This window comes from Candidatus Woesearchaeota archaeon, from assembly GCA_016928155.1.
GTDB lineage: Archaea > Nanobdellota > Nanobdellia > Woesearchaeales > JAFGLG01 > JAFGLG01.
Map to the genome: position 1 here is coordinate 1 of JAFGLG010000004.1, position 57,671 is coordinate 57,671.

The window sequence follows — 57,671 nt, forward strand, 5'->3', positions numbered from 1 at the left end:
CTATCTTTGGTAGTTCGTTGGGCTTTATGCCCAACTTGATCCAAGATGCGAGCTGGATTCACAGCTCCGAGATTCCGGACAGAGCCTGATTTATCAGAATATTTATAAAACCCTTATTTTTCCATTGTTTTAGGCTCCGGTAGTGTAGTCCGGTAATGATAGAATCATTGGACAATCAATCATTCCGCCCTCTCGTGATGCAGATCAGGGAAAGGCGAAGACCCGGGTTCGAAAAGTGCTGAGAGATTCTCGCACTGCGACAGTCCCGGCCGGAGCATTTATTTTTTCCGGATATCTTCTGCGAGGCAATCCCTCTTTCGTAACAATCTGCCATTAGCTAGAGTCATTTTCAATAAAAACATATTTTCTCCGATTGTTTCTCAATAATCTATTTGATGATATTTTCCTTGACAGGTCCTGATGAGAACCGGAAACTATAAATATCTAATAAGGATAATAGATATCTATCAGGTGATTTAGATATCATCTGATGACCTGCACTGGAATGGGAAATATGTGCTGTTCACAAGGCATTTCAAGAGTGAATTTGAATTGCTGAATAAGCCTGTAGAGTTCATCCTTGATGTGCTTCAGGATGGTGAGCATATCCTCATCTCCAAAAGGCAGAGAAAATACAATGTCTTTTATCCATTCCGAGGCAGATATTTGTGCCTCTCTTATGTGGATCTGGATGACATATTGTTGATACATATAAAACCAATGAACAGGAGAAAATGGCTAAAAAGAATAAGTTGGGGATTAGGGAGACTACTTGCTATAAATGCGGTGTTAAGGCTAAGCCTGCAAAAGCTATGATGGAAGGGATCAGGCTTGACTGCTTAAGATGCCCAAAATGCGGAGAAGAATATTTTACATCAGGTGAGATGATAAGGTATGATATTCTTAAGGGAAGGAGGAAGCTTGTGAGGAAATTCGGCACTTTAGGTGATTCTACAATAACAAGATGGCCTCCTAAGCTTATCAAGGATTATAATATCAAGCCTGGTGACTTTGCACTCTTTGTTGAACGGCCTGATGGGATACTCATCAAACCAGTCTCAAGCAAGGAACTTGAGATGAAATGATTCTGCCCTGACTCCTTCTACAGATGAGGGGCTGATAAAAGCATTTTTCTTAGAAACATAGATGGATTTAAATACTAAATAATTATACAATGTCATTATGGAAAAGCCATTTACAGATGATGAGGACGATGCACGATCTCTTAAGGAGATCCAGCAGGATTCTTTTAAGGATTATGAGATGCCCATGCATGAGAAACAGGTTGTGGCAGAGGTCCAGAGGATGCTGGACAACAATGAGTACAGGAGCACTGACCAGATGCAGGAGCATCTTGAGCTGCTTGAAGATATTTACAATAAATCTATGGAGATCAGGAAGCAGGAAATGGCCCTGGAGAAAGCGAACTGGTCATTGGAAAAGGATATTAAGAGAATAAAAAGTGTTGCTGAAAGGCTGACAGAACATATGGAAAAATTTTAGTGATTTCAATTTGATGGATGATTAGTTGTGCCAAGTAAAAGAATATGAACCATAAATTAAATCAGTTAAAAAGCAAATACTATTCATTCACAATTTTTTCTTTCAATCCCAGACACCAACCGGTATGGGGATCATATGTGCCGCCCAGATCTGCACAGTGTGATCTTGATAATCCTTGTACACTGGCATACCCGCTAAGATCCTGTCCTTCCATACCTAATTGTATCGCATCAGTTTGCTTGTTACCTGATATCAATACCAGTAAAGCTACAACTGCAACAATGGCCACAATGCTCACAATCGCAAGATACGCAAAATTTCCGCTCTTTTCTTCTGCCAAGATAACACCTCCTTTTTATGATGTAGATAAGAAAAAATGATTTGGATTTATATAGTTTATTGACATCACAGGTAATTCTCCTTCATGAACTCTGCCATCCCTTCATCCTCTGCGAGCACAAAAAGCTCATAAGCTTCTTTGTATTGTCCCATTGACATACTGTTCTTCGCGTGCTGGTGTATCTCATCAGTCGGCAGCTGTTTTCCTGCAAGCTTAAGCGCCCTGAACCATTCATTGTGCCTATTCTGCCTGTAGAATATCTCTGCTGCCTCAGAATAGATCTCCTTCCTCTTTGCCTCAGGGAACATAGAGACATCAACTTTGTCTATGCCCTTCTCTGCAATGAGCTTGGCAGGGTTCATTCAGGCAGTTGAGCGAGGGACAGATATAAATTTGACTGAAAGTTTATAAATGAAAGCCTCTTTCCGGGTATCATGCCGACGTCGCATAATCTGGTATTGCGGCAGTCTCGAAAGTTGCAGTCAAGAAAACTGCTGTCCTCCGGGACTTCCTGGTTCAAATATTAGTGCTCGAAGCCACCTTCGAACGCTAGTGAGAAAGTCCGGGCGTCGGCGTCACGCTTCATTCATCCCTATCATCTTCTCCAGCCTGCATCCTTCTTGCTGCATCCTGTTATGATACCGCAGTGCGCAGTTGGTTATGCTCAGCATGACTCTCACAAAATCATCATACCTGCCTCTTGACAGGGTGTATGCGATTGCGGGCTCTGACTGCCTCCTCAGGCAGAGGTACATGCCGGCGAACTCGCGTGTCACAAGTGTTGTCCCTATAACTGCCCGGATCTTTGTCGCCCCGTCTGCCTTCATGCCGGAAAACATATCAGAGGGGTCGCGGAATTGCCCGCTGAGCACATAGATGACCTCGGACCTCCCGATGTCGAGGCTCCTTTCTCCTGTTCCTGTGATGTCTTCTGGTCTTGCTATGAATTTTGTCCTGGCCTTGTATGGCAGGTGCAGGTTTCGGCATTTTGTGTTCGGCATGCAGAGGAACTCGTAATGGCCTTCTTTGAGCCTGGCTGCAGTGATATTTCTGAGAAGTGCTGTCAGGGAATCATATGCGTTTTCCTGCTGCATTTCAGATGGCATGCAGGGTGGTATCAGGGAGTATATAAATAATTTATCAGAAATTAAGCCTCTACCATCTCGATCTCGACATTGAGGCCTTCTGGTATAGGCACTCTCATCACAAGGCGCAGGGCCCTCTCATCTATACCGAGGTCGATGAGCCTCTTGTGCACTCTCATCTCATATCTTTCCCATGTTGCAGTCCCGTTGCCGCAGGGGCCTTTTCGTGTGGTCACCTTGAGCTTCTTTGTGGGCAGGGGTATAGGTCCTCTCATCTCAACCCCTGTCTTCTCTACGATGTTCTTTATGTAGTCGCAGACCTGGTTGATCTTGCTTATGTCCGTGCTCGCTATTTTTATCCTTGCTTTCTGCATGTTTGCACCATGGAAATATTGTATCCCCATGAAGGGAAAATAAATGATTAAAAAATTTTACTGAAGCTTCTTCTCCACAAGGTCTATGCACATTCCTGCAGCTACTGTGGTTCCGCTGTCCCTGATTGCAAACCTGGACAGCTGCGGGATCTCTTTCTGCTTCTCGATGACCAGTGGCTGCATCGGCTTGATGACACATATTGCTGCATCGCCGTTCTTGACGAAGTCCGGGTTCTCCTGGAGCACTTCGCCTGTGGCCGGGTTCAGCTTCTTCAGTATCTTCTCGATCCTGCATGCGACCTGTGCTGTGTGGATGTGGAACACCGGAGTGTATCCTATCGTGACAACAGAAGGATGCTGCAGTATGACCATCTGGGCTGTGAATTCTGTCGCGACTGTAGGTGGATTGTCCACATGTCCGAGGACATCTCCTCTCGCTATGTCCTTTTTCGCTATTCCCCTGACATTGAAGCCCACATTGTCTCCTGGCTCTGCTTCAGTCATCTGCTCGTGGTGCATCTCGATTGTCTTGCATTCTCCGACGATTCCCTTCCCTTCTCTTGCAGGGACCACTATGACCTTGTCTCCCACTTTCATGACGCCTGTCTCTACCCTTCCTACTGGGACAACTCCGATGCCTGTGATGTTGTACACATCCTGGATCGGCAGCCTCAGCGGAAGCTGTGTGGGCTTCTCAGGCTCTTTGAGGGTATCCATTGTCTCGAGCAGTGTCTTGCCTGTGTACCAGGGCATCTTGTCTGATTTCTTGACGACATTGTCGCCGACAAGTGACGCGATAGGTACGAATGGTATCTCATCTGCCTTGTAGCCTACGCTCTTGAGCAGCTTCTTTGTCTCCTCGACGACCTCGTTGAATCTCTTCTCGTCGTACTTCATCATGTCCATCTTGTTCACAGCGACGATCATCTGGTTGACGCCGAGTGTCCTTGACAGGAAGACATGCTCCTTTGTCTGGGCTGAGACGCCGTCATTGGCTGCGACTACAAGGACTCCTGCATCTGCCTGCGATGCTCCTGTAATCATGTTCTTGACGAAATCCCTGTGGCCTGGTGCGTCGATAATAGTGAAGTAGTATTTCGGTGTCTCGAATTTCTTGTGGGCCAGGTCTATTGTGACTCCCCTTTCTCTCTCTTCCTTCAGATTGTCCATGACAAATGCGAATTCGAATCCGCCTTTTCCAAGCTCTTGTGCTTTCTCTTTGAGCTTTCTCATGGTCTGTTCATCTATGGCTCCTGAGTCGAACAGGACCCTTCCTACTGTAGTTGATTTTCCATGATCAACGTGTCCTATGAAGACCAAGTTGATGTGTACTTTTCCTTTTGCCATATTTGACTCCTCCTTGTGTTTGATTGGATTTGGAAATTCCCCTTTTCAGCCCTTTATAAATGGTTGGACCTAATAATTAAAAAATGGGTCCTTTTTATATCTTTCGCCCATATATGAGGATAAGGTCATTTATAAAGACCTTGACTTTCTCTGATGTGCTTTTGCTGTTTACCTGTCTACTGGTTCTCAGCTAGGCCTTTCCTTGACCTGATATTGGAAATGATCTTGGCCTGCAGCTCCTCTGGCAGCTTCTCGAAATTCTGGTCCACCAGGAAATGTATCCCTCTCCCTTCTGTGGCGGATCTCAGGTCTGAGGTCATCCCGAACATCTCTGCTACTGGCATCTTTGCTTTCACAACTACAGTTGAGCCCATCTGCTGCATGTCCAATAGCTGCCCTCTCTTGTTTGAGATGAGCTTTGAGAGCTCTCCCATGTATTGTTCCGGTGCTTCGAACTGCATCAGCTGGACTGGCTCGAATATGAGGGGATTGGCTGTTCTCATCGCGTCCCTTATGCCCTCCCTGACAGCAGGGTACAGCTGGGCAGGTCCTCTGTGGATCGCGTCTTCGTGCAGCTTGCAGTCCTCCAGTATCACTTTGACTCCGATGCATGGCTCTCTCGAAAGAGGCCCTGCATTCATGACATCTTCGAACATGTCCATGATCATCTCGATTATCTCGCCGATGTGGACAACGCCTCTTGTGGCATCCACGAGCATGTTGCCGTTGAATATGTCCCTGACATTCCTTGATTCTTTTGCGTCCATGCCGAGTTCCTGGAGAGCTTTCCATGTATCCTGGTCTTTCTTCTTTATCCTTCCTGATGTGAGCTTGCCTTCCTTGATGGCCAGCTTGTAGTCATCAGTGAGCGGCTCGACCTTGAAATACAGCTTGTTGTGCTTGTTAGGGGATTTACCTTCTGCCGCCTGCGGGCTCGCTTTTGTTATGGTCTCCCTGTAGACGACAATAGGCGGGCTTGTAGAGACTTCTACGCCTTTCTCTGTCCTGATCCTGTTCTCTATTACCTCAAGGTGCAGCTCTCCCATGCCGCTCATGAGATGCTCGCCTGTCTCGTCATTTATCTCTATGACTATTGTCGGATCCTCTTTCTGCACCTGACGGAGGACTTCGATGAGCTTCGGCAGATCAGAAGGCTTCTTTGCCTCGATGGCTTTTGTGACTACTGGCTCGAATATGTGTTTTATCTGCTCGAACGGCTCCATGGGCTCGACTGATACTGTCTCTCCGGGCATGGCCCCTTTCAGGCCGACCACTCCTATGATGTTCCCGGACACAGCTTCCTCGATCAGCTCCCTCTTCGCGCCGTTGTAGACTGATACCTGCTGGACCCTGACATGCTGCTTTGCCCTGTTCAGGTAGACCATGTCACCTTTCCTTATCTTTCCGGAGAAGAGCCTTCCTGCGCATACCTCTCCTGCATGGGGATCGACGACTATTTTTGTTACGACAAATGACAGCTGCCCCTCTGGATTGCATGCCAGAAGCGATTGTCCTTCTTTGCTCTCAGGATCACCTTTCCATATCTTCGGGATCCTGTATTTCTGCGCTTCCATCGGATTGGGATGGTGGTTTATGGACATGTTGAGTATGACTTCGTGGATGGGCGCTTTCTTCGCGAGAGCCTTTATCTTGTCCTCGTCTCCTGAGGTGTATGCATCGATTATCTCCTTGAATGTGATCCCCTTCTCCTTCATGTAGGGTATGGACAGCGCCCAGTTGTGGAATGCGGATCCGAATGCCACGCTTCCCAGCTCGACATTGACATGCCATTTGGTCCTGTAATCCGGCTCTGCGATCTGGTCTATGAGCTCGTTCATCTTTGTGATGACCTTGATGAATCTCTGCTGCATCGCCTCTGGTGTCAGCTGGAGCTCTTTGATGAGCCTGTCCACCTTGTTTATGAAAAGCACTGGTTTGACTCTTTCCTTGAGGGCCTGCCTGAGCACTGTCTCTGTCTGCGGCATGATTCCTTCCACTGCGCAGCAGAGCACGATTGTCCCGTCGATCGCCCTCATGGCCCTGGTCACGTCTCCCCCGAAGTCCACGTGGCCCGGTGTGTCTATGAGGTTTATCAGGTATTCCTCTCCCTTGAACTCGTGCACCATCGATACGTTCGCTGCATCTATTGTGATTCCCCTGTTCTGTTCATCCTCGTGGAAATCAAGGACGCAGGCCTTTCCTGCGAGGTCCTCTGACATCATGCCTGCTCCTGCGAGCAGGTTGTCTGAGAATGTTGTCTTTCCGTGGTCGATATGCGCGCTTGTGCAGATGTTCCTTATGTGTGTCGGCTTCTTCATGAGCCTTAATACCTTGTCAGTCATCTTTTCTGCCATTATATCACCTATAGTGTGTGTATGTCATGCACTGATTTGTATGAATGGAGCTCGTCGTCCTTGAAATACAGAATTATCTCTTGCTTGGCCTCCTCGATAGAGCCTGATGCGTGGATGAGGTTCTTTATTGATTTCCCTTTGGCATCAGTGTATTCATATGAATGGTGGGCGAAGTCTCCTCTTATCGTCCCGGGCATGGCCTTGCGCGGCTCTGTCGGCCCGACTATCTTCCTGACTGTCTCCACTGCATGAAGCCCTTCCAGCACCATCGCGATGACCGGGCCTTCTGTGATGTATTTCTCCAGTCCCGGATAGAATGCTTTCTGGATGTGCGCCGCATAATGTCTTTTTGCGAAATCAGGTGTTATCCAGATGAATTTCATCCCGACTATCTTCATCCCTGCGTCTTCGAATCTTGAGATTATCCTGCCAGAGAGCATTCTCTGGACGCAGTCAGGCTTCAGCAGCACCAGTGTTCTTTGCAGCATTTTGCCCTCTATGCCTTGCGGACAAATTTCTTTGTCCACCTTGTCTCTCTCGGTTTCCTCTTTAGCTTTGTGTTCTTCTGGCATTTTGATGAGCAGAAATAGATCATCTTGCCGTCATTCTTTATGAGCATCTTGCCTGTTCCGGCCTCGATTTGCTCTCCGCAGAAGCTGCATTTTGCCATTTGTATCACCTTCAGCTGCTTCCTCTTCCCCCTTTGCTCAGCTGTCTTGCTTCTATTTCAGTCTCTCTGAGCATCAGGATGTCCCCTTCCTGGACAGGCCCTTTGACATTTCGCCTCAGGACCTTGTTCTTGTCTCTCCCGTCTAGTATCCTGCATCTCACCTGGATGGCTTCCCCTCTTGTGCCGGTCCTGCCGATTATCTCTTCGACCTTGGCAGGCCATGCCATCGAGAAGACGATCCCTTTCTTGATCTCTTCGGCAACAGCCTCTTCCTTGCCTTTCATCTTCCTTATCGCTGCCATTTTGGACCTTACTCCTTCCCTGCAAGTTTTGCTATCTCTTTGATTATGTTCTTTGCTTCGCCTTCCTGCACTATCGCGACGCAGGATGTCTTGACGCCTACGCCTGCTGCTGCGCCTAGCTCTTCCTTGCTTCCGACTGCTACGCAGGGTATCCCCTTCTCGTCTGAAAGCAGTGGAAGATGCATCACGACTTCGGGAGGTGTCACATCTTTTGCGATCACAACAAGTTTTGCTGTGGATTTCTCTATCGCTTTTGTGACCTCATTTGTCCCTTTCTTGAGCTTGCCTGTTGTTTTTGCTAACTCTATCGCTTCAAAGACTTTTTCTTGTTGATCTTTTTCTAGTTCTATGGTTGGCATTTGGTTTCACCTCATAGTAACTGCCTTATTTGATGAAATAAGCTCGAATTGAGCTGTTTTCCTATAATCGGGCACAATCCAGAAAGATTTGCCTCATTCCAGCGCATGACACCATTTTCTCGGCATCTGGCTATCATCAATCACAGGTGATATTTCAAAGAAAATAGGGGGTTAATAAATGTAGCGGATATCGGGGTATACAACGAGTTATATATGAAAATAAATGAAAACCTTATTTCCTTTGTCACTTATCATCTTTATTTCCTTTATAAATTATTATCTTTATTTCCTTTATCGCCTTTATCACTTTATCAGCTGTCACCTTTATTGCTCCTCCCCTTTATCATCCAACCCTCATCCGCCCTTATATCTCTTTTATTCCAGGTCTTTCGGGCTGAATTCAGAAAAGCTTTTTTTCAGGAATCTCATTTCGCATTTAGGTGAATCCCATAGAAGGAATCCTCCTGAAGACTTCACATCCCCATAGATGAGCATGATGTCAGGAGGGATGAAGTATGAGCTGTACAGGTTGTCCTTTATCTCCTCTTCTGTTATGTCTTCTATCTGGAGCTTTCCCATGGTTGCCTTGCGTGTTATCATCCTGCATGCATCTATTATCTCCTCATGGCCGTCATAGTTGAGGCAGAGATTGAGGAAGTAGGAATCATAGTCTTTTGTCTCTTCAATGACTCGCTTAATGGTATTGACCACCTCGCCCCCGAGGTCATACCATTTGCCGAGTATGAATACCTTGACCTTGTTTGCCTTGATGGTCTCATCAGTCTCGAGTTTTGCGAAGATGGAGTTCAGGCAATCTGTATTCTTCTCAGCCCCGGCCAGGTTTATTGTTATTATGGGTATCTCTTTTTCTGCCTGTGTTCTTATGATCTCGAATATCTTTTCTTTGCATTTTTCTGTATCCTTTTCGGGCATGTTGATTTCTGGTATGTTCAATGCTATTGCTATATGGTTCACCTTGCCCCTTTCGATCTTCCCCAAGCCTTTGAAGCCTGTGAGCCTCTGCATGTATTCTTTGAACATGTTTTATAATATATTAAAAAAACTTTATAAAGATTGCTGTTTTGGTCCAGAAGATGCTTGACATTATTCTGTATTCCGCTGCCATCATGGCTCTGCTTATCAGCTCTGTGTCTGACCTGAAGATCAGGGAAGTTCCGGATTGGGTGAGTTACTCATTGATATTCTTGGCTCTCGCATCCCGGCTGATTTTTTCTCTGCATGAGCATGATTTCATCCCTTTCCTGCAGGGCTTGGTCGGATTCGCAGTGATGTTCCTCATCGCGCTGGCCATGTTCTATACAGGCCAGTGGGGCGGCGGTGATTCAAAGCTTCTCATGGGCATAGGCGCTGTCTTTGGCATCCCGTTCAGCCTCCAGCAGATCCCTCTGCTCGTCATATTCATTGTCAATCTGCTTTTCCTGGGAACAGTCTATGGTCTCATCTGGTCTGTAGCCCTGGTTGTCATCAGGTTCAGGGATTTCAGGAAAGAGTTCAAGGCATTGTTCAGGAAGAGGGTCTCTGTTATGAGCCTCAGGTATGTCCTGATCTTCTCCTTCTGCCTTTTCATACTTGTCTTCTTCACGAGGATACGTCTGCTTCAGGTGATGCTGCTGGCCCTTGCAGGCATTGCGATAATCACTTTTTTTGTGTCCATTGCTATCAAGGCAGTGGAGAATTCTTGCATGTACAAGCATCTTCCTCCTGAAAAGCTGACAGAAGGTGACTGGATTGCAGAGGATATCAAGGTCAGCGGCAGGCACATCTGCGGCCCTAAGGATCTCGGCATCTCGAAAGAGCAGATCAGGGAGCTTATCATGCTTAAGAAGCAGAAGAAGATAAGCAGGGTCCTGGTGAAAGAAGGCATCCCGTTTGTCCCTTCTTTCCTTTTCGCGATGATAGCGACGATGATGCTTGGCAACTGGCTTGCGTTAGTGATGAGGTGAGACTATGATATACTTCGGATATTTTGGTATGGCCGCTCTTCTGGTTTCTTATGCTCTGCTCAATACGAGATATAATGTGCTCTTCGTGCCGATCGCGACCATTGCAAGCATTCTCCTCACTCTCCATGCCATACTTCTCACTGACATCCCGTTCATTGTCGTCAATGGATTCATTGTCATCTTATTGGCGGTCAAATGGTATAGGGGCGACAAGAGATCCCATCTATGATGTTATTTACTTTCAAAAACATTCTTCAGGTTTTCCATAGGCCCGGAATCCAGCGGTGAAGGTTCAAGTATTGGCTCTTCATACGTCTTCGGGCTCGGTATCATTCGGGTTATCAATCCGATCACAAGATAGAATATCGGAGCAAAGAGCAGCACCGCAAGACCGAGTTGTAGGCTGAGGTCAATTTTTCCGTATATCACTGGTGTGAAAAAAATAATGAAGTAGGCTATCATCCTTATCTTGCCGAGGACTTTGACTCCCTTCACCATCTTCAGACCGAAGATTATCACCAGTGCGCCATAGATTATTATCAACGCAGAGATACCTATCTTAGCATAGAAATATATTGTCTTCTCGAACCATTGTGTTGTGCCCGCTAGCGTCCTTAACCAGTCAACACCGGCCCAGATCAGCACCACACCATTTGTTATTGCATTGCCGAGGCTTGTCCCTTTCTTCTCTTGGAAGAGCTCCGTGAATATCCACATGAGGTATACAGGAACAAGTATCCAGAGGAGTTCGGGGAACCTGAATGGCGCAGAGAACAGCTGGCCTGATATGCTGAGCATCTCTCCTATGTAGCTTATCGCGCTCATTTGATTGCTTCACGGATCTTTTTCTTGAATTTATCTATTTCCATATCGACATATTCGGTATGGCCCGCCTTGAATGGCTGGTCGTCTGTTATGAATCTCGGTACGATATGGTAATGTACATGCGGGACTTCCTGCCCTCCTGCTTTCTTGATATTGACAAATATGTTGAGTCCGTCGCAGAGCAGCCCTTCCTTGATGCCTTTGGCGACTTTCATCACTGCCTTCTGGAGCCTGCAGTGGCTCTCGTCATCCATCTGCAGAGGTGTCTCGGCATGCTTCTTCGGCATGACCAGTGCATGCCCTTTCGCTATCGGGTTTATGTCCAGCATTGCGAAATGCTCATCGTCCTCGTAGATCTTTGCGCATGGCATGTCTCCTTTTATTATCTTGCAGAACACACAATCTTTGATTGTGTGCTCGGAAATCTCAGATTTCCTTTGGATGCAGTCTGTCATTTTTTCCCCTCCAGGTATTCTCTCAGCTTGTCGAGCGCCTTTCTCCTGTGGCTTATCTCGTTCTTGTTTTCCAGTTCAGAGAAGGGCTTTTCATATCCTTCAGGTATGAATATCGGATCAAAGGCGAATCTCCTGACAGGTGAAGGCTTGCATATCCTCCCTTCGACGCTGCCGACGAATATCTCTGTTGATTTTCCGTCTGTATAGCCGATGTATGCCTTGGCCCTGGCTTTCTTGTCCTTGTCCTTCACTAGATCATAGAGCCCTTCTGTGCCTAGCTTCTCGAAGAAGTGCTTGATGTAGGGCCCGGGCAGTCCATTTAGTCCTTCCATTTCCAAGGACACGTCCTCCACTATGCATGGTCTCATGAGATGTGCATATGCTTTTGCCAGTTTGTCATTGATGATCTCGTCAGCTTCTCCCTGTATCTCATCAATATCAAATTTTTCCTGTATCACGTCGAATCCGGAGAGTATCCTCTTAGCTTCTTCGTATTTGTTCTTGTTCCCTGTCACAAAGACAACCTGCATGAGGATCACTCAAGCCCTTCAAAGATGTAGCCTTTGCTCTCTGCGATTATTCTGGTGTATCCCCTTTGCTCGATCTCTTTGTCATGCACGCCGATCTTCCTGAATATCTCCAGTGCCTTATTCTTTGCTTCTTCAGGGTTGTCTGTCTTTAGTTCTATCTCCAGGAAAGTGCCCAGTCCTTTTATGTTGTCTATGTTGATCTCGAAGTCATCCAGCTGTGCCATTATCCTGTCCTTGAATATGGTGAATATCTCTGTGAAGTTCATCTCGCGGAGCATGCTGTTCATCTCAGATGCGTTCTTTATCTCGACATAATGTTCTATCCAGTCCCCGTGCGCTCGGAGCTTCTTTAGGTTTATGCTTTTCTTGTCTACCTCATCCCTCACCCTGATTATGAAGGCTCCGGGCTTCTGTATGCTCTGCTCTTGCCCGATGGGCTTGAAGTAATGGTCAACCTGTGTTGTTGATCCGCAGAAGAGTGTTCCTATGTCTAGAAGTTTCTGTTTCACCTCTTCTAGGCTTTCTATCCTGGCCCTGAGGCCGTATTTGTCAGGATGAGCCATATGGCTTTCTTAAGAAGCTGCATATATAAATGTTATGGACCGGTCGGGACTTTCGCCAGCATCATTTTGGTGTTTTGGCATCCATCTGTTGCTGTTTCGAACCCGAGGCCCCTACCACTTTGGAGCTTTTCAGCCTTGCCAAGGTAATGCTCTACCAGGCTGAGCTACCGGCCCAAGGATAATGACAAATGAAGGTCTTGGTTATTTTTTTTGCATTTTTGGGCCGGACAATATAAAGTATGGGCTTGAGCAAAGCGAAACCCATGAAAGTGTCAACTGATTTCTCAGTTGGGCTACCGGCCCATTTGTAGCAGGATTTCCTTGAGCTGTATTTATATTTATCTGCTTTATTTAGAAAAAACATATATATGCTTGCTTTATGAGCACAGGTTATGGCTCATATGGGGCAGGCGGGATATCAATATGGATGATCTGGATATAAAGAAGGAGATCAGGAATTTTTCATTGCATAATGCTGTCAAGTTCAATGGCAAGGCCTCTTCTGGTGCAGTTATCGGAAGGTTGGTTGGCAAGCACCCTGACATTAAGGCCCGGCTCAATGAGTATGGCAGGATCATCTCAGACATAATAAAGGAAGTCAATGCCATGGATCCTGATGCGCAGATGAAGGAGCTGGAAGAGAATGCGCCTGAATTGCTTGAGGAGAAGAAGGAAGTGAAGAAGAAGGATCTTCCGGAACTGAAGCTGATTAAGGATGAGGTCGTCATGAGGTTTGAGCCTAGCCCGAGCGGTCCGCTCCACATCGGCCATCTCTATCCTCTCGCTTTGAATCTCGAATATGTCAGGAGATACAAGGGGATCTTCTATCTCAGGATAGCTGACACGAATGCCGACAATATCGACCCTGGATCCTACAGTCTTATCCCTGAGAATGCAGGATGGTTCGCGAAGAGGGAGATAAAGCCCGTGATCCAGTCTGACAGGATGGAGCTGTACTACAATTATGCGCTCAAGCTCATCGAGGAGGGCTACATGTATGTGTGCGGGTGCACAGCAGATGAGTTCAAGGAGCTCAAGGCGAAGAAGTCTGAATGCCCCTGCAGGAACCTGAAGGTCGGCGAGCAGGTGAAGAGATGGCACAGGATGTTCGACAGGGAGAAAGGATATCAGGAAGGCGAAGCTGTCGTCAGGTTCAAGACAGACATGAAGCATAAGAATCCTGCGATGCGTGATTTCCCGATGATTAGGATAAATGATTCTGAGCATGCGCGGCAGGGATCGAGGTATCGCGTATGGCCGCTCATGAACTTCTCCGTCGCTATAGACGACATGGACATGGCAGTCACCCACACACTGAGGGGCAAGGACCATGCAGACAATGCGAAGAAGCAGGCCATGATACATCACGCCCTGGGATATCCGACGCCGTATGCGATCAGCGTCGGGAGGATAAATTTCCTGGGCTTCCCTGTATCATGCTCGCAGACGAAGGCCGGCATCAAGGAAGGCATGTACGAAGGCTGGGACGATGTCAGGATTCCGTTTGTCCCTGCACTGAAGAGGAGGGGTTACCGGCCTGAGGCTTTCATCAGGTATGCGCTTGATGTCGGTGTCAGCGCAAATGACAAGAGTGTCGACATCAAAGATTTCTTCAAGACAATAGACTGCTTCAACAAGGAGGTCCTTGATCCCGTCTCACAGAGGTTTTTCTTTGTCAGGGATCCTGTCGGTATCGATATCTCAGGTTCTCCTGATCAGGAAGTCGAGCTTGATCTTCATCCTGAGCACAGGAAAGGCGGCAGGAAGTTCATGACTTCCTCTTCATTCTGGGTTGAACAGCGGGATTTCGAGAAGTTCAGGGAAGGCAGCCTCTACCGCCTGATGGACTGCCTGAATTTCAGGAGGAGCGGGGATTCTTTCAGGTTCGTCTCTGCAGACTACCGTGATTTCAAGGACAACGGCGACATGATCATCCATTGGCTTCCGCAGGATGAGACAGTTGATGTCGAGGTCCTCATGCCTGACAACACTGTGGCATCAGGTTTTGGTGAGAGAGGCATTGTTGGTCTTGATGTCGGTGACATCATCCAGTTCGAGAGATTCGGATTCTGCAGGCTTGAGAATGCCTCAGGCAAGTATTTTTTTGTCTTCTGCCACAGATAGCTCAGTTTTCTTTTTACAGACGGGAAAACGCAGTTTTTTCGAAAGATTTATATAGTAGTTCGGGGGTTTTAGCAGTATTACTCAAATAAAATGGGGTGAAATTATGTTAGTGGTAAAAGCTAAGATTAAGGATTATGCAAAGGGTTTTAACGTCGCTGGAGATTTTGCTGATGAGTTGAGCAAGAAATGTACTGAGATGATCAAGGCAGCCTGTACAAGGGCTGAGGCCAATGGCAGGAAGACAGTGATGGCAAAGGATCTGTAGAATATTCTATTTCTTGCTTTTATTTTGTTTTAATGCGATGAGGCTTTTCTTTGCAGAGCCCAGTCTCTGCTTTATCCTCTCGATGTCCTCTATTTTGGTATCCTTTCTCTTCCTGAGCTCTTCGAAGTTTGCCTCCAGTATCATGATGTGATTGTCTATTGCATCGACCTCGGCTTTTGTCAGCCTGGCCCTCTCATCTATCTTCTTCTCGAGCTCTTTCTTGAGTTCCTCCTGTATCCTTGTCCTGTCTGTATTCTGGGTTGCTGTCACGCTTGTCTTCATCTCCTGTATCGTCTTCCTGAACTCGTCTATCTGGCGCTCGTTCTGCTTGAGTTTATGCTCATAGTTGTTCTGTATGATCTCGAATTTCTCGTGGAGCAGGGAAAGCTGCTCTGAGAGCTGTTTCATTGCCCCGACTTCCTCTTCCTGCCTTGCCATCACCCTGTGCTCTGTATTCATGATCTGGCTTACTGTGTCGTGGAGCTTCGCTATCTCCTTCTCTATCCTTTCCTTGGAGCTCCTCTTGTCTGAACTGACTTTTTTTACCTGCTCAAGCTGGTTTGCCAGTTTCTTCTTCAGGACCTCTTGGTATTGCCTTTTCCTAGAAACAGTTGCCAGTGCCTTCATGAAGGATCTGACTCTTGCTTTGTCGAGCTGTGGGTAATAGTAGTCAATCTTGTCTGCGACTGTCATATTTGGGCCTTGTTTGGGTGATGGATCTGTTTGGTCTGTGATTTATTTGAAATTGAAGAACCCGCCTTTCTTTTCCTGCGGCTTTATGAGAGGAGGCAGCTTCTCTGGCATGGGTCTCGCCCCCGGAGCGCCCATCGGCGGTTGGCTCATCTGCCCGAATCCCTGAGGTGCTTGTCCTGGCTGGTTCATCTGCATCCTTGATGGTTCCATCTGCATGCCGGATCCCATCGGCATTGGTTGCGACGGATATCCTGGAGGAGAGCTTGGTCTGCTGGATAGTCCTCCCATAGGCATTGCGCTCATCGGTTCAGGCCCGTACATGTCAGGTCTGGGTGAGGGATGCGCCGGCGCTGTCGGCCCGAATGAACTCATTGAACTCGGGCCTGTATCGAAAGACGGCTGCGGCTTTGATGCTGCCGGCCTGGGCGCCTTGCTCTTGTCCATGAATTCCTTGAGCATGTTGGCCATCGTCAGTATTCCTTTGGCGATCTTCTCGTTTGTTCCCATCAGCTCATCCAGCTTGTCATAGAGCGGCTCTATCTTCTTTGCCACTATCTGGCTTTCGCGCTCTTCTATCTTCATCTCATCGCTCGCCTGTTTGAAAAGGTTCATCATGGCATTCAGGCTGAGTGTCAGGTCATTTATGCTGCCCATGAGCTTCTTTCCAGAATCAGTTCCCGCAAGGGGATTTTTCTTGAGCTCCTCGACCTCTTTCCTTAGCTTGATTATTTCTTCATGAGGCACTAAATCATAATCTTCATCCATTGCCACCACCTTTTTTTAATGAAAACAGAGCCGAAACAAAGCCTCTTGGCTTAATTATTGGCTGTATGATATGATATGTTCCTATATTCCTTTCTTAAATTGCTTTATAAATGTTGTGGTGGATTATTCCCATTTTGATGGTAAAATTTAAATATCAATTTTATCATTATACCTCCAGGTTTCGTCTTATGGTGTTGTCTGCGATGAGAATGACTGGAATGGAAGACTGATTTCTGATATGGAGACTTTGGAGGAAAAGACATGAGCAAGGTTGTCACAAGGTGCCCGAAATGCCGTGCAAAGATTAGCGAAGAGGATATTGTCTGTCCGAAATGCGGCGCTGATGTTGCCTGAATGGGAAATGAAGGCGGGACAGTAGATAGAATGGTTGATTGACTATTTCTTCGGGGCTGCTGCAGGTTTGGCATCCCCTTCCGCTGCCTTCTTCTCTTCAGGCGCCAGCTCATTGATTATTGTCAGCGGGATCTTTGCCTCTTTCAGTTTGCTCCTGATCTCAGACTTGGATTTGCCTTCCATTGATGAGATTATTGATTTTGCCGTCGCTTCGAACTCTGCTCTCTTATGCTTGATTTCTTCCTCGAGTTTCTTCCTCTCATCTTCCATCTGTTGGACCTCTTCTGCTGAGAGCTCTGTCTTCTCTTCCTTGATCTCCTTGTCGAACCTGCCGGCATCCACATCCTTGATTGCCTCGCGGGCCCTCTTTCCTTCAATCATGACACCCATGGAATCGCATGTACCCATGATCTCCTTGATTTTCTGCTTGAGATCTTTCCCGAGGAGGGCGTCTTCCTTCATCTTTGCGACCTTGATGATGTTCTCAATCCTTACGTCTGCCACGAATTCAGTCGGGTTCCCTGATCCCTTCTCAAGGTGGGCTTCTTTCAGGATGAGCGCTGATGCAGGCGGGGTGCCTACTGTGATCGTGTATTCTTTTGTGCTCTTGTCGATTATTATCTTGACAGGCACCTGCATGCCTTTGAAGCCTGCTGTCTTCTTGTTTATGTCAGCTATGACCTGGCCTATATTGAGTCCCATTGGGCCTAATGCTGGCCCTAATGGAGGCGCAGCTGTCGCTTTTCCGCCTTCGATCAATGCTTCCACTGTATCCTTAGCCATGATTTACGCAGAAACTAGGAACTATTTATATTTGTTTTGTATATCAAGGCTCTGTCAGGAGAATCAGCGTAGAGCGTGACTTTGCAACTTTTCACACTTTTTATATATGTTCTAGTGATTTAATTTCAATATTGATGGTATATTTTTGTAAAAAAGATTCATGATATCTGCAACTGATCAGGCATGGACCCCGGGAACAGACATGGATCAGAAAAATGAGTATGGATAAGAGGATCATATTGCGGCCAGTCACCCATAACGACATTTCATCAATAAAGGGGATAGAAAAAGATTATTCCTCTTCCCCTGTCTCATCATCCCTTCTGATGACCTTGATGGCATCCATCTTGACAGTGATAGGGATGGGTACTGCTGCCTCAAGAAGCTCGACAACAACCTCTTCCTTCTGCCGGTTGATACGGGTGACCTTGCATTTCTCTCTCTTGAACGGGCCTGAGATGATCTCTGCGATATCATTCTGCTTGACATTCATCTGCACCTTGACCTGCTCAAGCATGTGCTCGATCTCCTTGTAGTCGATCTCTTTTGGGAGGATACCTCGGGCATAAGGGATTCCTGTGGTGGCCTGCTCTGCATCCTGCCTTGTCGCAGCCTCCACGAACACATACCCCCTCATCCCGTGGGGCCTGACGAGCGAGAATACGTTCAGCCCTTTCTTCTCGGCATTTGTCGATACGAAATCAAGGACCTGGTCTTCCCTGTTCGCTGTGGTCCTCAAGGCATAAAGATGGGTGTCAGCTTTCTGTTCTGCTTGCTCTGCTTCCATTTTATCCTCCGAACAATGTGGACTTTATCATGGTTATTATGAAACCGAGAAGTCCGATTATGATGATGCCGAGGCCCGATACCTTGACTATCGTCTTGAATTCGAGCATTGTCGGCTTCTTCGTCACTTTGAGCACTCGCCAGCACTCTGCGAGATATGTCTTTGTCTTGAACCAAAATTCTGCCATTGTCTTCACCTGATCTGTATTGACTAATCCACAAATTCTATCCCGAGTTCATTCTCGATGTCTTTCTTGAATTTCCTGCGCACGGTCCTCTGCCCGAATATCTGGCTTGACTTGACACCCGTGATTATGAGCAGTGTCCTTATGACATTCGAGAGGTCCTCTGATATCTGGGCGCCCCAGATCACCCTTGCATCCTCATCGAGCTTCTCTGATATGGTCTCCACGATCCTGCGGGCCTCCTCGAGCGTCATGTCAGGTCCGCCTGCCACATTGATGAGCGCACCATTGGCACCTGTTATGTCGACATCAAGCAGCGGGTTGTTGAGCGCCTTCTCCACAGCATCTATCGCCCTGTTCTCTGTATCGCTCTCGCCGACGCCGATGAGCGCAACCCCTCCGTTGCCCATCACGGCCCTGATGTCCGCGAAATCCAGGTTGACCAGCCCTGCTTTTGTGACCAGCTCTGCTATCCCCTTGACTGCATTTGTGAGTATCTCATCTGCCACCTTGAACGCAGTATGCAGCGGGAGGTCCGGGGCCAGCTCAAGCAGCTTGTCGTTTGGTATGACTATCAGTGTGTCGACGAGGCTCTCCATCTTCTCAAGCCCGAGCACTGCATTCTCATATCGCCTTGCGCCTTCCATCGCGAAAGGCATTGTCACGATTCCCACCACTAGTGAACCGAGCTTCTTCGCCACTTCTGCGACCACAGGCGCTGAGCCTGTTCCTGTGCCTCCGCCGAGGCCGCATGTGATGAATACCATGTCCGCCCCTGCTATTGCGGACTTGATGTCATGCTCATTCTCTTTTGCCGCTTCTTCGCCTATTTTTGGGTTTGATCCGGCTCCGAGGCCTCTTGTGGTCTCTTTGCCTATGAGCAGTTTCTTGTCAGCTGATGTATAGAGCAGGTCCTGGGCATCGGTGTTTATGGCGACGGTCTCAGCGCCGGAGATGCCTATCTCAGTCATCCTGTTGATTGTGTTGTTGCCTCCTCCTCCGCATCCGACCACTTTTATTGTGGCCCTCTGCTTGGAGAGCACTTCCTCAAGCTCTGCATCGATCATGTTTGCCGAATTGTGCGGTCTGCTGAATTCGACCGGCCTCTCTGAGGCATTCTTGATGATTGTTTCCACTTTGGCCCACCTCTATTTGAAGATCAGTGATTTTGATGGCTTTTTTGATGATAAACTTATATATAAACCTATTCTTTCAGCCCTTCAGGCTCTTCAGTGTTGCTCAGGCCTTTCCCTTTCTGCTCTTCTCTCGGATCTCGTTTCTTCTCTTGCTTCTGCTCTAGTTTCTGCTCTTGCTTCTGCTCTAGTTTCTTCTCTTGTTTCTGCTCTTGTTCCGGATCTTGCTTGGCGGTGATTTTGACTTCCAGGTTAGTGATGTTTCTGAGCTTCTTTTCGAATTCTGTTATCACTTCATGCGGCAGCTGGATGCCTTTCTTGAACTCGACAGATGCATTTTTCCCGTCGGCTGATACAACGAACGACTCTTCCTTGACCCGTAGCAGTGTAGTTATGTAAGAACTGATCTGCTTTGCCTTGTCATCTATCTTCCCGAGCACCTTTACAAGGTATTTCACATTCTTTCCGGATAGGGGATGGTTGAAGTCGACTATCGTCCTCCCGCCGCTCACTGTCTTGACTGTCCCCATCATGCCGTCGATATTCACCTCGAGGCCGGGCATAGGGTTGATGTTCTGCTTCTTGAATTTTGACGTCGATATGAGCTGGATGAGCTTTGCGCTCTTCTTGCCGAATGCGTTCTCGGCATCTAGCTTGATCTGGTGCTCGCCGACATCCTTGCCGACAAGCGCATCTTCGAGACCCTGGAGCATCATGCCTTCTCCAACGCATATGATGACAGGACCGTATTTCATCTTCTCGTCATGGATGCCTTTCTCCTTCGCATCCTTCTCGATGGTTGTGTCGAAGAGTATGCTGTCTCCTGCCTCTTCATCCAGGTATCCTGAATATTCTATCTCAATGAAGTCTCCTTTTTTTATCATCTTTCTACCCCTATTTAGCTGATATTGTGTTTTGCGTGATACCAGAATTGGGATTGTTTTAAATGATTTTTGCTGCCATTTATAAATTTTACGCAAAAAGAAGAAGGATTTAGTACTATAAAATAGTAATATCAGTTAGATTTTTATATTATTGTCCTAAACCTTGTATCATGGTTATTGCGAAAAAATCTGGGAGATCAGCTTCTGAACCCATAGAATTGCCTGAATATTTTGCTTACCTGATGGGTCTCCAAAGGAATCTCAGGAAAGCGCTTGTCCTTGGCTCAGATTCACCATACACAAGATCTATTCTGAAGAATGGCCTGTCATCAGCCCTCACAGCTGTGGGCAAGGAGCTGAACCATGCAAGCTCCCGCAGTGTGATGTCCCGGGAGGAATGGGATGCTGCAGAGAAGAAAGCTTATTCTATTGATGTCCGTGTTGATGGCTTGTATTCCTTCCATCAGGACCTTATCAGGTATCGTTCGAATTTCGGCAGGATAGGCCGGACTTCTGCGGCAGATTGTGCAGCAGGTCTCATGGATACAGTGACACATGTCGTGAACATAGAGGATTACATCATGAGATTGCTGGATGATCCGTCAAAACCTTTCTACACATATGGATATATCATGGATAATGTCCATCCTGACATTGACCCGGATCTTTTTTCAGGGGTCCGGCATGATCCGTTGATGCTTAATGTGCTTTTCTTCCTGCAGAACAGTGAGACTGTCAGGCCTCAGCCGAATGATCAGCCTCCGAAGGTATACCCTCACGGGGTCAATGATGGGTGGGGGTGCCCGGAAGAATGGGATGCATTCAGGTATATGCTTGTCGCCGGGAGAAATGCTGAAGATGACACAAAGCTGACACAGGATGAGTTCAGTGGTCTGCTGAACAGGATGAAGAGCATGGATCTCATAAGGACAATGCATAAGTCAAGGCTTGAGATACACAAGAATTATCGGAAGGATATCTGAATCATGTCTGGGTTCAGCGGTTTCTTTTTGGCCAGTTCCTTTTTGGAGCAGCCTCATCTATCTTGTCCAGGATTGCCTTCGCGACCTCTTCCGCTGTCCTGTGTGTCGTGTCGATGATAAGGTCATAGTTGCTCTTGTCAAGATAATCAAAACCATAATACCTTATCCAGCGCTCCCTGTTTATCTCTTCTCTGGCTTTCAGGCTTTTCATGGCTTCATTTTTATCCTCGAAGCTTTCCTCTTCTCTTTTCTGTTTCACCCGTCTGTCGACTCTTACTGCAAGGTCTGCGTCTATGAACACCTTGAATGCGTGTGGTATGAAATGCGCCCCCAGCCAGGTGTCGATGACGATATTTTCCCGCTCTCCGAGCCTTGACTGCTTCTCATCGATCAGGGCGTCTATTTTCCTGTCTTTGGCCTCAAGTTCTCCGAGTTCCAGTATCGAGATGCTCTTCTCGCGCGCGATCTCGCGCTGCAGGTCCCCGATGGATGCATGCGCATATCCGAGTTTGGATGCAAGAATTTTTGCCACCGAGCTCTTTCCGGATCCGCCTGTTCCGCTGACAGTTATTATCATACCCAAGAATTCAGCTCTGTATTATAAATAGTTTATGGGATTAATAAATAGTTTATGGGATTATTCGACAAACAGGGTTGTCTTGACCTCAGCGAATACCTTGTCCCCTATGCTCATTGTGACTGGTGAGACGATTATGGTGCCGGTCCCTTTCTTCCTGCGTCTCTCTGCGCCCGATACGCAGTAGACCCCGATGTCACGCCCTCTCCAGTCGAAGGGGAATATCTTGGCGCCGAAACCCATGTAGACGATCTTCCTGCCGTCCATCTCTTCAGGGTCTGCCCTCTTCATGAGATACCCTGATGTGAATGGCAGTGCTGCTGTGCCCATCACAAGGTCTGCTTCTGTGAATCCTGTCCGCTCTTTCAGCTTTCCGAGCTGTTCCTGGTTGAGCTCGCATGCATCCAGTAGGCGCACTGGATATTCGCTGGTCAGGTCAGTTACATGACGGAGTTCTTGCGGGACCTCTGGTCTGACTCCGCCGTTTGCAGAAGAATAGGTGAATCTGAAGTCTGCTTTCTGTTTTTTTGTGGCATCATCGAATATGCCGACTCCGATTTCGCATTCCAGTCCGTCGTTGCCTGTCTCTGCTACGATGAACTGCAGGTCCCTTGAGGGATATGCCGGAGCCATGTTTCTCATTGTTACAGAAGTCAGATGAAGGCCGGCCATCCTTGGGTACATGGCCTTGACAGCCACCTCTGCAAGCGTCAGCATCTGCATCCCGGGCATGACGACATCCTCTAACCCGTATTTTTGAGCGCATGCGCATTCCCTGTGGACTGGATTGGTATCTCCTGTGAGATTGCAGACTGATGCAAAGCTGCCTGGGGTGGGCGTGTATACGAATGACATATCAGCCAATTGTTTTGGGAAGAGCATTGCAGAAGGTGACAATAAGGGGCTATATAAATTTTGACTAATTTCACTCATTCTGATCTTTCAGCAGTCCGGAGCCATCAGTCCCAAAACATATATAAAACAGTATATAAATATGGGAGTAGGGTAATATCATGATGAAGGCAAGGACAAAGTCAAAAGAGGTTCAGGATATCAATCAGCAGCTGAAGGATTATAAGGAAGAGTTCGGATCTAGGATCCTCGAATCAGGCCTTGATGCATCGACGCATAAGTTCAAGCATATGATGGATGACCTCTATGATTATCTTTCTGTCCAGTATGCCCCTGAGCCTGAGCTTGAGACAAGGATTGATATGAAGCTTGATAATCTGGGCAGCAGGATCTCGACACTCTCGAAGAAAGGTGAACTTTTTCTCTCCTCGATTGAAGGCCTTTCAGATTCTCTTTATGACTGGGAGCACCCGCCTGCCCCTAAGCCGGTGGAGGCTCCGAAGCATCGCTTTGAGCAGATAGATATGCCGCTCACAGGGACAAGATTTGAGCCAATGAAGGATTCTGGACCATCCTTATTGCAGAGGATCATTGATTTCTTTAAGAAGCTCTTTAAAAAGTGAACTTCCCCGCCCCAAAAGATTTAAATATACCTGATTTCGGATTTCTTGTTGGTGATTAGGGGGTTTGATTGTGGGTCTTATTGCTATATGCTGGTGGTTCAGCATGAGTATATGGCAATTGCATAGCATGATCACAACGTTTTGCATAGCATGATAACAATGTTGCTTAGCATGATCACAACGATGGATAATTTAACAATGAGGTGAGTTATATGACAAAAGAAGTGCAGCCTATTTTCATTTTGCCTGAAGGCACTCAGAGGAGTTCCGGAAGGAATGCCCAGCGGAACAACATCATGGCAGCTAAGCTTGTGGCTGAGACTGTCCGCACGACTCTTGGTCCGAAAGGCATGGACAAGATGCTTGTGGATTCTTTGGGTGATGTTGTTGTCACGAATGATGGGGTCACGATTCTTGAGGAGATGCAGATTGAGCATCCCGCTGCCAAGATGATTGTCGAGGTGGCAAAGACCCAGGAGGATGAGGTCGGCGACGGTACGACGACTGCTGTGGTCATTGCCGGCGAGCTCCTTAAGCAGGCTGAGGACCTGCTCGACCAGGATATCCACCCGACTGTACTTGCAAGAGGTTACAGGCTGGCCGCTGAGAGGTCACAGGAGATACTAAACCAGATTGCAGAGAAGGTGACTGAGAAGGATACAGACATGCTGAAGAAGATTGCCATGACTGCCATGACAGGCAAGGGCGCCGAGTCTGCGAAGGAGAAGCTCTCTGAACTCACTGTGCAGGCCATCAAGCAGGTCATGGAGAAGTCCGAGGATAGGATCAGGATTGACCGGGATGACATTAAGATAGAGAAGAAGATCGGGAATACAGTGGAATCTTCCTCTCTTATAAGGGGTATTGTGCTCGACAAGGAGAAGGTGCATTCAGGGATGCCCTCGGTCGTTGTCGATGCAAGGATCGCTCTGATCGACTCAGCGGTCGAGATAAAGAATACTGAGATAGACGCCAAGATCCAGATAACTGATCCTGGTCAGATGCAGGCTTTCATTGATATGGAAGAGAAGATGCTGAGGAACATGGTCAATAGGATTGTTGACAGCGGTGCCAATGTGGTGTTCTGTCAGAAGGGTATAGATGACATAGCCCAGCATTTCCTTGCGAAGTCCGGCATCTATGCTGCCAGGCGTGTGAAGAAGTCTGATATGGAGAAGCTAGCCAGGGCCACTGGCGCCAAGATTGTCACAAACCTTGATGACTTGGGGAAGAATGATCTGGGTAGGTCTGGCAGGGTCGAGGAGCACAAGATCGGCGACGAGGAGATGACTTTTGTCTCTGAATGCAAGAATCCGAAGTCTGTGACTATTCTTGTGCGTGGGGGCACAGAGCATGTTGTTGATGAGGTCAAGCGCGCAATGGAGGATGCCATCGGTGATATTGCTGCTGCCTTGAAAAATGGCAAGGTTGTCGGCGGCGCCGGCGCTCCTGAGATTGAGCTTGCGAAGTCACTGAGGGAATATGCCACCTCGTTGTCAGGGAGGGAGCAGCTTGCTGTGCAGGCCTTTGCCAATGCAATGGAGATCATCCCGAGGACTTTGGCAGAGAATGCAGGGCTTGATCCTATTGATGTCCTGACTGAGATGAAGGCTGCCCATGATAAGAAGCAGAAGTGGGCTGGCATCGATGTCTTCACCGGCAGGGTCATGGATGCCTGGAAGAGAGGCGTGATTGAGCCGTTGAAGATCAAGACCCAGGCTGTATCCAGTGCATCTGATGTTGCTATAATGATATTGAGGATCGATGATGTGATCGCTTCAAGCGGCAGCAGGAAGAGCGAGGTCCCCCCGCCGGGGATGCCCCCTGGAGGTATGGGATATTAGAAGCAGATGTCAGCAGGTCAGGCCGAACAGCACATGATCATATTTTTCTTTCATTTGGCTGATATCAGGCAGATTCAGGCCTATTATTAGCTCTTCCCTTTCTGGGATGAACTTAAGATTCTCAAACTCTTGCTGTATCAGTATCTCCGGATTGTCTTCTATCAGCATCATGAGCTCTGTCTCATTGTCAGGCAGCTCGTAGATCTCAAGCGGTCTTATGGGGAGGTCTGCCTCAGATTCATAGTAATAATATTCGCCCCTGTCCATCTCGACAAATTCTTTCCTGTCAGGTGAGACGAGTCTCTGTATGGTTCTGCCTTCATGCTCGTATTCATACCTGTACTGTCTTGCATTGTCCCGTATTCTTGCAAGGTTTGGCTCCAGCGTCTTCTTCGGGCCGCTCTCGCTTGTATAGAGATACTCATCACCTTTGCTTATGAGCACTCCGGCATTGACCCAATCCTGAAGCACGAAATCTGTTGCGTGGGTTTTCTTGTCCAGCTTGAAGCTCCAGATGGTGCTAAGCTTCTTGGTTTTCAGGTCATATGAATACACATTGGCCTCATTGGCGCATTCCTTGATATAGTTTGGATACAGAAGAAGTGCGAATCCCTTTGGCTGCCTGTAATAGTATGCCCCGCTCACAAAAGCGATGCTGCGTGAGTCAGGTGAGAAGACCATGTTGCTTATGATGCCTGAATCATATCTCATGTTTATCTTGTCATAGCAGCAGAGATATTTGTCTGCGAGGAGCAGTGTTAGCACGAGGACAGAGATCAGAATCAGCCAGTTCTTTATCCTCCTCTTTGTCATGAATCTCATTTTGTTTCTGTTGTCTTATGGATTTCTTTTGTCTTCATATATTCCAGACCCATTGAGTCGAGCATCTGGATTATCCTGTCTTTCTGGTCCTTGAGGCCCTTCCAGTCAAGGAATATCATGTCCACCTTTTCAGATGTCTTGTCTATGACCTGGCGCACCATGCCCTCGTCAAGATTCTCCAGGTTGTATTTGGGACATACATGCCCGAAGCAAAAGTCGCTCCTGTGCATCAGCTCTGTGAATACGGGAGTATGGTGCAGGCCTCCTATCCCGAATGCTGCCTTGCATTCCGGCACCGGATTTGATATTATGTAGATGATTGTCTCAGCTATCGCTTTCCCGCACTGCTCATCCCCCCAGTCTTCCTCTGAGCTGCCGATCTCTATGAACATGACAGGTTTCTTGATTTCTGGTCCATGATGTGTGCATTCCTGTATGATTTCGACAGGGAGTTCCTTTGCGAGCTCCTTGAGCTTGAAGAGCGCCATCCTGAGATGTCTTGCAGGCGCGATGCACAATGTCTTATCCCTTCCTCCGAGATCTCCTTTCCCCCAGTTCCCGGGACTGTGCACTGAAAGGCTTTTGATTCCGGATGCGCTCATGTGCTTTGTTGCAAAGATTATCATATCTTCTGGCATCTGCTCGTCATAGTTCTCGCAATAAACTGGTCTTGTGTCTGTTGTGTAGAATCTTGCATTGTCTATCCCTTTGACATGGAATACCCTGTGCCCGAACCTGTCTTCATCAGTCTCAATGCACTCTTTCATCTCTTTGAGTCTTGCAAGGATGTTCAAGGATGCTGCATCCTGCGTTGAGAATAACACTCCAAAGCTTCTTATTTCTGGCATAAACATCCCCAATCAAGGCACCTTTATAAAGGTATTTATATATAATAAGTATTTTATCAAGTAAAAAATATAACCAAAATATAATAAAATAAATATATTTATATATAAGTAAATTAGTGCCTGTCCAAATGTACAAATCAGGCAAATTCAGTCAATATCTAGTCATTTTTCTAGCATTGGCCCTTCTTTCCGCATTGGCATCTGCTGAATTTGGCGTGATCCCGGTTGAGAATCTATCAGACCCAAATCTGAATTCTTCTGGGATCCCCACAGACAATGAGACATCGCCTGACAATCCCGCTCTGATTCCTGAAAACCATGAACCTCCGGTGCCGACACCGGATGATCCAGGCTTTCTTGATAACACTACAAACGATAAGGATAATGTGACAATCAATTATGGTAATACAACAGTTGATTATGGTAATATGACAGATGATGACAATATAAATGCCTCCAATGATAGTGGTTTTGGAATATTGCCTGTTGCAGATGAAGAGGCTGAACTGCCGCCGATTACTGGACAGATAATCATCCTTTCGCCCATTGACACAGATGACGACGGGGATCCTGATGTGACTGACTGCGCACCATATGACCCAAACATACTTTCTCCAAGATATGGGCTCCATATCAACAGGAGCATCACATTATGCACTGGCACATATAATATATATGACCCTGATAACACAGGCATTTTTACATTCAGCGACAATGTGACTCTTGACTGCAATGGTTCTGTTCTTGTTGGTAACAGGACTGGCAGAGGCATTTATCTAAACACTAAGAGCAATATAAATATCAGCAATTGTGGGTTCAGGGATTATACATATGGTTTTTATGGCTATACAAGCTCAGGCATTTCCGTGAATAACACTTTTTCAGACTTCAATAGTTATGGTTTTTATTATTATGGAGGCAGCGGGAACCGCATTGAAAGCTCAGTTGCCAGGAATAACACAAATCCAGGATTTTATATTTATAGTTCCTCAAATTTCAACATCTCCGGCTCTGCAGCATATAACAATAACAATGATGGTTTCATGATTAGTGAATACAGCAGTAACGTCATGATCCTGAACTCCTCTTCTTATGACAATAACCGGTACGGATTTAGTAGTTATAGTTATTCAGCAACAATCGAGAACTCAGCTGCTTATGATACTAAAGGTCGACAGGATACAGGATTCTACCTTGATCGTTCAGGCAATAGGATAATCGGCTGCAGTGCATATAATAATACTCAGTATGGCATATATTCTTCCTATTTTTCCAGCCAGAACTTATCCCACAATGTGCTTATGGACAACAGGATGTTGGATCTTGGGTTGGATATAAATAGTATCTCAGAATGCAATTCTGTGATCCAAAACAACACTGGCTCTGGAAATAGGCCGATCATGTTCCTAAATGGGCAGTCCAGCCTGGAAGATATTGAGGTTTCCCAGCTGATAATGTGCAATGCAGATGGCTCGAACATCACGAATGTGACTGTTTATGGCTCTGGTCTGCATGATAATAACTGGATTTATCTTGTTTATACCGACAATGCTGAACTGAGGGATGTCAGGTCACATGGTAATTACTATGGCCTGTTTGCAGATTACAGCAACAATAATATCATTGTCGATTCAAGCTTCTCCGGTAGCAGCCAGTATGGCCTTTTCTTGACAAACTCCCAGAACAACAGGGTCTATCACAATAATTTTTCAGATAACCACATACAAGCATCGTCAGACCATGCTTCTAATATTTTCTACAGCAATGATTCTGGCACGCCTGAAGGGAACTACTGGAGCGATGTCTTCACCAGTTATCTTAATATCACAGACAGCAATGCCGACAGCTATGGGGATACTGGGCCACATTATCCATATAATCAGGAGAATTTCGGGAATGTCAGGGGCTCTGTTGCAGATTATGGTCCGGTTATCGACGGTTACTCCCCGCAGCCATGCCTGCGTGTTGAGGCAGACAACACTGTCATCAGCAGTGACGCTCTTCTCTGCCCGGGCACTTATTATGTGAAGGATGCTGATCTTAATGGTATCCTGAGCATAACGGGTGACAATGTCGTGATAGACTGCAACGGCGCTGTCTTTGAGGGGGATGGCTATGCCTCTAACAGGCGTACAAGGGGGGTTAGACTGAGTGGGAAGACCAATATCACTTTTATAGACTGCGATTTCACAAGGTATTATTATGCGGTCTCATCAGAATCATCATCAGGGATAAATATCGTTGATTCTGAGATGTACACCAATTATTATGCCATCTACACTTATTCAAGCACAGGTCTTAATATTACCAATAACACATTGCATAACAACGTTTATGGATTATACTCAGCTTCGACTTACAACAGCATCTTCATAAACAACACAATCAGGGACAATAGTTATGTGGATTTCAATTTTGCCGCGGGTTCTGCCACACACTGCAACAACACTGTCCTTGACAACACAGGATTCAGCGGCCTTCCGATCAGGTATTATCATGATCAGTCTTTGGAGCTCAGGGACGGGGAATATTCGCAGCTTATCCTGTGCAATATGGACAATTCTAACATAACAAATATCACGATAAATGGAGGATATCGCAGGAATATGCTGTCAGCATTCTTCACTGATTACGCTGTTTTCTCTGGCATCAAGGCTGACAGTACGCTTAACGGGATCTATCTGCAGTACAGCAATGATAATCTGATAACAGGCTCCAGCGCAGATAATTTCGCCAGCTTTGGATTCGGTCTTTACTTGAGCCACGGGAACAATATCTCAAACAGTCATGCTGACAGAGGGGGCAGCGTGACCAGCCAGGGTTTCTATCTCTCATCCTCGCACCATAATATCTTCTCTTCCAACAATGCAACCGGCAATGCGAATAAGGGTGTGAGGGTTTTCAGGTCTGACAACAATACATTTGTGGATAACAATATCAATAATAACCAGTATGGCATCCATATTAATGAGAGCTCTCTGAACAATTTCTCCCACAGCTCTGTCCAGAACAACACTTATTATGATGTTTATATAGAATCGAAGAATCCCTCGAATTGTGATAATGATTACACCAACATAACCATTTCCGGGGGTCACGCCCTGGATTATTTTTCCGCGCCGGTAAGCCTGCAGGATCAGGAGTTCTATCAGATAATCCTCTGCGGTGCTGGAGGTTCAAATCTCACTAATCTCACGATTGATGGCTATTCTGCAAAGAACAATAATGGCTTGACACTGTTACATTCCGATAATAGTGTTGTGCAGGGGATAAGATCAACAGGCAATTACAACGGCATAAGGGTCCATGACAGCGACAATCTGACTATAAGGGATTCAGTGTTTGAAAGCAATCGGTATGGGATATACCATGTTCTGAGCGATAACGGCAACATTACAAACAACACAATCACCATGAATTATGGCTCCTACCCTTATGGGATCAATCTTTGGAAATCTTCATATAATATGATAACCGGCAATAATATCAGGGATTCAGGCTATAGCGGCTATTCTGGGATTATTTTGAATACAGGATCAGATAAGAATGTCATTGTGGGCAATCATTTCAGAAATCTAAGCATGTCAAGTGCCTTGCCGGGCAGTATAAGATTGCAGCTCTCGAAAGACAACAACGTCACACAAAATGATATGCAGGATGTGAATTCAGGCATCTATATGTACAATGCTTCCGGTTCTTCAGTATTCAATAATACCCTCTTAATCAGCGGCTACACATCATATTATGCATTCGGCATGGAGAGGCTGTCCAGGAACAATAATATTTTTGGGAACAATCTTAGCGGTTGGAGCGCGGGCGGCGTTTATGTTTATAATTCATCTTCAAACAGCATAAAGGATGTGCATGTGAAAGGGAAGTCATCTGCATATGGCATTAACTCTTATTGGTCATGGAACAATACTTTCAGCAATTTTTCAATAGAGAAATATATTACTGGCATCATGCTTCAGTATTCAGACAACAATTCCTTTTCCGGTTTCTCATCTGACAATAACACAAAAAATGGCCTTTGGCTCAGCAACAGCAAAGGCAATAGGGTTTCAGATGGTTTTTTGTCAGAAAACAATGAGTATGACATGATCATCGGGACAGTCCTGCCAGAGCACTGCAATAACATTGTTGACAATATCACAGGCTCTGGCAACCGGCCTGTTCTATTCTACAACTCTTCTGTGCATCTGTCTAATTCTGTAGCTTCAGAGCTGATTCTCTGCAATGCTGACTATGCGGACATCTCGAATGTGACGATTCTTGGCTCAGACACCTTGCAGAACAATTACCTTTACATAGGGCAGACAGATCATGCACAGATTGAGTATATCCGTTCTGATGGGAATTTCTATGGGATATATATGGAATACAGCACAGATAATGATTTCCTGGATTCTTCGACTTATAATAATTATCAATACAATCTTTATGCCGCTTATTCTGATCACAACATGATACATGGCTCTGCATCTTGGTACCCCTCAAGGACTAAGACCTCCTACTACATATATCGCAGCAGGAACAACACAATAGCAGGAACAAGCATTTACAATTCAAGTTCGGCTATATATCTGTCTCATTCAAACGATACCATAATAGAGGAAAATGACATCTATCAGAACACTTATGGTATAAATCTGCAGTATTCGAACAACAATGTCGTGCTGAACAACAATATAACAAGACAATTTTCATACGGGCAGTATTTGAGCTCATCATCAGGGAATCATATCGTGAACAATTCCATATACTCTAATCTATACCCGATTTATTTGACATCTGTATCCAGCAATAACAATATCAGTTATAACAATGTAACCAGGAATAGCTATGGTATGTACACAAATTCACCCGACAACATATTCAGCCATAATTATATTTTCAATAATTCAAATTATGGTATAGAGGTTTATGGTACAGGTTATAATCATATTATGGGAAATAACATATCAATGAATCCCATGGGTATCTATCTGTATTATGCCAAAGATAATTCTGTGAATGACAATACCATTTATGATAACACCCAGCTGGACCTCTTTTTGCAGACATCTAACAGGACGCATTGCCAGAATGATATCTATGATAACACAGGCTCCGCAGGCAGGCCGATATTTTATATCAATGATGATTCTGCCTTGAACAATGCAGATTCTGCCTTATTGATATTGTGCGGGGCCGATAATGCCACTGTATCAAATGTCACTGTGAAGGGCTCAGATACAATTCAGAACAACCTGGTCTATGTGGTCCGCAGCAGGGATGTTATTTTTAGGGATGTGGCATCCGACAATAACTATTTTGGTTTCTATGATGAGTACGGATCAGGCAACTCTTATCTGAACTGCACTGCCGTGAACAACTCAGACAATGGGTTTTATCTGAACGGTAATTATCACACAATAAACAGCTCTGAAGCTATATCAAACAATTATGGTGTTTATGTTTTTTATGGAAATGGCCATCAGCTGCACAATAATATTATTGCAGATAATGCAGAAGGTGCCAGGATTTATTATTCGAACAATTCAGTCATAGCCGGCAATAACCTCACTGATAACACAAATTACGGCATTTACATGAGAGGGAGCATATGGCAGCGCACAAATTTTTCAGTTCATAAAAATAACATATCCAACAGCAACAGGGGTATCTATTTTGATTCCATTGAGGATTCCCATATCACTAACAACACAATATATGACAATTATTATGGGGTTTATGTCACTAATTCTGATAACCTCACATTTTATTATAATAGTTTCATAAACAACACCCAGCAGGCCTATGCCAGCAATGCCAACAACAGGTTCTACAGGAACTCGACCCCTCATGGAAATTATTGGGGCGATATCAGGCAGAAAGGTCTTCATATCGTGGATATGGACTCTGACAACTTTGGCGATCATGGTATGGATTATCCTTACAGCCAGGCCAATGGCGGAGATGTGAACCAGTATGTCGTCGACTATGGGCCTATGATGGGGGATTATGACTCGCCCCCCTGCTACACGCCGACCGGCGATGACACCATGATTGATTTCAGCATTGTGCTGTGCCGCGACAATTACACTATCGCTGACTCGAATTCAAACGGGCTTTTTCTCATATCTGACAATGTTGCGCTTGACTGTAATGGCTCTGTTTTCAGTTCATCATCGAATCCTGCAAATGGTTTGGGGATTAGCTTATGGAACAAGAGAAACATAACGATCAGGAACTGCATCTTCAGGGATTATAGCCAGGGGATTGCTCTGCAATATAGCAGCAACATAAGTGTCATCAACTCGACAATACAGAAAAACCAGTCCACCAATCTGCAGTATGGCATATACATATATCACACAAATGATAGTGTCATCAATGGCACAAGAGCAAGTGGGATCACCTCTAATGGGTTCAGGCTTGACAATTCTGACAGGAATGTGATCGATATGTTCGAGGCAGTGAATGTGACAAACCATGGCCTTGTGATTGTCAACAGTGACAATAATTCTGTAACTGATTCAGTTTTTACAGGGAACCTTAACGGCATTTATCTGGCAGCAGGAGAACACAATACAATCTCTGGGAATCTTATGCAGGAAAATCATCTTTATGACTTCAACATTGACTACGGGATTTCTGCATGCAGGAACAATATCACAGGTAATGTGGGCTCTGGCGGAAGGGATATCCTGTTCTTCAACGGATCTGTCAGTCTGCAGAACATGATAGCATCAGAGATAATTCTTTGCAAGGCAGATTTCTCAGATCTTACTAATGTGACCATCTTGGGTTCTGATACCATGAAAAACAATGGCATGTTTATCATCAACACCAGCTGGAGCAGCTTTGAAGATATCAACTCATCTGATAATTATCATGGTCTGATGATCTACGGCGGGACAGGGAATGATTTTTCAGGCATAACCGGATCGGACAATGCTGATGACGGGCTTTCTGTGTCCCATAGTGACAATAACAGCATATCAGGTTCAGATTTCTCCCGGAACATTGTATATGGTGTCGACTTATATGAGAGCGATTTCAATTACATAAATGCTGACTGCACTGACAATAATTATGGCATCGTTATCCGACACTCGCATAATAATACGATTGACAGGTCTGTTGCCAGGGATAATGCATATAGGGGCATTGAGCTGGAGTGGAGCAACGACAACAGGATATTGGACAGTCAGATTTTCAGTAATCCTATGGGGATATACCTTACAGATGTCTCAGGCACAGTCATCAATGATACCATCTCCTGTATGAACAGCGATTATGATATCTATGAGCGTTACACGATATGGACATTCAACAACTCAGGCAATAATAATCATTGTTCCAATGTCTATCTATGGGCAGATGAGGGGATGCCGCTTGGCTGCACTGATATCTGCGGGATAGACTCGCTCGGGATGGAATGCGAGATTGACGGTTCCTGGCAGGACTGCTCCGATGCTGTCTGGGATGCAGGTATATCAAGGATGAGGATCCAGTGTCTGTCGAATCTCGGGAGCATAACAAAAGCGGAATTCAATCTGACAAATGCAGAGGATGCTGACACAATATTCTTTGGACCGAACTTCACCTCGTATTTCGGCGGTTATTATGAATATGACAACGCAGATTATATCGTGAGGGAATCAGGCGACTGGTTCGCCTCTGCCGCCTGCTATGATGATTATGGTTATAATGCCAGTTTCAACCAGACATGGTATGTGCCATTTGGAGAACTGGTTCCATATCTTGTCAACCCTGTATCCAACAGCGAGATTGCACAATATGCTTATGAGGATATCAGGATAGGTGTGCGTTGCGAAGGAGGAGAATGCGGTGATATAAGGGCCACTCTGGATCCAAGGAATGACTCTGCCAATATCCGTGGTCAGAGCGCGGGATCATCTCAGGATAAGGGAAATGGGCCTGTCACAGCAGCGTTCCATGTGAATTCCTATGCACCCTCTCTGAAGTGGACATCAGCGGACATGGGCCATGTATCTGATTCAGCATTGGTCGTTGAAGAGATAAACGGCCGATTCTTTGTATTCGGCACTATCTATGATGACCCTTATGATACAATATTTGCTCTGGATGCTGCAGATGGCAGATCAGTATGGAATTACTCCACACAGGAACAGGGATGCATTGCGACAACTCCTGTAGCAGGTGACATAGATAATGACGGCGATATTGAGGTTATAGCATACGACTGGTGCGGGTATATCTATATACTGAATGCAGAGGATGGTACAGAAGAGCTCTTGGCTTATGATGAAGATTTCTGGGGTGGTTATTCGGCTCCATCCCTTTATGATATTGATGGGGATTCATATCTTGAGATCTTCCTTCCTAATGATGGCGGCGGACCAAGTGGATATGGCACAGAGATAAAGGTGATGAATTACACAGGAGAATATGAGATGGTTATGGACAGCAACATGAGCTCTCTTGTATATTATCTTGAGACCATGGCCTCATTTGGTGACATTGACCTTGATGATGAACCTGAGATAGTGGTTGCATCAGGGAGGTATGTTTTTGCGTATGATTCAGATGGTTCAAAGCTCTGGCAGTTTGATTCGCAAGGCATCTCAGAATTCTGGTACACAAGTGCTATTATTGGTGATTTTGATCTTGATGGCAGTGAAGAGGTCGCTGTATCAGGAAACAGTTATTTTTACATCCTTAATGGCTCCAATGGGGCATTGCTTGACAAGAAAGGTGTCTATTCCGGATACAACCAGATAGCTGTCGGGAACCTCAATGGGAATGAATACCCTGATATTGTGGTCGGTGATGATTCTGCTGTGACGGTTTATGCATTTGAATATAAGCCAGGGGAGTTTGTGACAGGAGGCTGTTCAGGTTTTGCCACACCTTGTTCATTGATTTATTCCTGCGGGCCTGTATGTAAATCTTCATATTGTGAATCCCAGGAGGGGTGCGAGTGTACGGCATGCATCATCATTAAGTCAGATAATGCTACTGAAAACTGCAACAGTTCGGGTGAAGGAGATGATGTCAATACTACAGCACCCATACCAATCCGTAATCAGGAATGTAGTGGGAATGCCATACAATGCGATTCCTTCTTGGACCCTGTTTTATGTGAACAGCAGTTAGGCTGCAACTGGAGATTCATCAACTATGAGAACAGGACAGGCATTGTCAAGCTCTGGGAATATGATGCAGGAGGGACATGGATGGAGACCGGATTCTCCATCGGCGATGCCGATGGGGATGGTGATCAGGATATATTTTTTGTCACGAGCGACAATTATCTCACCATCTTGAATGGCTCTGGCCAGGAGCTCTCACTTGCTCTTCTTCCTGATGAAGGGGGATCTGGCTCGGGGGACAACTATATGCAGGTCCCTGCCCTCGCAGATATGGATTATGATGGCGATCTGGAAGTCGTGGCATACCACAGGTATGGTGCTGTGAGCTCATTTGACCTCAATGGCTCAGCATCTGATTGGCCTGCATTGAATGGCAATAATTATCACACAGGCGAATATTTAGGATTCAGGATTGATAGTCTTGCATTCAGCCCAGACAAATTCTCCTTGACATATGATGTATTCTGCTTGGCAGAATTCAGCAGCAATGCATCTGTTGTCAATTTTACTGTAACCTCACCGGAGGGTATTATTATTATTGACAGCCAGCCGGGATCAGCTCTGACCGAGAATGAGTACCGGTCGCCGGTCTTCCGCATCGACTCATGGGGTGACTACACTTGCCAGGTAGAAGCGGCAGATGCCCAGGGTATATCAATATCAAGACAGATAGAGAAGAAGACAGGTGTCATCCAGGGTGCGATACCTATGGATTCAGGCGTGCCTTTCTATACGATAAGCACAAATCCATCAGTGAATTGCTATGATCTGAAGGATGGCGAATCATGTGAATTCGCATGGAGGACATATGCGACCGGCAATATAGGGTCTGTCTGGGAGTTCTTCGGCATCTTTGAATCAGTCAATTATCCTGGATTCGGACCGCTAAGCTTCAGCCCTGCATCATTCGCTGTCCTTGATGTCAATTCATCCAACAGCTCCAGTTTCAATATCACAATCACAGAGAGCAAACCATCTGGAAATGGAAATCAGACTGATGGAGGGTCTCCGGTTATATTGAAAGCAGGATACATACCAGTATGCGGCGACGGCAACTGCGTCACAGGTGAGGACTGCAGGAGATGTCCGGCTGATTGCGGGGCTTGCCCAAGAGACGAAGATGATGTTACAAAATCAGGTTACATTGAGGAATGTGGTAATAATCTGTGCGGGAATGGAGAGGATTGCAGGAATTGTCCTAAGGACTGCGGCGCTTGCGAACTGCCGGATATGAAGATTGTTGGGCCGAACAGGGCAGAGCTCGGGGAGCTTATCAGCATCCTGATAACTGATATGGAGGATAATCCTCTGGCTTTTGCCGAGATTCAGGTATTATACGATTCAGGAAGATCTGAAAAATACACCACTGATGAATCAGGTAAGCTTCAGTTCACTGCATCAGAAGAGGGCAATATCCTGCTCAATGCAAAGATGGAAGGCTACAGGGTGGCCAAGAAAAATATGGATATAACCAGCTTGGTCAAAGCAGAGAAACCAGGGATAATGGCTTTTTTTGCTTCCATGAACTGGTGGTGGCTGATAATACTCATAGTCAGTGGGACAATGATAGGATATTATATGTATAGTTACAGGAAGAAGACCCAGGATTTCATTGATGACATGGACAAGAAACTGGAGAAGCTGATGAAATGACAAAAATGAATCTTAAAATGAATCTTGATTTGAGGGGAGTGATTTGATACTTATCAGGCCATTGTTTGTCTTATTGTTCGGGATTCTCATAGCATTGGCCATGTTCTCGCCTCTGTTCAGCAGTCCGACTGGCATGGGTTTTGGGATTATGCCTGTAACTGAGGATTCAACAGATGATATTGCAGTTTCAGATGATTTATTCTTGAACAGCACAGGAGAAAACAACACAGAACCTGATAGGCCAGATGGATCCGATGTGGATATGGCAGCAAAGCTGTCAGATGATGATCTGACAGATGAAGAACTTGGAGGACAAGAGACTGGAGTTGAGCAGGAAGAAGTATCATCCCTCACTTTTGTTCATCAAGGGTTCGGTGTCATGGATCTTCCCACACATTCTGCACCTTTGCTAAAATCCCAGTACAGCACAAACCATACTGACGAATACCTGATATGCTACAATCAGTCGACAGATGATTCTGACGGGAACAATGTAACAAATATCTATAATTTTATGCTTCATGACAAAAGCCTCTTCTCATTGATCATGCCTTTTGACACTAATTCCACTACTAACACAAGAGATTATTCCCCTTATGGGAATGATGGAACATTAGGCTCAGGCAGCAATGCTCCTGAATGGATTGAAGCTGGTTTTGTTGGCGGAGCTTACAGGTTTGATGGCAATGATTATATCAATCTTACAGGCTCTATTCCGGCTCTTGAAGGTGAGAGCTTCACTATCGAGGTTTGGGTGAATGGGAGTGATTGGAATTGCCCGACGAGCTGGTGTCCGATTGTCACCCAGATAGGCCCGGGTTATGAAGGGTACTCATTATACATTTATTTTGATGGATCACATGGATATCCATCATTCTTTGCATATGACGGGGTGGACTCTGCATCAATCAGTTCCTCTATATCTATCGCGACAGGTGGCTGGCACCATCTGGCTGCTTTGGGAGACGGATCCAATATCACTCTTTTTGTGGATGGACAGCTGGAAGCATCCGATGTCTATCCGGGTTCAGGCTGGTCAGCCACGCCATCAATAGGTTATGATCCGGTGTCTCCAGAGTATTTTAGGGGATCGATCGATGAGGTCAGGGTATGGGACCGCCCCCTGAGCAGTGAGCAGATTTCTGAGAATTACAATAGCGGCTCTGGCAGGTTTGACAGGATAGTTGCAGAAGAGACTGAAGTGGGAGATATCTGGACATGCAATGTCACGCCGAATGATGATACTGGTGACGGCACGACTCTCACGAGCAATTCAGTGACCATAACACAGATCCCTTGCTTGAATATAAGCGGGGATGATATCATAATAGCAAGAAGCAGTACCCTCTGCAGCGCTGAATATCATATCGATGATTCGGACAGCAATGGGGCCGTGCATGTTGGCGCAGACAATATTGAGATTGACTGCAATGGTTCGAGACTGATTGGGAGCGATTCAGGATTGGGTTTCAACATATCTGATTTCGAGAATGTGACAATTAGGGATTGCATCATTGCAAACTATTCATGGGATATCTTCTCAGAGAATTCGAGCAATCTTGTTATTATGCATTCAAGGCTTAATGGATCGGTCTTTGTCAACTGGACTGAGGGCTCGACATTGGATCTTATCAACACATCGTCAAAGACAAATAGTGTGAACGGAAACGCTGTGCTCAATAAGACCTGGTACTACCAGACATATGTGTCCCATTATGGAACTCCCCTACCAGGAGCCTCGGCAAATATCAGTGATATAGATAGTGTCATGATAGCCTCTGACATCACAGACATCACTGGTTACACCGCTGCAAGGACTCTGAGTGAATATGTGCAGGATTCTGTCTCCATAAAATATTACAGCAATTATTCGGTGAATATCAGTTTTGGAGAGAATCTTGTCCTGGGTGATGAATTCAACATGACACATAATCACGTGCATTCTGTCGATATCCCGTGTATTTATCCTTTTGATGGGCTGATAATCAATTCAGATACATTGCTTTGTTCCGGATCATATGACCTCGCTGATACAGGGAACAATGGTTTGGTAATAATGAACAGGAGTAATATCATATTGGACTGCAATGGCTCCTCTTTCAGGGGTACAGATTCAGGTTATGCGATATATTCTTACAGGAAAAACAGCACTGTCATCAGGAACTGCATCCTGAGGGATTATGATTATGGGGTCTATATCAATGGAGGATCCGGGATAAAAATTGAGAACATGACTTCTTATGATAATTACTATTATGGTTATTACCTGAATAATTTGCAGAACATCTCAGTGAGTGATTCGATCGCTTCAGGCAACAGGGTCTGGGGATTCAGGTTTAATAATATCGATGATGGTGTTTTCACTAATCTCAATGCGACTGGAAGCAATGTCTTTGGATTTAGTTTTGAACAGTGTGATAATAATCTTATAAGTCACTGCAAAGCATATGATAATGACAATAGCGGTTTCCATATTTGGTATAGCAATAATAACAATATCACGAATTGCAGGTCATTTGGCAATATTGATGGCCAACAATTTGATCTCTCCTATTCTTCAAACAATACATTATCATATTCCACTGCAGTTGGTAATGGGGGGTTGTTCTCTTCAGGTGTATATATAAACACCCCGAATTTCGGTCCGCATGGAGGCAATACTGTTTACAGATGCAATATCAGTAATGCAGCCAGGGGCATTGTTCTTGCCAATAATATCATCGACAATAAGATCATCAGCTGTAATGTTTTTGGTAATAGTCGTCATGGGATTGAGATAAGCAGGACAAACCATACGCAGATAATAAATGCATCTTCTTATGGGAATGGGATGAATGGCCTTTATTCTTCAGGATATAATCTGACCGTGATAGATTCTGGATTCAGGGACAACAGTGATAATGGGATGTATTTCGCAAATGCTGATCAGGGCCATATCTCCAATTCGGATGCATGCAGCAATCTTGACGATGGTATCCGGGTATACAGGTCAAAAAATATGACATTCACAGATGTCACAACCGATAATAACAATAATGGATTTTATGTCATGGATTTATCTGCTGATATCAATATAACGAATTCCTCAATCAGCAATAATACACTGTATGGGATCTGGTTCCGGAATAGTTCAGACAATAATATCTATTCCAATCATTTCATAAACAACACAATACAGGCATCATCAGACAACATCACAAACCGATTTTATGAGAACTCCACAGGAACCCCGAGAGGCAACTATTGGGATGACATATTCGAGAATGATATTCTCATATCAGATATGGACCATGATGGCTTCGGTGATTCAGGCGATGAGTATCCTTATAATGGGACAAACAGGGGTGAGGTTTCAGGATTGGTCAATGATTATGGTCCGATGATTGGGGTGAGCAGCTACTGCGGGGACAATGTATGTGATCCTGATGAATCCTGCAGCTCCTGCCCTGAAGACTGCGGGAAATGCCCTACAGGAGGCTCTCCGATCGTCCTCAAAGGTCCGGGCACTTATTTTCCATGGTGCGGCGATAATATCTGTAATGATGGTGAGACATGTGCCATCTGCCCGCAGGACTGCGGCAATTGCAATGATGGTGATGGGGGAGGAGGTTATATAGAGATATGCGGGAATAACCTATGCGGCAACAGCGAGCACTGCGGTAATTGCCCGGCGGATTGCGGAGAATGCATCCTTCCCAAGATCAGGATAATATCTCCGGAAAAGGCCTTTGTTAAGGATGTCTTTGAGATAAGAGTGGTGGACATGTCAGACATGCCGGTGCCTTATGCTGAGGTGACTGCTGTGTATGAATCAGGTGCAAGCGAAAGATTCACAGTGAACAATAATGGCATCTATTATTTTGAGGCAAAGGAATCAGGCCTGGTCCTTTTCAATGCATTCAAGACAGGATATCAGGCTGCAAAGATGGACATAGGCATAGAGGATATCCAGAAACCTGTGATTATCCCTCCTACATTCTACGAGAAGGTATCAGCCATAAATTGGTGGTTCCTTATCCTTGTAGTGTTTCTGATTGTCGGGAATATCAGCTATTACATATACAGCTACAGGCAGAGAGCCACAGATGAGATAGAAAGGATTGAGAAAAAACTTGAGGAGCTGAGCAGGGAATGACATCGATAAAAAGGAAGCTTTACAGGAGAGGATCCAGCTTTGAGACAACCATACCCATGCCTCTTCTGTTCGCCCTGGACAGGGATAAGAAACATAATGTCATATTCAATTATGAGAAAGAGACCAATCGATGGTACCTCGAGTTTGAGACCTCAGATAAGAGGCCTAAGAAGGATAAGGAGAAAAAATGAAGGAATTCCAGGAATTGTTGGATGTTGTAGAGAAGCTTCATGGCCCTGATGGCTGTGAATGGGACAAGAGACAGACATTAGAGTCATTCTATCCTTTCATCCTTGAGGAGGCAGAAGAGGTCGTGGAAGCCATCGGTAAGGAGGATCCTGAAGCGATGAAAGAGGAGCTCGGTGATCTTCTCTGGAACATACTTTTCGCCTGCAAGCTTGCCCAGAAGCAGGATCTCTTCAGTATTGAGGATGTTCTGATAGCTTCGAGAGACAAGATGATCAGGCGCCACCCTCATGTATTCAGCGATGAGAAGACAAAGGATATTGATAAGATAAAGGAGAGGTGGCAGGAGATTAAGAAGGAGGAAAAATGGAAGAGAAAAAATTGAGGATTACATTTCATGGGGCTGCACAGGAAGTAGGAAGGTCTTGCATTGAGGTTGCATCAGACAACTATCGCATCATCTTTGATGCAGGCATCAAGTTCGGCGAGGAAGGCACAGAATATCCTGTGAAGATGAAGGATGTAGACAAGATTGATGCAGTGTTCGTGAGCCATGCTCATCTCGACCACACTGGATATCTTCCGCATCTTATGAAGGCAGGACTTGACTGCCCAGTATATATGACGCATGGCACAAGGGTTCTCACAAAGATATTGCTTAAGGATTCATATGGCATTGATCTGCTGAAGAACCAGCTTCAGTATCACAAGGCTGATATGAAGCGGGTATTTTCCAGGACAAAGATTCTCGATTATGGAAGGGAAGAGCTGCAGGAAAGCATGAGGTTCAGGATGGATAGTGCGGGCCATATCCCTGGCAGTGCTATCACGACAGTTGATATGGATGGCAGGAAGATAATGTACACAGGTGACATCAGGCTGAGCGATACTCTTCTGCTGGAGAAGGCGAATGTGCAGGGCAGTCCTGATGTCCTCATCTGCGAGACGACTTATGGGAACAAGTTGCAGAATGACAGGCAGGGCGAGATCAGGGAATTCATCCAGGCGATCAGGAAGACTTTAAAGGATGGCGGTTCAGTGATAATCCCTGTCTTTGCAGTCGGCAGGGCTCAGGAAGTGATCATGATGATCTATGATAAGTTCAATGTGCCGGTCTACATGGACGGCATGGGGATTGAGGTGTGCGAGAAGATGCTGGCAATGCCTGAATTTGTCAGGGACAAGAGCCTTCTCAAGACCGCTTTCAGCAGAGTGAAGGTCATCAAGAGCTGGAAGGATAGGAAGGATGTCATGAAGGAGAAGGCAATATTCGTGACAACATCGGGGATGCTCACCGGTGGCCCTGTGATAGAATATCTCAAGCATCATTACTTTGACGAGCGCACAGCCATCTTCCTCACAGGCTACCAGGTTGAAGGCACTAATGGGAGGACATTGCTTGAAGAGGGAAAGGTCTCTCTTGATGGCATGACTGTTAAGGTGAAATGCAAAGTGAGGAAATTTGATTTTTCAGCCCATGCTGACTCAAAGGCATTGAAGGATATGATACTGAAATTGAGGCCGAAACACCTCTGCCTCGTCCATGGCGAGCCGGAATCTGGCCAGGCAATCAAGGATTTTGCAGAGAAGAGAGGGATGAAAGTGTATCTCCAGAAACCAGGAGACACGATAAGGATATAGAGGTGATCATGATGCTGAAGGAGATAAAGAGGATTTTTGAGAAGAGGAAGCAGAACCTCCAGAAGAGGCTCTCTAATAGGATCAGCCCAAAGGATAAGTTCAAGACAGAGGGGGCGATTGAGGAGATTGATATGTTCATCTCTACCCTGGATCACTTCCATGATTACTTGTCGAAGCAGAAGCTTCTTTCTGATCATCTTGATGATTATCACGAGAAGTCAGGCATTAAGGAGATTTTCAGGAAGCTCATGAGGGAGAAGCAGGACAGGTATGACAATATCAAGAAAGGCCTGCCCCATACCAAGCTGACTGATATTGACACATCGATTGATATACCCGAGCCGGAAGAGGTAAGAAAATGAGATACTATGCCCAAGAGATTGATAAGGTCTATGACGACCTGAAGACTGGTGAGCATGGGCTTAAATCCCTGGATGTCCAGCAGAGGCTCCAGAAGCACGGCCCCAATGAGATTAAGGAGACCAAGAAGATATCTCCTGTTAAGATATTCTTGGATCAGTTCATGGATTTCATCATATGGATCCTTATTGGTGCAACAATAATCTCGTTTGTCATTGGTGAGACTGTTGATGCTATTGTCATACTTATCATCCTGATAATCAATGCCATCCTTGGTTTTGTCCAGGAATACAAGGCAGAGAAGGCCATTGAAGCCCTCAAGAAGCTGACGAGCCTGAAGGCGACTGTATTGAGGGATGGGAAAGAGGTCCAGGTCGGCACAAAGGATCTTGTTCCTGGTGATATCATAATCCTGGAAGAGGGCTCTAAGGTCCCTGCAGACGCAAGGCTGGTTTCATTGGCGAACATGGAGATTGATGAATCTGCGCTCACAGGAGAATCGACTCCTGTGACAAAATATATCAGGACTCTGGATGAGAAGACTGCTCTTGCTGAGCGCATCAATATGATCTTCTCTGGCACTATTGTCACCAAAGGGAAAGGGAAAGCAGTTGTCACAGGCACTGGCATGGAGACAGAGATAGGCAGGATTGCGAAGATGATACAGGAGACTGATGATAAGCAGACGCCTCTCCAGATGAAATTGGACAGGTTCGGCAAGATGCTGGGCTATCTCGTCCTTGCCATATGTTTTGTCGTCTTCATAATAGGCTATCTGTCAGGTGAAGGCACCTTGATGGAGGTGTTCCTGGCTGCTGTGGCTCTTGCTGTGGCTGCTGTTCCTGAAGGCCTGCCTGCAGTTGTCACCATCTCGCTTGGGTTGGGTGTCCAGAGGATGGTGAAGAAGAAGGCCTTGGTGAGGAAGCTTGCGAGTGTCGAGACTCTTGGCAGCACGACTGTGATCTGCACTGATAAGACCGGCACTCTCACTCTCAACAAGATGACTGTTGAGAAGATGTATGTCAATGATAGGATAATTGATGTCTCAGGCCTTGGCTATTCCACAGAAGGGAAATTTTCTGTGGACGGCAAGGAGGCTGATCATAAGGTGATTGAGCTTATTCTGAGCATCGGCGCATTGTGCAATGACGCATCCATCCAGGGTGATCAGCAGATTGGTGACCCGACTGAGGTTGCTCTCATCGTATCTGCGGCTAAGGCTGGCATTTTCAAGGATGCATTGAACGCCCAGTATCCCAGGAAGGATGAGCTTCCTTTTGATTCTGTTAGGAAGATAATGACTACTGAGCATGAGATAAAGGGTGCTCGATATGCTTATACTAAAGGGGCCCCCGATGAGCTGCTCAAGAGATGCGCCTACATCCTGAAGGATGGTACTGAGATGAGGATAAGCGAAGCAGACAAGCAGAGAATCCTTGGCATGAATGAGCAGTTTGCCAACAAGGCATTGAGGGTGCTCGGCTTTGCTTACAAGAAGCTCACAGGTGATCTCAACGAGCAGAGCCTTACTTTTGTCGGCCTTCAGGGCATGATCGACTTGCCCAGGGAAGAGGCAAAGCAGGCGATTGGGAGATGCGCTACTGCCGGCATCAAGGTTGTCATGATAACAGGTGATCATGTCCTCACTGCAAAGGCTGTTGCTGAGAAGCTCGGCCTGAAGGGGAAGGCGATGACAGGGCATGATATCGATGCTTCTGCTAACATCGATGATTTTGTTGAAGATGTCAATATCTATGCGAGAGTGTCTCCGAAGCACAAGGTCAGGATTGTTGAAGCCTTGCAGCGCAAGGGGCATATTGTCGCGATGACAGGTGATGGTGTCAATGATGCGCCTGCCCTGAAGATGGCGGATATAGGCGTTTGCGTCGGTTCTGGCACTGATGTGGCTAAAGAGGCTTCTAAGATGGTTCTCATGGATGACAATTTCGCTTCGATTGTGAATGCTGTAGAGGAGGGCAGGAACATCTATGATAATATCAAGAAATCCATCTTTTATCTTCTGTCCTGCAACACAGGTGAGGTTCTCACGATTTTCGTCGCCATCCTGATGAAATTCTCTCTCCCTTTGCTGGCCATCCAGATACTCTGGATGAATCTTGTGACAGATGGCCTGCCGGCATTGGCGCTGGCTGTGGATCCTCCGGCTGAGGATATCATGAAGAGGAAGCCGAGGAATCCGAAGGAGTACATAATCACGAGGATGAATGGGATCTTCCTGGTCATTGTCGGCGTTGTGATGATGATAGGGACATTGTATGTATTCAGGATGTTCTATGATTCAGGCATGGAGTATGCAAGGACAATGGCCTTCACGACAATCGTGTTGTTCCAGATGGTCAACATCTTCAACACAAGGTCTGATCATGAGTCTGCTTTCAGGCATTTCTTCAGGAACAGGTGGCTCTGGGGAGCTATTGCAGTCTCACTGCTGCTGCACTTCATGGTCGTCTACAGCCCATTGAGCTCTTATTTCAAGACTGTGCCTCTTGGATTTGCTGATCTTGGCATCTCTCTTGGGATTGCTGCGAGCCTGTTGGTTGTTGGGGAGATTGTGAAGATGTTCATGAGGAAGTACTCCAACAGGGCAGAAGGGACTTATTATTCCTGATTTTTTCTTGTTTTTTTATCTTCTTTTTTTATCTTCTTGTCTTACTCTATTCTTCATGTTTTGTTATCTTCTTTTTTCTTCTTGTCTTATTTTCATTTTTCCCTGTTTAATTATGTTTTTCTTGTTTTGTTATATCTTTCTTGTTTTGTTATATCTTTCATATTTTATTGCATTCTTTCCTGAAAAGATTTAAATACACCGCAATTTAACTTATTTATATGGCAGTCCAGGACTACTTTTTTGGAGAATTGATTGAGTATATCAAGAGGAATAGGCCTGACAAGGATCAGCTGATGAAAGAGAAGGTCAAGCTCTGCTCAAAATATCACATCAAGGATATTCCTACTGATATCCGGATATACATGAATGCGATGAAAGAAGATGCCCACATCATCAGGAAGTATTTGATCACCAAGCCGACAAGAACCATTTCAGGGGTCTCGGTTGTGGCAATAATGACAAAGCCGGCAAAGTGCCCTCATGGCAGATGCATCTTCTGCCCTGGAGGCACTGAATCTTTTTTCGGTGATGTACCCCAGTCTTATACTGGCAGGGAACCGGCGACAATGCGCGCCATCAGGGCAAATTTTGATCCATATCTGCAGGTATTCAATCGTCTTGAGCAGTATGTCGTCCTCGGCCAGATGCCGGAGAAGATTGAGCTGATTGTCATGGGAGGCACTTTCCCATCGATGCCTATAAGGTATCAGGATGAGTTCATCGCCTATGCATACAAGGCCATGAATGATTTCTCTCAGGTTTTTGGAGACAGGTTTGATCTTGAGAGGTTCAAGGTATTCTTTGAGCTGCCGGCTGATGTCAATAGCCCTGGACGCACTCTGAAGATCCAGGAGAAGATCCTGAAGATGAAAGGCAAGGCAGTTCTTGGGAAGGAGCAGTCAAGGAATGAGAGATCTGCAGTGAGATGTGTCGGCCTGACTATCGAGACAAGGCCGGATTATGGCAGGCTTAAGCATGGCAATCAGATGCTGAAGCTTGGCTGTACACGTGTTGAGCTTGGCGTCCAGACCACAAGAGAGAAATTTTTGGTGAGCAGTGAGAGAGGCCACACGCTCAAGGATTCTGTTGATTCGATCAGGATTCTGAAGGATCTTGGTTTTAAGCTTAATTTCCATTTCATGCTCGGCCTTCCCGGCTCTGATCAGGGAACAGACTTGGAGATGCTCAGAGAGCTCTTCTCAGATCCTGGATTCAGGCCTGATATGTTGAAGATATACCCATGCATGGTGATGCCTGGCACAAGGCTCTATGATCTCTATCTCGCAAAGAAGTACAAGCCGATCACTACAGGAGAAGCAGTCGACATAATAGCTTCTTTCAAGGGATTTGTCCCTGAATACTGCCGGATAATGAGGGTTCAGAGGGATATTCCTACAAATGTCACAAAAGCAGGTGTTGATAGGACCAATCTTCGCCAGTATGTGGTTGACGAGATGAAAGATAGAGGCACCAGATGCCGATGCATAAGATGCAGAGAAGCAGGAAGGGCTGCCAGGATTGGGCGGATCAGCATCATGTCAAGAGAGTATGATTCATCCGGAGGGAAAGAATTCTTCATTTCTGCTGAGGATAAGAAGAATGATGTGCTTGTCGGATTCTGCAGGATGCGGTTTCCTTCAGGATCAGAGAGGAAGGAGATCACAAAAGACGCAGCCTTGATCAGGGAGCTTCATGTCTATGGCACCCAGCTCCGGCTTGGAAAGAGATCCGGTTCATCCATGCAGCATAAGGGATATGGCCAGAGGCTGCTCAGGAAGGCTGAAGATCTGGCAAAGAGGCATGGGAAGAAGAAGATTGTCGTCATCAGCGGTGTCGGTGCCAGGGAGTATTACAAGAAGCTGGGCTACAGGAGGCAAGGGCCTTATATGGTCAGATATATTCATTGATCAGTTGCATCATTTTTCAGAAAATTTAATAAATGGGTTCTCGCATGAAGAATTATGTCAATATACAAACCGCTTATGATCTCTGATTTTTCTCAGGCAGTTCATGTACCAATGGATGGCATAATCGCAGTCAGAGAATGCCTGCCGGAGATTGATGAGGATGTTGATAGGATTCTCATCTCTCCTGCTTGTCTTGATGCAAGGATCAAGGCTCTTGCAGATCAGATAAGGGATCATTATCATGATCATGGCGAACTGGTCATGATTACATTGCTTGACGGGGCCAGGCCTTTTTCAGATGCTCTTCAGAGATGCATCGGGGATATCCCGGGAACCAATGTCAGAAGGGACACTTTGAGGGTCAAGTCATATGATGGCACTGCCTCTACTGGAAGATATGAGGTGCTTAAGCATCTTGATATTGATATCAAGGGGAAGCATGCATTGGTGATTGAGGATATCATAGACACTGGAGGCACCTTGGTGTTTGTCAATGATTATCTTCGGAGAAAGGATCCGGGTTCAATACAATGGGCAGCTCTTCTCGACAAGAAGGTTAGGCCTCAGATGCCGAGGATAAAAGCTGACTTCACTGGTTTCATAATACCCCACGAGTTTGTCATCGGCTTCGGCCTTGACAAGGATGATGATTATCGCGATCTACCGTATGTCGGGGTCTATGGTGGTTAGACAATGGGGAGATATGTGTTAAGCTCCCATTTTGTTACTTGAGTCCGGTATGAATCCCATTCCTTCATCTTGGCTTTGATGTATTTTTTCTTGGTTTCTGCGCCTAGTTTATCAGTGATTGTGCCTTGCTCGAAAAGCAGCACCGCATCATGGAGGCTTCCTGGAAGCATCTCGATGCCTTTCTGGACCCGCTCTTCATAATTGAATTTGTATACGTCATCACTCTGCGGATCATCCAGGATCAGTTTCCTTTTGATGCCGTCAAGGCCTGCCCAGAGCATCATGGCAAATGCCATGTAAGGGTTGCAGCTCGGATCCGGGCATCTTATCTCTGCTCTTGTGCTCTGCTCTCTTCCGGGGCTGTATCGGGGTATCCTGATGAGGGCGCTCCTGTTCTTCTGCCCCCAGCATATGTAGACTGGAGCTTCATATCCGGGAACCAGCCGTTTGTACGAGTTCACTGTCGGGTTGGTCACTGCAGTGATATGCTTGATATGCTTGAACTGCCCTGATATGAATGATTTGGCTGTGTCAGACAATTTGTGGCTGTCCTTTTCATCGAAGAATATGTTCTTTCCTGATCTGTCGAAGAGGCTCTGATGCACATGCATCCCGCTCCCGTTTATTCCGAATATGGGTTTCGGCATGAATGATGCGAATGTTCCGTGTCTTTGTGCGATGGATTTTATCGCTGACTTCATGATTATTACCCTGTCTGCGGTCTCAAGAGCCCCTCCATACTTGAAGTCTATCTCATGCTGGCCGTCTGCGACTTCGTGATGGCTCATCTCGACATCTATGCCCATCGCAGTGACGGCCTTGACCATCTCTCTTCTTATCAGAACAGCTTGATCCCGGGTGCTGTTGTCGAAATAGCCGGCTGTATCGTGGGGTATGGGCTCTGGGTTCTGCTTGTCACCGTTACGGAAAAGGAAGAACTCGAGCTCTGGTCCGACCATGTACTCGTATCCCATCAAGTTGGCGTCTGATATGGCTCGTTTGAGGATGAATCTTGGATCGCCCTCAAAAGGCTTTCCATCCGGTGTGAAGATATCACACATCATCTGCGCTATCCTTGCCTGCTCCCAGGCCACTGGATTGTATGTGGATGGGTCTGGCATGAGATACATGTCGCTCTCAGATATCCTCGTGAATCCCTCTATTGAGCTTCCGTCGAACCATATGCCTTTCTCGAATGCTTCAGGCACCCGTTCGCTTGTTATGGTCACGCTTTTGATCTGACCGAGGAAATCAGTGAAGATGAGATTGATCTCCTCTATGCTGTCATCCTTGATTTTCTGCAGGACATCTCTTGTTTCCATTATGCCACCTCGCAATGAGAGGCTTTGTCTAATTAACATATTTAATATTTTCTATGATTATTGTTAACAAAATAACATAAAAAATAAAAAAATATTTATATTTGTTAATATTTTACCTGAAAAGCAAAGTGAAGATTAACAAAATGACACCGGACAGGATTGACAGGAAGATACTTAATCTGCTTCTTCAGGATTCCAGGAGCAGTTACAGGGACATTGCAAAGAAGGTTGATGTCTCAGTAGTGACTGTGATGAACAGGATAAAGAGACTGGAAGCTGATGGGATTATCAGGCAATACACCGCTTTTCTGGACTATGACAAGATCGGATATGATATCACTGTGATTGTCGAACTGCGGGTTGAGAAAGGCAGGCTTTTCCAGGTTGAGAAGAGGCTCGCTGGCATCCCGAATGTCGTGGCAGTCTATGATATCACAGGTCATTTTGATGTGCTTGTCATTGCAAAGTTCAGGAACAGGAAATCGCTGGATGTTTTCCTCAAGCAGATCCAGTCTTATGATTTTGTGCAGAGGACAGAAACAAAGCTGGTTCTCAATATAATGAAAGAGAGATTCCTGGACATCTGAGATGGGGATTCTCATCGTATCAATATCAAAGGCGATCATATGCTGGTGTTGCCATTGGAGGAATAATAAGCCCCACCATTCTTCCTCTCGCAGCTGAGTCTTCCTGATTCAAGCAGTTCCCTGACATAATTGTTTGTCCTGAACCCGAGGTCTTTTGTCATCTGGAGAGGGGTTGCCGAGCCTTGCTCAAGATATATGATGATGCATTCCATCCTTGCTTGCGGGCTCTGCTTGGTGTAGAATGACTGTGATTGCTTGTAGAGGTCTATCAGGTGTCTTCTTCCATGATCTGTCATTTCCTTCAATGAGTATCTTGTGTCCCAGCCGTTTGCCAGGCAGAGCACTGGCATTAGAAAATCCTCGAAGAGTTTGCATCCTGCTGCACTTGGCAGATATCTTGTCTCTCTCCTGTTGACTGGATTTCTCTGCAATAATCCTGCTTCGACAAGTCCGTCAATGCTCTGGTAGAATGAAGGGTATGTTGTGTCTAATGTATGGAATAGGTCTGTGCTCTTTGTTATCCCATTGCTTATCTGATAGAGCAGGTACATCCTTCTGACTGGCAGGCCGCAGGTCGGGTCCTCATTCACATTGCACCCGCTGCTTCCCAGGATGGAATGCATGCTGGAATTCATGTCTAGAGCAGTCTGAAGGGCGATCTTTGCTGCATCCCTTATGTTCTCCTGCCGCATCCTGTAGGCAAATACTGGCTGGCCGAATTTCTGGCGGAATTCATGGTCGCTTTCCTGTTCCCTGAATTCGATCGGCTTGTGTACATCAGCTTTTTCTTCATTTTCCGCATCAGCTCCAAGTCTTCTCAGATGCCTTGTGATTGTCCTCCTTGTGGGTTCAGCCCTTGCGCCGTTGAAAAGCGCTGCATATGATTCCCAGATCTCAGGTCCCGGTGTGAATTGGGATGGCACTAGTTCTGCCAGGAGAAGGCTGATGACTTCGCTGTTGAAGTGTCTGAATATGGAAAAATCATCTGGTGTTGGATGGGACATGGCAAAAGTGGCTATGAAGGACCTTTATAAGCATTATTATAGAGCATTATATTTATAAGTAAGAAAATAATTCATGCTTCATGCCATGGGAACTCAAGAGATGGGAGAATTCTGATGATATTGAATTCAAGCCGGCTTTCATTGAAAGATACTCAGCCCTGACTGATTTTGACAAGTTCAAGGAATATTCATTGTCTTTTCTCAGGAAATCAATCAGGATAAACACTCTTAAGAAGCCGGTCTCTGAGATTAGGGACAGGCTTATCAGCAAGGGTTGGGAGCTCGAGCAGATTCCCTGGTGCAAAGAAGGTTTCTGGATAAGGGGAGAGCGCCGTGATGTGGGAAATCTCTCTGAGCATATCCTTGGATATTTCTATGTTCAGGAAGCTGCTTCCATGATACCTCCTATTGTCCTCCAGCCAGAACCAGGTGAACTGGTGCTTGATATGGCTGCTGCGCCTGGCTCCAAGACGACCCAGATTGCTGCGATGATGCAGAACAGGGGCCTTCTCATCGCGAATGAGGTCGACGGATTGAGGATCAAGGCTCTCGGCATCAATCTCATGCGCTCAGGTGTCCTGAATGCAGTAATCACTAAGATGGATGGCCTGAATTTTGCGAACAAGGATATCAGGTTTGACAGGATCCTGCTTGATGCCCCGTGTTCTGCAACAGGCACGATAAGGAAATCATTGAAGACCATAAGCATGTGGAATCCGCAGAGCCTGAAGCGTTTGCCTGCCCTGCAGAAGAAGCTTATCCAGACAGCTTTCAACTCGCTCAGGCCCGGGGGCACTCTTGTGTACAGCACCTGCACTCTTGAGCCTGAGGAAGACGAAGGCGTCATTGATCATCTGCTCAGGGATAATCCCGATGCAAGGATCATGCCGATAGAGCTCGACATAGAAAGGAGCGATCCAGTGATAGAATTCGAGGGCCGGGCTTATAGTGATGAAGTCAAGAAATGCCTGCGCATCTGGCCCCAGGATAATGATACAGAGGGATTTTTTGTTGCTAAGATAATGAAGAATTGATAATTTCTTCTATCTGACTAGGTACAACATCACTTACGCAAGGGGTGGGTGGTCGGGGGTACTGGATGGTGGGCGAGTTCCAAAAATTGGAAAAATATTTAATGGTCAAGATCATACCTCATTTCATGATGAGAATAAGATTGAAGACTCTTTGCAGTCTGCTGAAAGATAGGAAGGCCCAGGGTGAAGGATTGTTCATCTTTGTGATGATCTTTGTGATTATCCTCATCATAATTGTCCTTATCTGGAAATTTTAGGCCTTGATAGTTAATGGAATATCGGCTTATGGGGCAGTTTGTATCTCGTCCGCAATCTTATCTCTCCTTCAGAGAGATGCGGATACATGATGTGCTCCATCTCGTGTGTAAGCACTTCATAGAAGGCTTCGCCGTGCAGCCTTTCATCTATCTGTATCACGCCAAGCCCTGTGAATGCCCTTCCCAGCACTCCTTGTCCCAGCACATATTGCGGCACTTTCTCTACCTGGACATTGGTTGGCCAGAAATTGGTGTTTGACATGAACTTCATGCCATATGAATCATCCTTTTCATGATGGTAATTGACTGGCTTGTATACCATCTGGAATCCCAGATGCTCGATTATATTCTCTTTTCTGATGGCGTGATAGACACTGCCCTGTATCTCTTCTATTGTCTGTTCCTGCATATCAATCTCTTTCTGTTCCTCTGCAGATTTTTGCCCTATAGGCATACCTTTTTCCTTGACACTGATCACCTGCATCTCCCGGAGAATTTCAGGATACATTATTAGGCCTGTGTGAGTTGGGTTTGTACAGATCACTCTATGCACAGCTTGCACTATCTCCTCTAATTCTGATGCCTGTGACTCAAAACCCATGATTGCAGAAGAAATGAGATTATCGGTTATAGGGATTGTTATCTTTCAGGCCACTGGAATGAGACAGTTTGGCCACTCTCGATGCCGTTGTTCTCGCAGTATCCTGCATTTACTTCCACGACATAAAGGACATCTTCCATTGGCCCGTACTTTTCGCATTCTGCTTCATAGCACGGAGGCACTTTCTCCTCGATGTGTATTATCCTTTTATGCGGATCAAGGAATATCATGTCAAGAGGTATTAGCGTGTTCCTCATCCAGAAATGATATACTGCCGGCCTGTCGAATACAAAGAGCATCCCCTCTTCTTCGGACAGTGATTCTCTGTACATCATTCCCTGTGCGCGCAGCTCTGGTGTGTCAGCCACCTCTGCTGCTATGCACCTCTCCGGGAAGCATATCTGGATCGTGTTCTCTGTTGCATTGCTAGCCACACTGCCGGGTATCTCATTGTTTGTTTCTGCGCACCCGGCCAGGCATAGGTATGCCAGCATGAGTATCATCATCTTTCTTGTCAGTTTTGCTGATTTTGGGAGTTTTTTTGCTTTTGCCTGTTTTTTGCCCATTCAGGCCTATTTTATTTAAAAATATAAAAAGTTATCCTAAAAAACCTGAAAACAGTCCGCCAAGGCTTATAAACCTTAAATTATGTAGATTGGATACAGATTGGCCATTAGAAAACTTTAAATATTGCTACTGCCCGAATTATTGATTGAGATATTTATATCCATATTTAAACTTCAACAAACAAAAAAAGAGGTAGGATATTATGGACAAATCAAAGGCTTTTATCTTGTGGTTCGACCAGATCGGTATTGAGGATGTTCCGCTTGTTGGCGGGAAGAATGCTTCTTTGGGGGAGATGTTCAGGAATCTCACACCTAAAGGTGTGCTTGTCCCTAACGGATTTGCAATAACTGCTGATGCTTATCATTATTTTGTAGACAAGAATAACCTGAGGCAGAAGATCAAGGACACTTTGAAGGGTCTTGACACCCATGACGTCAAGAATATCCAGGTGAGAGGCAAGAAGGTGAGGAATCTTCTTGAAAAAGCAACTTTCCCTGAGGATCTGAAGAAGGATATCCTGGCCCAGTACAGGAACCTCTGCGGAGCCTATAACCGGGACAGGTCTGATATTGACGTCGCTGTGAGGAGCAGCGCAACAGCTGAGGACTTGCCGGATGCTTCCTTTGCCGGCCAGCAGGAGACATACCTGAACATCCATGGTGATGAGGCTGTGCTTGAGGCCTGCAGGAAATGCTTTGCATCATTGTTCACTGACAGGGCCATCTCATATCGTGAGGACAAGGGCTTTGACCACTTCTCTATCGGACTTTCGATTGGTGTCCAGAAGATGGTGCGCTCTGATCTTGCATCTTCTGGAGTGATGTTCTCTATTGATACAGAATCAGGTTTCAGGGATGCCTGCTTTGTGACAGCAGCTTATGGCCTCGGAGAGAATGTCGTGCAGGGCGCTGTCAATCCTGATGAATATTATGTGTTCAAGCCCACATTGCGCCACGGCAAGAGATCGATCATCTCTAAGCATATCGGCTCTAAGAAGATGAGGATGATCTATACTGATAAGGTCCAGAAGGACGGCAAATATACAGCGAACATTGATGTGCCTGAGGCAGACCAGAAGAGGTTTGTCCTCTCTGATGATGAGATCCTCACTTTGGCTCATTGGGCTGTTGCCATCGAGGACCATTACTCGCAGAAGGCCGGCAAGTTCAAGCCCATGGACATGGAATGGGCCAAGGATGGCCAGACAGGCAAGCTTTTCATTGTGCAGGCAAGGCCTGAGACTGTCGCTTCAAGGAAGGACTTCAGTGTCTATGAGGAATATCACATCAAGGAGAAGCCTAAGGCCTTGGCCAAAGGCCATTCTGTCGGCACAAAGGTCGGTCAGGGAGAGGCCAATGTCATATTGAGCGCAAAGGATATTGACAGGTTCAGGAAGGGCCAGGTCCTTGTTACTGAGATGACTGACCCTGATTGGGAGCCGATCATGAAGATTGCAAGCGCCATCATCACGAACAGGGGCGGAAGGACCTGCCATGCTGCTATCATCAGCAGGGAGCTTGGCATCCCATGTGTCGTCGGCACAAATAACGGGACTGATGTCATAAAATCTGGCCAGAAGGTCACTGTATCCTGCGCAGAGGGTGATGTGGGCCTTGTCTATGACGGCATGATACCCTTTGAGAAGAAGGTTGTCGACCTGAAGAAGATCCCGGCCACAAAGACCAAGATAATGATGAATGTGGGGACGCCTGATCAGGCTTTCAATTTCTCGATGATCCCGAGCGATGGTGTGGGTCTTGCAAGGATGGAGTTCATCATCAACTCTTTCATCAGGATACATCCTCTCGCCCTCATCCATCCAGAGAAGGTGGCAGATGAGAAGGTCAGGAAAGAGATTGATGAGCACACTGCTGCCTGGGATGACAAGAAGCAGTTCTTTGTTGATCAGCTCGCTTACGGCATTGCGATGATCGGCGCTGCTTTCTATCCGAAGGATGTCATTGTCAGGATGTCTGACTTCAAGTCTAATGAGTATGCTAACCTCATGGGAGGCCATTACTTCGAGCCTAAGGAGGACAATCCCATGATAGGCTGGAGAGGGGCTTCAAGATATTACAATCCCAGGTATAGTGAAGGTTTTGCGCTCGAATGCAAAGCCATGCTTAAGGTCAGGGATGAGATGGGCCTGACCAATGTAAAGGTCATGATCCCGTTCTGCAGGACTGTTGATGAGGGCCAGAAAGTGATTGATGAGATGAGGAAGAACGGCCTGGTTAGGGGAGAGAATGGATTGCAGGTTTATGTCATGTGTGAGATCCCCGCCAATGTCATCCTTGCTGACCAGTTCTGTGACATCTTTGACGGTTTCAGCATAGGCTCGAATGATCTTACCCAGCTCACTTTGGGGCTGGATAGGGATTCTGAGATTGTTTCATCGATATATGACGAGAGGAATGATGCTGTCAAGCGTCTCATCTATGAGGTGATCAAGACAGCGAAGCACAGGCACAGGAAGATTGGCATCTGCGGCCAGGCTCCGAGCGATTATCCTGAGTTCGCCCAGTTCCTTGTCGAGTGCGGCATCGATTCCATCTCTCTCAATCCGGATACTGTCATCAAGACAAGGATCAAGATAGCCCAGAAGGAGAAAGAGCTTGGCATCAATCCGGATGCAGTCATCCAGCATGTCTATAATTGATTTGTTGATTTTATTTATTTGATTATTTTATTTGTTTGATTATTTTATTTTTTAGTCTTTGTCAAGAGGGGTGAAGTCATGGTAAGAGTTGCAATAAATGGTTTTGGCAGGATCGGAAGGCA

53 protein-coding genes and 3 tRNA genes (1 of these 56 running past the window's edge) are annotated in these 57,671 nt (G+C 46.0%); 25 read left to right on the plus strand and 31 right to left on the minus strand.

Going from position 1 to position 57,671, the window contains the following annotated elements; all coding sequences use genetic code 11:
- Positions 1 to 133: 133 nt before the first annotated feature.
- The 3 genes from JW968_01370 (at position 134) to JW968_01380 (ending at position 1,503) form a co-directional block, all read left to right on the plus strand.
- A tRNA-Glu gene (locus JW968_01370) sits at positions 134 to 277 on the plus strand.
- Positions 278 to 734: 457 nt separating this feature from the next.
- Positions 735 to 1,085 (plus strand): AbrB/MazE/SpoVT family DNA-binding domain-containing protein, encoded by a 351-nt coding sequence (locus JW968_01375; GenBank protein MBN1385609.1) that lies wholly within the window; start codon positions 735 to 737, stop codon positions 1,083 to 1,085.
- A 97-nt stretch (positions 1,086 to 1,182) separates the two neighbouring features.
- Positions 1,183 to 1,503 carry a hypothetical protein gene (locus JW968_01380; protein MBN1385610.1) on the plus strand — a complete coding sequence of 107 codons (321 nt, stop codon included), beginning with the start codon at positions 1,183 to 1,185 and terminating at the stop codon, positions 1,501 to 1,503.
- A gap of 79 nt (positions 1,504 to 1,582) precedes the next feature.
- Here the strand turns inward: JW968_01380 and JW968_01385 are convergent, their stop codons facing one another.
- Both JW968_01385 and JW968_01390 read right to left on the minus strand, forming a co-directional pair.
- A complete protein-coding gene (locus tag JW968_01385; GenBank protein ID MBN1385611.1) occupies positions 1,583 to 1,843 on the minus strand; it encodes a hypothetical protein in 261 nt (86 codons plus the stop codon).
- Positions 1,844 to 1,908: 65 nt separating this feature from the next.
- On the minus strand, positions 1,909 to 2,205 hold the full coding sequence (locus JW968_01390; protein MBN1385612.1) for a hypothetical protein: 297 nt from the start codon (positions 2,203 to 2,205) through the stop codon (positions 1,909 to 1,911).
- A 74-nt stretch (positions 2,206 to 2,279) separates the two neighbouring features.
- Between JW968_01390 and JW968_01395 the strand changes: the two genes are divergently transcribed.
- Positions 2,280 to 2,418: transfer RNA gene (locus JW968_01395), tRNA-Ser, on the plus strand.
- Here the strand turns inward: JW968_01395 and JW968_01400 are convergent.
- The 9 genes from JW968_01400 to JW968_01440 all read right to left on the minus strand — a co-directional run bounded on the left by JW968_01400 (position 2,419) and on the right by JW968_01440 (position 9,375).
- Positions 2,419 to 2,949: a hypothetical protein gene (locus tag JW968_01400; protein ID MBN1385613.1), complete on the minus strand. Its 531-nt coding sequence runs from the start codon at positions 2,947 to 2,949 to the stop codon at positions 2,419 to 2,421.
- A gap of 41 nt (positions 2,950 to 2,990) precedes the next feature.
- Positions 2,991 to 3,302 carry a 30S ribosomal protein S10 gene (locus JW968_01405; GenBank protein ID MBN1385614.1) on the minus strand — a complete coding sequence of 104 codons (312 nt, stop codon included), beginning with the start codon at positions 3,300 to 3,302 and terminating at the stop codon, positions 2,991 to 2,993.
- 57 nt (positions 3,303 to 3,359) lie between these two features.
- Positions 3,360 to 4,649, minus strand: coding sequence for a translation elongation factor EF-1 subunit alpha (gene tuf / locus JW968_01410; GenBank protein MBN1385615.1), 1,290 nt, complete (start codon positions 4,647 to 4,649; stop codon positions 3,360 to 3,362).
- Positions 4,650 to 4,825: 176 nt separating this feature from the next.
- Positions 4,826 to 7,003 carry an elongation factor EF-2 gene (locus JW968_01415; protein ID MBN1385616.1) on the minus strand — a complete coding sequence of 726 codons (2,178 nt, stop codon included), beginning with the start codon at positions 7,001 to 7,003 and terminating at the stop codon, positions 4,826 to 4,828.
- A gap of 8 nt (positions 7,004 to 7,011) precedes the next feature.
- On the minus strand, positions 7,012 to 7,491 hold the full coding sequence (gene ndk / locus JW968_01420) for a nucleoside-diphosphate kinase (protein ID MBN1385617.1): 480 nt from the start codon (positions 7,489 to 7,491) through the stop codon (positions 7,012 to 7,014).
- Between the two features lie 8 nt (positions 7,492 to 7,499).
- Positions 7,500 to 7,679: a 50S ribosomal protein L24e gene (locus JW968_01425; protein MBN1385618.1), complete on the minus strand. Its 180-nt coding sequence runs from the start codon at positions 7,677 to 7,679 to the stop codon at positions 7,500 to 7,502.
- Between the two features lie 5 nt (positions 7,680 to 7,684).
- A complete protein-coding gene (locus JW968_01430) occupies positions 7,685 to 7,957 on the minus strand; it encodes a 30S ribosomal protein S28e (GenBank protein MBN1385619.1) in 273 nt (90 codons plus the stop codon).
- A gap of 26 nt (positions 7,958 to 7,983) precedes the next feature.
- On the minus strand, positions 7,984 to 8,334 hold the full coding sequence (locus tag JW968_01435; protein MBN1385620.1) for a 50S ribosomal protein L7ae: 351 nt from the start codon (positions 8,332 to 8,334) through the stop codon (positions 7,984 to 7,986).
- Positions 8,335 to 8,709: 375 nt separating this feature from the next.
- The gene (locus JW968_01440; GenBank protein ID MBN1385621.1) at positions 8,710 to 9,375 is read right to left on the minus strand and encodes an undecaprenyl diphosphate synthase family protein; all 666 of its coding nucleotides are present in this window, start codon (positions 9,373 to 9,375) and stop codon (positions 8,710 to 8,712) included.
- Between the two features lie 53 nt (positions 9,376 to 9,428).
- On the opposite strand from JW968_01440, the gene JW968_01445 reads away from it, so the two are divergent.
- Together JW968_01445 and JW968_01450 are read left to right on the plus strand one after the other, a co-directional pair.
- The gene (locus JW968_01445; GenBank protein MBN1385622.1) at positions 9,429 to 10,298 is read left to right on the plus strand and encodes a prepilin peptidase; all 870 of its coding nucleotides are present in this window, start codon (positions 9,429 to 9,431) and stop codon (positions 10,296 to 10,298) included.
- A gap of 4 nt (positions 10,299 to 10,302) precedes the next feature.
- Positions 10,303 to 10,527: a hypothetical protein gene (locus JW968_01450; GenBank protein ID MBN1385623.1), complete on the plus strand. Its 225-nt coding sequence runs from the start codon at positions 10,303 to 10,305 to the stop codon at positions 10,525 to 10,527.
- Between the two features lie 2 nt (positions 10,528 to 10,529).
- On the opposite strand, the gene JW968_01455 is transcribed toward JW968_01450, so the two are convergent.
- The 5 genes from JW968_01455 to JW968_01475 form a co-directional block, all read right to left on the minus strand.
- Positions 10,530 to 11,123, minus strand: coding sequence for a hypothetical protein (locus JW968_01455; GenBank protein ID MBN1385624.1), 594 nt, complete (start codon positions 11,121 to 11,123; stop codon positions 10,530 to 10,532).
- Positions 11,120 to 11,578, minus strand: coding sequence for an HIT family protein (locus JW968_01460; GenBank protein MBN1385625.1), 459 nt, complete (start codon positions 11,576 to 11,578; stop codon positions 11,120 to 11,122). Before JW968_01460 ends, JW968_01455 begins: the two co-directional genes overlap by 4 nt.
- The gene (locus JW968_01465) at positions 11,575 to 12,117 is read right to left on the minus strand and encodes a non-canonical purine NTP pyrophosphatase (GenBank protein MBN1385626.1); all 543 of its coding nucleotides are present in this window, start codon (positions 12,115 to 12,117) and stop codon (positions 11,575 to 11,577) included. The genes JW968_01460 and JW968_01465 overlap by 4 nt, the downstream gene beginning before the upstream one ends.
- Entirely contained in the window at positions 12,114 to 12,671 is a 558-nt protein-coding gene (gene cyaB / locus JW968_01470; GenBank protein MBN1385627.1) for a class IV adenylate cyclase, read from the minus strand. Before cyaB ends, JW968_01465 begins: the two co-directional genes overlap by 4 nt.
- A 35-nt stretch (positions 12,672 to 12,706) precedes the next feature.
- A tRNA-Ala gene (locus JW968_01475) sits at positions 12,707 to 12,845 on the minus strand.
- A 249-nt stretch (positions 12,846 to 13,094) separates the two neighbouring features.
- On the opposite strand from JW968_01475, the gene JW968_01480 reads away from it, so the two are divergent.
- On the plus strand, positions 13,095 to 14,795 hold the full coding sequence (locus tag JW968_01480) for a glutamate--tRNA ligase (GenBank protein ID MBN1385628.1): 1,701 nt from the start codon (positions 13,095 to 13,097) through the stop codon (positions 14,793 to 14,795).
- A 103-nt stretch (positions 14,796 to 14,898) separates the two neighbouring features.
- Positions 14,899 to 15,060 (plus strand): DUF1931 domain-containing protein, encoded by a 162-nt coding sequence (locus JW968_01485; GenBank protein ID MBN1385629.1) that lies wholly within the window; start codon positions 14,899 to 14,901, stop codon positions 15,058 to 15,060.
- A 6-nt stretch (positions 15,061 to 15,066) separates the two neighbouring features.
- On the opposite strand, the gene JW968_01490 is transcribed toward JW968_01485, so the two are convergent.
- Positions 15,067 to 15,753 carry a hypothetical protein gene (locus tag JW968_01490; GenBank protein ID MBN1385630.1) on the minus strand — a complete coding sequence of 229 codons (687 nt, stop codon included), beginning with the start codon at positions 15,751 to 15,753 and terminating at the stop codon, positions 15,067 to 15,069.
- A gap of 42 nt (positions 15,754 to 15,795) precedes the next feature.
- Positions 15,796 to 16,518: a hypothetical protein gene (locus JW968_01495; protein MBN1385631.1), complete on the minus strand. Its 723-nt coding sequence runs from the start codon at positions 16,516 to 16,518 to the stop codon at positions 15,796 to 15,798.
- A gap of 261 nt (positions 16,519 to 16,779) precedes the next feature.
- On the opposite strand from JW968_01495, the gene JW968_01500 reads away from it, so the two are divergent.
- Positions 16,780 to 16,872, plus strand: coding sequence for a zinc-ribbon domain-containing protein (locus tag JW968_01500; GenBank protein ID MBN1385632.1), 93 nt, complete (start codon positions 16,780 to 16,782; stop codon positions 16,870 to 16,872).
- Positions 16,873 to 16,914: 42 nt separating this feature from the next.
- Here JW968_01500 and JW968_01505 read toward each other — a convergent pair whose 3' ends face one another.
- From JW968_01505 to JW968_01525, 5 genes are all read right to left on the minus strand, one after another.
- Positions 16,915 to 17,655 (minus strand): 50S ribosomal protein L11, encoded by a 741-nt coding sequence (locus JW968_01505; protein MBN1385633.1) that lies wholly within the window; start codon positions 17,653 to 17,655, stop codon positions 16,915 to 16,917.
- 292 nt (positions 17,656 to 17,947) lie between these two features.
- Positions 17,948 to 18,442 carry a transcription elongation factor Spt5 gene (locus tag JW968_01510; GenBank protein MBN1385634.1) on the minus strand — a complete coding sequence of 165 codons (495 nt, stop codon included), beginning with the start codon at positions 18,440 to 18,442 and terminating at the stop codon, positions 17,948 to 17,950.
- Position 18,443: 1 nt separating this feature from the next.
- Complete coding sequence (locus tag JW968_01515; protein MBN1385635.1) at positions 18,444 to 18,629, minus strand: protein translocase SEC61 complex subunit gamma; 186 nt, start codon at positions 18,627 to 18,629, stop codon at positions 18,444 to 18,446.
- Positions 18,630 to 18,652: 23 nt separating this feature from the next.
- Positions 18,653 to 19,693, minus strand: coding sequence for a cell division protein FtsZ (gene ftsZ, locus JW968_01520; protein ID MBN1385636.1), 1,041 nt, complete (start codon positions 19,691 to 19,693; stop codon positions 18,653 to 18,655).
- Positions 19,694 to 19,830: 137 nt separating this feature from the next.
- On the minus strand, positions 19,831 to 20,643 hold the full coding sequence (locus JW968_01525; protein ID MBN1385637.1) for an FKBP-type peptidyl-prolyl cis-trans isomerase: 813 nt from the start codon (positions 20,641 to 20,643) through the stop codon (positions 19,831 to 19,833).
- A 170-nt stretch (positions 20,644 to 20,813) separates the two neighbouring features.
- Here JW968_01525 and JW968_01530 point away from each other — a divergent pair, with 170 nt between their 5' ends.
- A complete protein-coding gene (locus JW968_01530) occupies positions 20,814 to 21,626 on the plus strand; it encodes a hypothetical protein (GenBank protein ID MBN1385638.1) in 813 nt (270 codons plus the stop codon).
- 13 nt (positions 21,627 to 21,639) lie between these two features.
- Here the strand turns inward: JW968_01530 and JW968_01535 are convergent, their stop codons facing one another.
- Both JW968_01535 and JW968_01540 read right to left on the minus strand, forming a co-directional pair.
- A complete protein-coding gene (locus tag JW968_01535) occupies positions 21,640 to 22,203 on the minus strand; it encodes a (d)CMP kinase (GenBank protein MBN1385639.1) in 564 nt (187 codons plus the stop codon).
- A gap of 60 nt (positions 22,204 to 22,263) precedes the next feature.
- Positions 22,264 to 23,085: a hypothetical protein gene (locus JW968_01540; protein MBN1385640.1), complete on the minus strand. Its 822-nt coding sequence runs from the start codon at positions 23,083 to 23,085 to the stop codon at positions 22,264 to 22,266.
- A gap of 131 nt (positions 23,086 to 23,216) precedes the next feature.
- Here JW968_01540 and JW968_01545 point away from each other — a divergent pair, with 131 nt between their 5' ends.
- Positions 23,217 to 23,678, plus strand: coding sequence for a hypothetical protein (locus JW968_01545; GenBank protein ID MBN1385641.1), 462 nt, complete (start codon positions 23,217 to 23,219; stop codon positions 23,676 to 23,678).
- Between the two features lie 212 nt (positions 23,679 to 23,890).
- A complete protein-coding gene (locus JW968_01550; protein MBN1385642.1) occupies positions 23,891 to 25,522 on the plus strand; it encodes a TCP-1/cpn60 chaperonin family protein in 1,632 nt (543 codons plus the stop codon).
- Positions 25,523 to 25,531: 9 nt separating this feature from the next.
- Here JW968_01550 and JW968_01555 read toward each other — a convergent pair whose 3' ends face one another.
- Both JW968_01555 and JW968_01560 read right to left on the minus strand, forming a co-directional pair.
- Positions 25,532 to 26,344: a hypothetical protein gene (locus JW968_01555; GenBank protein MBN1385643.1), complete on the minus strand. Its 813-nt coding sequence runs from the start codon at positions 26,342 to 26,344 to the stop codon at positions 25,532 to 25,534.
- Positions 26,341 to 27,192, minus strand: coding sequence for a hypothetical protein (locus tag JW968_01560; protein MBN1385644.1), 852 nt, complete (start codon positions 27,190 to 27,192; stop codon positions 26,341 to 26,343). Before JW968_01560 ends, JW968_01555 begins: the two co-directional genes overlap by 4 nt.
- 128 nt (positions 27,193 to 27,320) lie before the next feature.
- On the opposite strand from JW968_01560, the gene JW968_01565 reads away from it, so the two are divergent.
- The 9 genes from JW968_01565 (at position 27,321) to JW968_01605 (ending at position 49,515) form a co-directional block, all read left to right on the plus strand.
- Positions 27,321 to 37,967, plus strand: a complete 10,647-nt coding sequence (locus JW968_01565; protein ID MBN1385645.1) for a right-handed parallel beta-helix repeat-containing protein — start codon at positions 27,321 to 27,323, stop codon at positions 37,965 to 37,967.
- Positions 37,968 to 38,010: 43 nt separating this feature from the next.
- Positions 38,011 to 42,102 (plus strand): right-handed parallel beta-helix repeat-containing protein, encoded by a 4,092-nt coding sequence (locus JW968_01570; GenBank protein MBN1385646.1) that lies wholly within the window; start codon positions 38,011 to 38,013, stop codon positions 42,100 to 42,102.
- Positions 42,099 to 42,293: a hypothetical protein gene (locus JW968_01575; GenBank protein MBN1385647.1), complete on the plus strand. Its 195-nt coding sequence runs from the start codon at positions 42,099 to 42,101 to the stop codon at positions 42,291 to 42,293. Before JW968_01570 ends, JW968_01575 begins: the two co-directional genes overlap by 4 nt.
- On the plus strand, positions 42,290 to 42,673 hold the full coding sequence (locus JW968_01580; GenBank protein ID MBN1385648.1) for a hypothetical protein: 384 nt from the start codon (positions 42,290 to 42,292) through the stop codon (positions 42,671 to 42,673). Before JW968_01575 ends, JW968_01580 begins: the two co-directional genes overlap by 4 nt.
- Positions 42,655 to 43,929 carry an MBL fold metallo-hydrolase gene (locus JW968_01585; GenBank protein MBN1385649.1) on the plus strand — a complete coding sequence of 425 codons (1,275 nt, stop codon included), beginning with the start codon at positions 42,655 to 42,657 and terminating at the stop codon, positions 43,927 to 43,929. The genes JW968_01580 and JW968_01585 overlap by 19 nt, the downstream gene beginning before the upstream one ends.
- 8 nt (positions 43,930 to 43,937) lie before the next feature.
- Positions 43,938 to 44,291: a hypothetical protein gene (locus JW968_01590; GenBank protein ID MBN1385650.1), complete on the plus strand. Its 354-nt coding sequence runs from the start codon at positions 43,938 to 43,940 to the stop codon at positions 44,289 to 44,291.
- Positions 44,288 to 46,918, plus strand: coding sequence for a calcium-translocating P-type ATPase, SERCA-type (locus JW968_01595; GenBank protein MBN1385651.1), 2,631 nt, complete (start codon positions 44,288 to 44,290; stop codon positions 46,916 to 46,918). The genes JW968_01590 and JW968_01595 overlap by 4 nt, the downstream gene beginning before the upstream one ends.
- Before the next feature lie 218 nt (positions 46,919 to 47,136).
- Positions 47,137 to 48,825 carry a tRNA uridine(34) 5-carboxymethylaminomethyl modification radical SAM/GNAT enzyme Elp3 gene (locus JW968_01600; protein ID MBN1385652.1) on the plus strand — a complete coding sequence of 563 codons (1,689 nt, stop codon included), beginning with the start codon at positions 47,137 to 47,139 and terminating at the stop codon, positions 48,823 to 48,825.
- A 54-nt stretch (positions 48,826 to 48,879) separates the two neighbouring features.
- Complete coding sequence (locus JW968_01605) at positions 48,880 to 49,515, plus strand: hypoxanthine phosphoribosyltransferase (protein MBN1385653.1); 636 nt, start codon at positions 48,880 to 48,882, stop codon at positions 49,513 to 49,515.
- Here the strand turns inward: JW968_01605 and glnA are convergent.
- Positions 49,512 to 50,837 carry a type I glutamate--ammonia ligase gene (gene glnA, locus JW968_01610; protein MBN1385654.1) on the minus strand — a complete coding sequence of 442 codons (1,326 nt, stop codon included), beginning with the start codon at positions 50,835 to 50,837 and terminating at the stop codon, positions 49,512 to 49,514. The two genes, JW968_01605 and glnA, sit on opposite strands and share 4 nt — an antisense overlap.
- 128 nt (positions 50,838 to 50,965) lie before the next feature.
- Here glnA and JW968_01615 point away from each other — a divergent pair, with 128 nt between their 5' ends.
- Positions 50,966 to 51,424 carry an Lrp/AsnC family transcriptional regulator gene (locus JW968_01615; GenBank protein MBN1385655.1) on the plus strand — a complete coding sequence of 153 codons (459 nt, stop codon included), beginning with the start codon at positions 50,966 to 50,968 and terminating at the stop codon, positions 51,422 to 51,424.
- Positions 51,425 to 51,459: 35 nt separating this feature from the next.
- Here JW968_01615 and JW968_01620 read toward each other — a convergent pair whose 3' ends face one another.
- The gene (locus JW968_01620; protein MBN1385656.1) at positions 51,460 to 52,428 is read right to left on the minus strand and encodes a hypothetical protein; all 969 of its coding nucleotides are present in this window, start codon (positions 52,426 to 52,428) and stop codon (positions 51,460 to 51,462) included.
- Positions 52,429 to 52,508: 80 nt separating this feature from the next.
- Between JW968_01620 and JW968_01625 the strand changes: the two genes are divergently transcribed.
- Complete coding sequence (locus JW968_01625) at positions 52,509 to 53,462, plus strand: NOL1/NOP2/sun family putative RNA methylase (GenBank protein MBN1385657.1); 954 nt, start codon at positions 52,509 to 52,511, stop codon at positions 53,460 to 53,462.
- A 267-nt stretch (positions 53,463 to 53,729) separates the two neighbouring features.
- Here JW968_01625 and JW968_01630 read toward each other — a convergent pair whose 3' ends face one another.
- Both JW968_01630 and JW968_01635 read right to left on the minus strand, forming a co-directional pair.
- Entirely contained in the window at positions 53,730 to 54,227 is a 498-nt protein-coding gene (locus JW968_01630; GenBank protein MBN1385658.1) for a hypothetical protein, read from the minus strand.
- Positions 54,228 to 54,358: 131 nt separating this feature from the next.
- Positions 54,359 to 54,826, minus strand: coding sequence for a DUF192 domain-containing protein (locus JW968_01635; protein MBN1385659.1), 468 nt, complete (start codon positions 54,824 to 54,826; stop codon positions 54,359 to 54,361).
- Between the two features lie 263 nt (positions 54,827 to 55,089).
- Here JW968_01635 and ppsA point away from each other — a divergent pair, with 263 nt between their 5' ends.
- Together ppsA and gap are read left to right on the plus strand one after the other, a co-directional pair.
- Positions 55,090 to 57,549, plus strand: a complete 2,460-nt coding sequence (gene ppsA, locus JW968_01640; protein ID MBN1385660.1) for a phosphoenolpyruvate synthase — start codon at positions 55,090 to 55,092, stop codon at positions 57,547 to 57,549.
- A 78-nt stretch (positions 57,550 to 57,627) separates the two neighbouring features.
- A protein-coding gene (gap, locus tag JW968_01645) for a type I glyceraldehyde-3-phosphate dehydrogenase (protein ID MBN1385661.1) crosses the window boundary here: on the plus strand, positions 57,628 to 57,671 show its start. The gene runs 952 nt beyond the window's last position; 44 of the gene's 996 nt are visible here — the first part of the coding sequence; it begins with the start codon at positions 57,628 to 57,630; its stop codon lies off the right edge, out of view.

Bases quoted from the DNA above. Each gene is read 5' to 3' on its own strand.
- JW968_01485 (MBN1385629.1), top strand. From the start codon at position 14,899: ATGTTAGTGGTAAAAGCTAAGATTAAGGATTATGCAAAGGGTTTTAAC.
- ftsZ (MBN1385636.1), bottom strand. From the start codon at position 19,693: ATGATCGATGCAGAGCTTGAGGAAGTGCTCTCCAAGCAGAGGGCCACA.
- JW968_01635 (MBN1385659.1), bottom strand. From the start codon at position 54,826: ATGATGATACTCATGCTGGCATACCTATGCCTGGCCGGGTGCGCAGAA.
- JW968_01405 (MBN1385614.1), bottom strand. From the start codon at position 3,302: ATGCAGAAAGCAAGGATAAAAATAGCGAGCACGGACATAAGCAAGATC.
- JW968_01375 (MBN1385609.1), top strand. From the start codon at position 735: ATGGCTAAAAAGAATAAGTTGGGGATTAGGGAGACTACTTGCTATAAA.
- JW968_01630 (MBN1385658.1), bottom strand. From the start codon at position 54,227: ATGTATCCTGAAATTCTCCGGGAGATGCAGGTGATCAGTGTCAAGGAA.
- JW968_01440 (MBN1385621.1), bottom strand. From the start codon at position 9,375: ATGTTCAAAGAATACATGCAGAGGCTCACAGGCTTCAAAGGCTTGGGG.
- JW968_01380 (MBN1385610.1), top strand. From the start codon at position 1,183: ATGGAAAAGCCATTTACAGATGATGAGGACGATGCACGATCTCTTAAG.
- JW968_01535 (MBN1385639.1), bottom strand. From the start codon at position 22,203: ATGATAATAACTGTCAGCGGAACAGGCGGATCCGGAAAGAGCTCGGTG.
- glnA (MBN1385654.1), bottom strand. From the start codon at position 50,837: ATGGAAACAAGAGATGTCCTGCAGAAAATCAAGGATGACAGCATAGAG.
- JW968_01550 (MBN1385642.1), top strand. From the start codon at position 23,891: ATGACAAAAGAAGTGCAGCCTATTTTCATTTTGCCTGAAGGCACTCAG.
- JW968_01585 (MBN1385649.1), top strand. From the start codon at position 42,655: ATGGAAGAGAAAAAATTGAGGATTACATTTCATGGGGCTGCACAGGAA.
- JW968_01540 (MBN1385640.1), bottom strand. From the start codon at position 23,085: ATGCTCTTCCCAAAACAATTGGCTGATATGTCATTCGTATACACGCCC.
- JW968_01490 (MBN1385630.1), bottom strand. From the start codon at position 15,753: ATGACAGTCGCAGACAAGATTGACTACTATTACCCACAGCTCGACAAA.
- JW968_01560 (MBN1385644.1), bottom strand. From the start codon at position 27,192: ATGCCAGAAATAAGAAGCTTTGGAGTGTTATTCTCAACGCAGGATGCA.
- JW968_01580 (MBN1385648.1), top strand. From the start codon at position 42,290: ATGAAGGAATTCCAGGAATTGTTGGATGTTGTAGAGAAGCTTCATGGC.
- ndk (MBN1385617.1), bottom strand. From the start codon at position 7,491: ATGCTGCAAAGAACACTGGTGCTGCTGAAGCCTGACTGCGTCCAGAGA.
- JW968_01565 (MBN1385645.1), top strand. From the start codon at position 27,321: ATGTACAAATCAGGCAAATTCAGTCAATATCTAGTCATTTTTCTAGCA.
- JW968_01530 (MBN1385638.1), top strand. From the start codon at position 20,814: ATGGTTATTGCGAAAAAATCTGGGAGATCAGCTTCTGAACCCATAGAA.
- JW968_01555 (MBN1385643.1), bottom strand. From the start codon at position 26,344: ATGAGATTCATGACAAAGAGGAGGATAAAGAACTGGCTGATTCTGATC.
- JW968_01500 (MBN1385632.1), top strand. From the start codon at position 16,780: ATGAGCAAGGTTGTCACAAGGTGCCCGAAATGCCGTGCAAAGATTAGC.
- JW968_01460 (MBN1385625.1), bottom strand. From the start codon at position 11,578: ATGACAGACTGCATCCAAAGGAAATCTGAGATTTCCGAGCACACAATC.
- JW968_01430 (MBN1385619.1), bottom strand. From the start codon at position 7,957: ATGAAAGGCAAGGAAGAGGCTGTTGCCGAAGAGATCAAGAAAGGGATC.
- JW968_01480 (MBN1385628.1), top strand. From the start codon at position 13,095: ATGGATGATCTGGATATAAAGAAGGAGATCAGGAATTTTTCATTGCAT.
- ppsA (MBN1385660.1), top strand. From the start codon at position 55,090: ATGGACAAATCAAAGGCTTTTATCTTGTGGTTCGACCAGATCGGTATT.
- JW968_01455 (MBN1385624.1), bottom strand. From the start codon at position 11,123: ATGAGCGCGATAAGCTACATAGGAGAGATGCTCAGCATATCAGGCCAG.
- JW968_01600 (MBN1385652.1), top strand. From the start codon at position 47,137: ATGGCAGTCCAGGACTACTTTTTTGGAGAATTGATTGAGTATATCAAG.
- JW968_01605 (MBN1385653.1), top strand. From the start codon at position 48,880: ATGTCAATATACAAACCGCTTATGATCTCTGATTTTTCTCAGGCAGTT.
- cyaB (MBN1385627.1), bottom strand. From the start codon at position 12,671: ATGGCTCATCCTGACAAATACGGCCTCAGGGCCAGGATAGAAAGCCTA.
- JW968_01505 (MBN1385633.1), bottom strand. From the start codon at position 17,655: ATGGCTAAGGATACAGTGGAAGCATTGATCGAAGGCGGAAAAGCGACA.
- JW968_01515 (MBN1385635.1), bottom strand. From the start codon at position 18,629: ATGGCAGAATTTTGGTTCAAGACAAAGACATATCTCGCAGAGTGCTGG.
- JW968_01390 (MBN1385612.1), bottom strand. From the start codon at position 2,205: ATGAACCCTGCCAAGCTCATTGCAGAGAAGGGCATAGACAAAGTTGAT.
- JW968_01415 (MBN1385616.1), bottom strand. From the start codon at position 7,003: ATGGCAGAAAAGATGACTGACAAGGTATTAAGGCTCATGAAGAAGCCG.
- JW968_01625 (MBN1385657.1), top strand. From the start codon at position 52,509: ATGCCATGGGAACTCAAGAGATGGGAGAATTCTGATGATATTGAATTC.
- JW968_01620 (MBN1385656.1), bottom strand. From the start codon at position 52,428: ATGTCCCATCCAACACCAGATGATTTTTCCATATTCAGACACTTCAAC.
- JW968_01595 (MBN1385651.1), top strand. From the start codon at position 44,288: ATGAGATACTATGCCCAAGAGATTGATAAGGTCTATGACGACCTGAAG.
- JW968_01495 (MBN1385631.1), bottom strand. From the start codon at position 16,518: ATGGATGAAGATTATGATTTAGTGCCTCATGAAGAAATAATCAAGCTA.
- JW968_01545 (MBN1385641.1), top strand. From the start codon at position 23,217: ATGATGAAGGCAAGGACAAAGTCAAAAGAGGTTCAGGATATCAATCAG.
- JW968_01575 (MBN1385647.1), top strand. From the start codon at position 42,099: ATGACATCGATAAAAAGGAAGCTTTACAGGAGAGGATCCAGCTTTGAG.
- tuf (MBN1385615.1), bottom strand. From the start codon at position 4,649: ATGGCAAAAGGAAAAGTACACATCAACTTGGTCTTCATAGGACACGTT.
- JW968_01435 (MBN1385620.1), bottom strand. From the start codon at position 8,334: ATGCCAACCATAGAACTAGAAAAAGATCAACAAGAAAAAGTCTTTGAA.
- JW968_01525 (MBN1385637.1), bottom strand. From the start codon at position 20,643: ATGATAAAAAAAGGAGACTTCATTGAGATAGAATATTCAGGATACCTG.
- JW968_01445 (MBN1385622.1), top strand. From the start codon at position 9,429: ATGCTTGACATTATTCTGTATTCCGCTGCCATCATGGCTCTGCTTATC.
- JW968_01510 (MBN1385634.1), bottom strand. From the start codon at position 18,442: ATGGAAGCAGAGCAAGCAGAACAGAAAGCTGACACCCATCTTTATGCC.
- JW968_01400 (MBN1385613.1), bottom strand. From the start codon at position 2,949: ATGCCATCTGAAATGCAGCAGGAAAACGCATATGATTCCCTGACAGCA.
- JW968_01590 (MBN1385650.1), top strand. From the start codon at position 43,938: ATGATGCTGAAGGAGATAAAGAGGATTTTTGAGAAGAGGAAGCAGAAC.
- JW968_01450 (MBN1385623.1), top strand. From the start codon at position 10,303: ATGATATACTTCGGATATTTTGGTATGGCCGCTCTTCTGGTTTCTTAT.